Annotated in this window: 45 protein-coding genes, 2 tRNA genes and 1 pseudogene; 21 read left to right on the top strand and 27 right to left on the bottom strand. The window is 45.7% G+C overall.

The window, feature by feature from the left end:
• Positions 1 to 188 (bottom strand): helix-turn-helix domain-containing protein (locus tag B092_RS14910; RefSeq protein ID WP_156813064.1); only part of this gene is annotated, 188 nt, incomplete at its 3' end.
• A gap of 21 nt (positions 189 to 209) precedes the next feature.
• On the opposite strand from B092_RS14910, the gene tnpA reads away from it, so the two are divergent.
• On the top strand, positions 210 to 626 hold the full coding sequence (gene tnpA, locus B092_RS0103450; RefSeq protein WP_026253575.1) for an IS200/IS605 family transposase: 417 nt from the start codon (positions 210 to 212) through the stop codon (positions 624 to 626).
• Between the two features lie 658 nt (positions 627 to 1,284).
• On the opposite strand, the gene B092_RS0103445 is transcribed toward tnpA, so the two are convergent.
• Both B092_RS0103445 and B092_RS0103440 read right to left on the bottom strand, forming a co-directional pair.
• Positions 1,285 to 1,362, bottom strand: a tRNA-Arg gene (locus B092_RS0103445).
• Between the two features lie 12 nt (positions 1,363 to 1,374).
• A tRNA-Met gene (locus B092_RS0103440) sits at positions 1,375 to 1,451 on the bottom strand.
• Between the two features lie 375 nt (positions 1,452 to 1,826).
• On the opposite strand from B092_RS0103440, the gene B092_RS0103435 reads away from it, so the two are divergent.
• The 3 genes from B092_RS0103435 (at position 1,827) to dctM (ending at position 4,944) form a co-directional block, all read left to right on the top strand.
• Positions 1,827 to 2,825: a TRAP transporter substrate-binding protein gene (locus B092_RS0103435; RefSeq protein ID WP_018573847.1), complete on the top strand. Its 999-nt coding sequence runs from the start codon at positions 1,827 to 1,829 to the stop codon at positions 2,823 to 2,825.
• A 152-nt stretch (positions 2,826 to 2,977) separates the two neighbouring features.
• Complete coding sequence (locus B092_RS0103430; RefSeq protein WP_018573846.1) at positions 2,978 to 3,661, top strand: TRAP transporter small permease; 684 nt, start codon at positions 2,978 to 2,980, stop codon at positions 3,659 to 3,661.
• Positions 3,661 to 4,944, top strand: coding sequence for a C4-dicarboxylate TRAP transporter large permease protein DctM (dctM, locus tag B092_RS0103425; RefSeq protein ID WP_018573845.1), 1,284 nt, complete (start codon positions 3,661 to 3,663; stop codon positions 4,942 to 4,944). The genes B092_RS0103430 and dctM overlap by 1 nt, the downstream gene beginning before the upstream one ends.
• Before the next feature lie 91 nt (positions 4,945 to 5,035).
• On the opposite strand, the gene B092_RS0103420 is transcribed toward dctM, so the two are convergent.
• The 4 genes from B092_RS0103420 to B092_RS0103405 all read right to left on the bottom strand — a co-directional run bounded on the left by B092_RS0103420 (position 5,036) and on the right by B092_RS0103405 (position 10,119).
• On the bottom strand, positions 5,036 to 5,806 hold the full coding sequence (locus B092_RS0103420; protein ID WP_018573844.1) for an ABC transporter ATP-binding protein: 771 nt from the start codon (positions 5,804 to 5,806) through the stop codon (positions 5,036 to 5,038).
• Positions 5,799 to 7,679: a branched-chain amino acid ABC transporter ATP-binding protein/permease gene (locus B092_RS0103415; RefSeq protein WP_232244301.1), complete on the bottom strand. Its 1,881-nt coding sequence runs from the start codon at positions 7,677 to 7,679 to the stop codon at positions 5,799 to 5,801. Before B092_RS0103415 ends, B092_RS0103420 begins: the two co-directional genes overlap by 8 nt.
• Positions 7,680 to 7,731: 52 nt before the next feature.
• The gene (locus B092_RS0103410; protein ID WP_018573842.1) at positions 7,732 to 8,778 is read right to left on the bottom strand and encodes a branched-chain amino acid ABC transporter permease; all 1,047 of its coding nucleotides are present in this window, start codon (positions 8,776 to 8,778) and stop codon (positions 7,732 to 7,734) included.
• 165 nt (positions 8,779 to 8,943) lie between these two features.
• Positions 8,944 to 10,119 carry an ABC transporter substrate-binding protein gene (locus B092_RS0103405; RefSeq protein ID WP_018573841.1) on the bottom strand — a complete coding sequence of 392 codons (1,176 nt, stop codon included), beginning with the start codon at positions 10,117 to 10,119 and terminating at the stop codon, positions 8,944 to 8,946.
• Between the two features lie 229 nt (positions 10,120 to 10,348).
• Here B092_RS0103405 and B092_RS0103400 point away from each other — a divergent pair, with 229 nt between their 5' ends.
• From B092_RS0103400 to B092_RS0103390, 3 genes are all read left to right on the top strand, one after another.
• Positions 10,349 to 10,900, top strand: a complete 552-nt coding sequence (locus B092_RS0103400; RefSeq protein WP_018573840.1) for a septation protein A — start codon at positions 10,349 to 10,351, stop codon at positions 10,898 to 10,900.
• Between the two features lie 72 nt (positions 10,901 to 10,972).
• Positions 10,973 to 11,263: a BolA family protein gene (locus B092_RS0103395; RefSeq protein WP_018573839.1), complete on the top strand. Its 291-nt coding sequence runs from the start codon at positions 10,973 to 10,975 to the stop codon at positions 11,261 to 11,263.
• A 43-nt stretch (positions 11,264 to 11,306) separates the two neighbouring features.
• A complete protein-coding gene (locus B092_RS0103390) occupies positions 11,307 to 12,128 on the top strand; it encodes a peptidylprolyl isomerase (RefSeq protein ID WP_018573838.1) in 822 nt (273 codons plus the stop codon).
• A 121-nt stretch (positions 12,129 to 12,249) separates the two neighbouring features.
• Here the strand turns inward: B092_RS0103390 and ligA are convergent, their stop codons facing one another.
• The 3 genes from ligA to smc form a co-directional block, all read right to left on the bottom strand.
• Positions 12,250 to 14,331 (bottom strand): NAD-dependent DNA ligase LigA, encoded by a 2,082-nt coding sequence (ligA, locus tag B092_RS0103385; RefSeq protein ID WP_018573837.1) that lies wholly within the window; start codon positions 14,329 to 14,331, stop codon positions 12,250 to 12,252.
• Positions 14,332 to 14,395: 64 nt separating this feature from the next.
• A complete protein-coding gene (locus tag B092_RS0103380; RefSeq protein ID WP_018573836.1) occupies positions 14,396 to 15,604 on the bottom strand; it encodes a cell division protein ZipA C-terminal FtsZ-binding domain-containing protein in 1,209 nt (402 codons plus the stop codon).
• A gap of 121 nt (positions 15,605 to 15,725) precedes the next feature.
• Positions 15,726 to 19,277, bottom strand: coding sequence for a chromosome segregation protein SMC (gene smc, locus B092_RS0103375; protein ID WP_018573835.1), 3,552 nt, complete (start codon positions 19,275 to 19,277; stop codon positions 15,726 to 15,728).
• A gap of 245 nt (positions 19,278 to 19,522) precedes the next feature.
• Between smc and lplT the strand changes: the two genes are divergently transcribed.
• A complete protein-coding gene (gene lplT / locus B092_RS13565; RefSeq protein ID WP_051077702.1) occupies positions 19,523 to 20,836 on the top strand; it encodes a lysophospholipid transporter LplT in 1,314 nt (437 codons plus the stop codon).
• A 25-nt stretch (positions 20,837 to 20,861) separates the two neighbouring features.
• Here the strand turns inward: lplT and B092_RS0103365 are convergent, their stop codons facing one another.
• The gene (locus B092_RS0103365) at positions 20,862 to 21,848 is read right to left on the bottom strand and encodes a uracil-DNA glycosylase family protein (RefSeq protein WP_018573833.1); all 987 of its coding nucleotides are present in this window, start codon (positions 21,846 to 21,848) and stop codon (positions 20,862 to 20,864) included.
• On the bottom strand, positions 21,845 to 23,350 hold the full coding sequence (locus tag B092_RS0103360; protein ID WP_018573832.1) for a bifunctional tRNA (adenosine(37)-N6)-threonylcarbamoyltransferase complex dimerization subunit type 1 TsaB/ribosomal protein alanine acetyltransferase RimI: 1,506 nt from the start codon (positions 23,348 to 23,350) through the stop codon (positions 21,845 to 21,847). Before B092_RS0103360 ends, B092_RS0103365 begins: the two co-directional genes overlap by 4 nt.
• A gap of 282 nt (positions 23,351 to 23,632) precedes the next feature.
• Here B092_RS0103360 and ompR point away from each other — a divergent pair, with 282 nt between their 5' ends.
• The 4 genes from ompR to B092_RS0103340 all read left to right on the top strand — a co-directional run bounded on the left by ompR (position 23,633) and on the right by B092_RS0103340 (position 27,204).
• On the top strand, positions 23,633 to 24,379 hold the full coding sequence (gene ompR / locus B092_RS0103355) for an osmolarity response regulator transcription factor OmpR (protein ID WP_018573831.1): 747 nt from the start codon (positions 23,633 to 23,635) through the stop codon (positions 24,377 to 24,379).
• A complete protein-coding gene (locus B092_RS0103350) occupies positions 24,336 to 25,838 on the top strand; it encodes an ATP-binding protein (RefSeq protein ID WP_232244226.1) in 1,503 nt (500 codons plus the stop codon). The genes ompR and B092_RS0103350 overlap by 44 nt, the downstream gene beginning before the upstream one ends.
• Before the next feature lie 101 nt (positions 25,839 to 25,939).
• On the top strand, positions 25,940 to 26,488 hold the full coding sequence (locus B092_RS0103345; protein ID WP_018573829.1) for a peroxiredoxin: 549 nt from the start codon (positions 25,940 to 25,942) through the stop codon (positions 26,486 to 26,488).
• Positions 26,489 to 26,685: 197 nt separating this feature from the next.
• Positions 26,686 to 27,204: a carboxymuconolactone decarboxylase family protein gene (locus B092_RS0103340; RefSeq protein WP_018573828.1), complete on the top strand. Its 519-nt coding sequence runs from the start codon at positions 26,686 to 26,688 to the stop codon at positions 27,202 to 27,204.
• Between the two features lie 84 nt (positions 27,205 to 27,288).
• Here B092_RS0103340 and ispF read toward each other — a convergent pair whose 3' ends face one another.
• Both ispF and ispD read right to left on the bottom strand, forming a co-directional pair.
• Positions 27,289 to 27,768, bottom strand: a complete 480-nt coding sequence (gene ispF / locus B092_RS0103335; protein ID WP_018573827.1) for a 2-C-methyl-D-erythritol 2,4-cyclodiphosphate synthase — start codon at positions 27,766 to 27,768, stop codon at positions 27,289 to 27,291.
• Between the two features lie 3 nt (positions 27,769 to 27,771).
• A complete protein-coding gene (ispD, locus tag B092_RS0103330; RefSeq protein WP_018573826.1) occupies positions 27,772 to 28,500 on the bottom strand; it encodes a 2-C-methyl-D-erythritol 4-phosphate cytidylyltransferase in 729 nt (242 codons plus the stop codon).
• A gap of 193 nt (positions 28,501 to 28,693) precedes the next feature.
• Between ispD and mfd the strand changes: the two genes are divergently transcribed.
• Complete coding sequence (gene mfd / locus B092_RS0103325; protein WP_018573825.1) at positions 28,694 to 32,191, top strand: transcription-repair coupling factor; 3,498 nt, start codon at positions 28,694 to 28,696, stop codon at positions 32,189 to 32,191.
• A gap of 117 nt (positions 32,192 to 32,308) precedes the next feature.
• Positions 32,309 to 33,160 carry a phosphoserine phosphatase SerB gene (serB, locus tag B092_RS0103320; RefSeq protein ID WP_026253574.1) on the top strand — a complete coding sequence of 284 codons (852 nt, stop codon included), beginning with the start codon at positions 32,309 to 32,311 and terminating at the stop codon, positions 33,158 to 33,160.
• Positions 33,161 to 33,259: 99 nt separating this feature from the next.
• Here serB and B092_RS0103315 read toward each other — a convergent pair whose 3' ends face one another.
• Genes B092_RS0103315 through parE form a run of 3 tightly spaced genes read right to left on the bottom strand, consistent with a single transcriptional unit; the run spans position 33,260 to position 38,668 of the window.
• Positions 33,260 to 34,294: a CDP-6-deoxy-delta-3,4-glucoseen reductase gene (locus tag B092_RS0103315; protein ID WP_018573823.1), complete on the bottom strand. Its 1,035-nt coding sequence runs from the start codon at positions 34,292 to 34,294 to the stop codon at positions 33,260 to 33,262.
• A gap of 49 nt (positions 34,295 to 34,343) precedes the next feature.
• Positions 34,344 to 36,653, bottom strand: a complete 2,310-nt coding sequence (gene parC, locus B092_RS0103310; RefSeq protein WP_018573822.1) for a DNA topoisomerase IV subunit A — start codon at positions 36,651 to 36,653, stop codon at positions 34,344 to 34,346.
• Positions 36,654 to 36,697: 44 nt separating this feature from the next.
• Complete coding sequence (gene parE, locus B092_RS0103305; RefSeq protein ID WP_018573821.1) at positions 36,698 to 38,668, bottom strand: DNA topoisomerase IV subunit B; 1,971 nt, start codon at positions 38,666 to 38,668, stop codon at positions 36,698 to 36,700.
• 400 nt (positions 38,669 to 39,068) lie between these two features.
• Here parE and trxA point away from each other — a divergent pair, with 400 nt between their 5' ends.
• The 4 genes from trxA to B092_RS0103285 all read left to right on the top strand — a co-directional run bounded on the left by trxA (position 39,069) and on the right by B092_RS0103285 (position 42,246).
• Positions 39,069 to 39,392: a thioredoxin gene (gene trxA, locus B092_RS0103300; protein WP_018573820.1), complete on the top strand. Its 324-nt coding sequence runs from the start codon at positions 39,069 to 39,071 to the stop codon at positions 39,390 to 39,392.
• 118 nt (positions 39,393 to 39,510) lie between these two features.
• Positions 39,511 to 40,767, top strand: coding sequence for a transcription termination factor Rho (gene rho / locus B092_RS0103295; RefSeq protein WP_018573819.1), 1,257 nt, complete (start codon positions 39,511 to 39,513; stop codon positions 40,765 to 40,767).
• 226 nt (positions 40,768 to 40,993) lie between these two features.
• Positions 40,994 to 41,452, top strand: coding sequence for a DUF4870 family protein (locus B092_RS0103290; RefSeq protein ID WP_018573818.1), 459 nt, complete (start codon positions 40,994 to 40,996; stop codon positions 41,450 to 41,452).
• Between the two features lie 410 nt (positions 41,453 to 41,862).
• Positions 41,863 to 42,246 (top strand): DUF4870 family protein, encoded by a 384-nt coding sequence (locus B092_RS0103285; protein WP_018573817.1) that lies wholly within the window; start codon positions 41,863 to 41,865, stop codon positions 42,244 to 42,246.
• 36 nt (positions 42,247 to 42,282) lie between these two features.
• Here the strand turns inward: B092_RS0103285 and B092_RS0103280 are convergent, their stop codons facing one another.
• Positions 42,283 to 42,501, bottom strand: a complete 219-nt coding sequence (locus tag B092_RS0103280) for a DUF1653 domain-containing protein (protein WP_018573816.1) — start codon at positions 42,499 to 42,501, stop codon at positions 42,283 to 42,285.
• A gap of 109 nt (positions 42,502 to 42,610) precedes the next feature.
• Between B092_RS0103280 and B092_RS0103275 the strand changes: the two genes are divergently transcribed.
• Positions 42,611 to 43,579 (top strand): tRNA dihydrouridine synthase, encoded by a 969-nt coding sequence (locus B092_RS0103275; RefSeq protein ID WP_083907450.1) that lies wholly within the window; start codon positions 42,611 to 42,613, stop codon positions 43,577 to 43,579.
• A 607-nt stretch (positions 43,580 to 44,186) separates the two neighbouring features.
• Here the strand turns inward: B092_RS0103275 and B092_RS15345 are convergent.
• The 3 genes from B092_RS15345 to ahpC form a co-directional block, all read right to left on the bottom strand.
• Positions 44,187 to 44,603: a DDE-type integrase/transposase/recombinase gene (locus B092_RS15345; RefSeq protein ID WP_160115304.1), complete on the bottom strand. Its 417-nt coding sequence runs from the start codon at positions 44,601 to 44,603 to the stop codon at positions 44,187 to 44,189.
• A gap of 214 nt (positions 44,604 to 44,817) precedes the next feature.
• Entirely contained in the window at positions 44,818 to 46,371 is a 1,554-nt protein-coding gene (ahpF, locus tag B092_RS0103265) for an alkyl hydroperoxide reductase subunit F (RefSeq protein WP_018573813.1), read from the bottom strand.
• A gap of 121 nt (positions 46,372 to 46,492) precedes the next feature.
• A complete protein-coding gene (gene ahpC / locus B092_RS0103260; RefSeq protein WP_018573812.1) occupies positions 46,493 to 47,056 on the bottom strand; it encodes an alkyl hydroperoxide reductase subunit C in 564 nt (187 codons plus the stop codon).
• 272 nt (positions 47,057 to 47,328) lie between these two features.
• On the opposite strand from ahpC, the gene B092_RS13555 reads away from it, so the two are divergent.
• Together B092_RS13555 and B092_RS0103250 are read left to right on the top strand one after the other, a co-directional pair.
• The gene (locus B092_RS13555) at positions 47,329 to 48,480 is read left to right on the top strand and encodes a multifunctional CCA addition/repair protein (protein WP_018573811.1); all 1,152 of its coding nucleotides are present in this window, start codon (positions 47,329 to 47,331) and stop codon (positions 48,478 to 48,480) included.
• A 238-nt stretch (positions 48,481 to 48,718) separates the two neighbouring features.
• Positions 48,719 to 49,258, top strand: a complete 540-nt coding sequence (locus B092_RS0103250) for an ATP-binding cassette domain-containing protein (protein WP_026253572.1) — start codon at positions 48,719 to 48,721, stop codon at positions 49,256 to 49,258.
• A gap of 98 nt (positions 49,259 to 49,356) precedes the next feature.
• Here B092_RS0103250 and B092_RS15340 read toward each other — a convergent pair whose 3' ends face one another.
• From B092_RS15340 to B092_RS15990, 6 genes and pseudogenes are all read right to left on the bottom strand, one after another.
• Positions 49,357 to 49,509 (bottom strand): hypothetical protein, encoded by a 153-nt coding sequence (locus tag B092_RS15340; RefSeq protein ID WP_156813063.1) that lies wholly within the window; start codon positions 49,507 to 49,509, stop codon positions 49,357 to 49,359.
• Positions 49,510 to 49,667: 158 nt separating this feature from the next.
• Positions 49,668 to 50,189: a cytochrome b gene (locus B092_RS0103240; protein WP_018573809.1), complete on the bottom strand. Its 522-nt coding sequence runs from the start codon at positions 50,187 to 50,189 to the stop codon at positions 49,668 to 49,670.
• A gap of 144 nt (positions 50,190 to 50,333) precedes the next feature.
• On the bottom strand, positions 50,334 to 51,320 hold the full coding sequence (locus B092_RS0103235; protein ID WP_018573808.1) for a Csu type fimbrial protein: 987 nt from the start codon (positions 51,318 to 51,320) through the stop codon (positions 50,334 to 50,336).
• A gap of 4 nt (positions 51,321 to 51,324) precedes the next feature.
• Complete coding sequence (locus tag B092_RS0103230) at positions 51,325 to 53,730, bottom strand: fimbria/pilus outer membrane usher protein (RefSeq protein ID WP_083907449.1); 2,406 nt, start codon at positions 53,728 to 53,730, stop codon at positions 51,325 to 51,327.
• A gap of 29 nt (positions 53,731 to 53,759) precedes the next feature.
• Positions 53,760 to 54,284: pseudogene (locus B092_RS15805) on the bottom strand (Csu type fimbrial protein).
• A gap of 88 nt (positions 54,285 to 54,372) precedes the next feature.
• Positions 54,373 to 54,495, bottom strand: coding sequence for a hypothetical protein (locus B092_RS15990; RefSeq protein WP_018573805.1), 123 nt, complete (start codon positions 54,493 to 54,495; stop codon positions 54,373 to 54,375).
• Positions 54,496 to 54,784 lie beyond the last annotated feature (289 nt).

Genomic DNA, 54,784 nt, shown 5'->3' with positions numbered 1-54,784 from the left:
CGCCACTGCGTTAGGTGTTTACACAAATCGCTATAAGACAACNTCTTTTTGCCTTCGGCATAATGAGCTTGTTGCAACGCCAACGCTTTATTGAATACAAAACGACACGACCCAGCGAAACGGCGCATGGCGCGCTGTTGTTCGCCGTTTGGCATGAGTTCGTATTTAAAAGCTTGAAGTCGTTTCATCAATCAATCATACTCTGGTCTATGGAGAAAAACAATGACATTAGGCGCGGTAGNCACTGCGTTTTTAATATGCACGTTCATCTAGTCTTTGTGACTAAATACCGTCGTGACGTATTTACAAAAGCCATCCTTAACGACCTTCAGGAAATTTTCGCTAGTGTGTGCGCTGATTTTGAGGCCGAGTTAGTAGAGTTTGATGGAGGGGACGACCATGTTCACTTATTAGTGAACTACCCGCCCCAAGTTGCCATATCAAAACTGGTTAATAGTCTAAAGGGTATATCCAGTCTTCTTATCCGAAAAAAGAACTACCCCAACATTAAAAAGAAACTGTGGAAAGGGGCTTTATGGTCGCCAAGTTATTTTGCTGGAAGCTGTGGCGGCGCGCCGATTGAAGTCATTCGACAGTATATCGAGCAACAGCAAACGCCACCATAGACTCAAAGGACGGCGTTGCCGTCCGCGCTATTCACCCTCGCCCTAAACCACGAGGCTTTCCGCGCATTTTGGTAAAAACCTGCCTTTTCGCAGGACCGGTACCGGAAAACAAACTACCACACCCGGACAACACTAAAGAAATAGCCGTGATGCACGCTATGCGAAGTATAGGTTTTGTTCTCAATTGGCTCTAACTCACAAGGCTACTCATTAAATGCAACCATACATAAACGACTGCCGTATGTGGCGAAGGTATATGACGAAGACGATAAACAGGTGATTAAGGACGGTGAACTACTATCGAATAAGGCTCAGTTCATGAGAACGAGCAGCGGCAGCTTAACCATCTGTTTATATAGTTTGCGCAGCAAATTTGGAGTGATTTGCCACGCTTATGCTATCTACAAAATAGATAAACAGTGTAGTTTCTCGGGTATTGGCAAGCAAGCCTAGAAATAAATTACTACAAGACTAACAAAATTGAGCATCTTTGAATCTTATGCTACAAAGGGCAAGCTGAATCTGTTGACAGGGCGCAAGTAACGGTCCGCATTAACGCGCTGATGTATTTAATAAATTTACAGCTCTTTATTAACGGACACGAAAAAACGGACACAAAAAAGCCTTCATAGCGTTTATACTATGAAGGCTTTGAATCTGGCGCGCCCGGCAGGATTTGAACCCACGACCCCTTGGTTCGTAGCCAAGTACTCTAATCCAACTGAGCTACGGGCGCGTATTAAGTAGTTGGTGGCTCTTCCCCGATTCGAACGGGGGACCTGCGGATTATGATTCCGTCGCTCTAACCGACTGAGCTAAAGAGCCTCTCAAACAACCTAAGAAAAAGATTATATGCGAGATTATAGAATGTGTCAATAACTTTTCATCTTATCGTCTTTTTTGTGTGGTAATTTACACAAAAATTCAAAAACACGGTGTCATTTTCACCTCAAAAAGACTCAGTATTATCCCTAATCTATTAAATAATTAAAGGACCTCTTTAAATAAACGAAATTGCTAAGTAATTGGTGACGTAATAAATTTACACCTCGTAGTGACTTAAGTAGCATAAAATCACAACATCAGTCGTGTACATCATCGCAAAATTAAAGTAAGATTATGAATTCAAGTTGTGATTAATCTTAATACACGATGTTTCTATTAGTTACGACTTTTATTTACCCATGGATGGAGACATAGATGAAAATAACATTCAAATCCCTAGTTTTACCGCTTGCCTTATCTGCAGCCGGATTAATGGGAACAGCCCATGCACAATCACCTGTTGTGATTAAGTTTGCTCACGTAGTAGCCGACAGCACACCCAAAGGCCAAGGCGCCCTTTTATTCAAACAAAAAGCAGAAGAGCGTTTAGGCGACAAAGTAAAGATTGAGGTCTACTCTAACTCCTCACTATATGGTGATGGTCAAGAGATGGATGCACTATTATCAGGTGACGTGCATTTGTTAGCACCTTCACTCTCTAAGTTAGAGCACTATCAGAAAAAATTACAGCTTTTTGATTTACCCTTCCTCTTTGAGAACATCGCTGCAGTAGACCGCTTCCAACAAAGCGATGACGGCCAAGCTCTCCTAAAAAGCATGGAAGAAAAAAACATCACCGGCTTAGCTTACTGGCACAACGGCATGAAGCAATTGACTGCTGACAAAGCACTCCGTGTACCACGTGATGCTCGCGGCCTTAAGTTCCGTGTACAAGCGTCCAACGTACTGGAAGAGCAGTTTATTGCTTTACGCGCTAATCCACGTAAAATTGCCTTTGCTGAGGTGTATCAATCACTACAAACCGGCGTGGTCAACGGTTTTGAAAACACCTACTCAAATATTTACTCACAAAAAGTTCATGAGGTTCAGAAGTACATTACTGAGTCTGACCACGGTATTATCGACTACATGGTAATTACTAACTCTAACTTCTGGAATGGCCTAGACTCTGACGTGCGTACCGCACTTGACGAGGTCATGGCTGAAGTGACGGTTGAAGTAAATAAAATGGCCGAACAGCTTAATCAAAGAGACAAACAAAGCATTATTGATGCCGGCACCAGTGAAATCATTAAGCTTACACCTGAGCAGCGTGAGCAATGGCGTGAAGCGGTACAGCCGGTTTGGAAAAAATTCGAAGGCGAAATCGGTGCTGATTTAATCCAATCTGCCGTTAGCGCTAACGAGGGTTAATTACCTCTTTTTTCCTTATTTACTTAGTAAGTGATATAGCCCCCTAAGCATAGCAATCCTCAGGGGGCATTTTTATAAAATACATTTCACGCTGAGTTCCAAACTCAAAACTCACAATTTTTCCGAACGAATAAGGTAAAAGGAAAAACTTTATGTTTATCGATATTTACCGCAAGATGGATAGTCTTTGGCAAAAACTTGAGAAGTTTCTTATTGTCTTTATCCTCTCAGCGATGACGTTAGTCACCTTTATTTACACAATGCTTAATAACTTGTACGTACCGTTCTATGGTTTAGGCGGCAGGTTTATGGACACCGGCTTTGGTGACTTTTGTGATGCAATCGGTGATTTTATTATGGATACCGCTTCATCATTAAACTGGGCAAATGAATTTACCGCTATTTGTTTTGCTTGGTTAATCTTCTTCTGCATGTCCTACGGCGTACGCATTGGCGGCCACATTGGTGTTGACGCGCTAGTCAATTTATTTCAAAGCCGTACCAAACGCATATTAGCCTTTATCGGTTTAGGCGCTTGCCTGCTTTACGGATTTATCATGCTTTTCTATAGCATTGAATGGGTGCAGACTCTTCAGCAAAATGGCACACTCACCAACGGACTTGATCGTTTTGGTGTCGCTCGCTGGCATGTGACCATTATCGTACCCATTGGTTTTATTTTATTTATTATTCGCTATCTTGAAATTGGCTACCGCTTGATTCAAGGTACACAAGATTCTCTAGGCTTGGCTAATGAAGCAAAAGATGCTTTAGAAGAGCTTGCCCATCAGAAAAATAATAACAACGAAAATAATTCAGCAGTGGAGCAAAAATAATGACGATTTTAATTTTATTTGCGCTACTTTTTAGCCTCATGCTAATTGGCGTGCCCATTGCCATTTCTTTAGGTTTATCCAGCGCTATTACGATTATGTTTTTTAGTCCGGACTCCGTTCGCGGTCTGGTCATCAAGATGTTTGAGACATCTGAGCATTACACTCTATTAGCCATTCCTTTCTTCTTAATTGCCGGGGCATTTATGACGACGGGTGGTGTTGCCAAACGCTTAATCGACTTTGCTAATGCCTGCGTAGGTCATATACGCGGCGGTTTAGCGATTGGCTCTGTATTAGCATGTATGCTTTTTGCAGCTCTTTCAGGCTCTAGCCCGGCAACGGTTGCTGCCGTAGGTTCAATCGCTATTGCCGGTATGGTTCGCTCCGGCTATCCGGTTGAATTCGGCGCAGGCATTATTTGTAATGCCGGTACCCTTGGCATCCTCATTCCTCCATCTATTGTGATGGTTGTCTATGCCGCAGCAACTGAGCAATCGGTCGGTAAAATGTTTATCGCAGGGGTGGTTCCAGGCGCCTTATTAGGTCTTGCCTTAATGGTTGCCATTTATATCGTAGCCCGCATAAAGAATTTGCCTGCTCAGCCACGCGCCTCTTTCTTTGAGTGGTTTAGAGCCTTAAGACAATCACTTTGGGGCTTATTGCTGATTGTCATTATTTTGGGCGGTATCTACAGCGGTATGTTCACTCCGACCGAGGCGGCAGCAGTGGCGGCAGTTTACTCAGCCTTTATTGCCCTCTTCGTTTATAGAGACATGGGGATCAGAGATTTACCAAAAGTCATGCTTGATTCCGGCAAAATGACCGTGATGCTGATGTTCATCATTGCCAATGCCATGTTGTTTGCACATGTACTAACCACCGAGCAAATCCCTCAACTTATTTCTCAATGGGTCTTAGGTCTAGGGTTAGAGCCATGGATGTTCCTGATTGTTGTTAACCTGGTTTTATTAATTGCCGGTAACTTCATGGAACCCTCAGCCATTATTTTAATTATGGCACCGATTTTCTTCCCTATTGCCGTACAACTGGGTATTGATCCGATTCACTTTGGTATCATCATGGTCGTGAATATGGAAATCGGTTTAATTACTCCACCTGTCGGTCTAAACTTATTTGTCACCTCAGCGGTCACCGGGATGCCGATTACGCGTACCATTAGGGCAGCCATGCCTTGGTTATTAATCCTTTTAGGCTTCCTAATCGCGATTACCTATGTACCTGCTATCTCTCTTGCTTTACCGGAGCTCTTAGGTGCTAACTAAGCAGCCCTAATCAAAGCAGATAAACAAGTAAGCCCTTCTATTCTAATGATAGAAGGGCTTACTTTTGACTATTTTAGGTTTGTGAAAACAACTATACGCGTTCTTTATTGCCGCTACCAAGACCTAGATAACTCTCAATGACACCCGGATGATTGAGCAGCTCTGAAGCTGATCCACTCAAATTTAAACGCCCCATTTCTAATACATAGGCGTAGTCTGCAATTTGCAAAGCAGCACGGGCGTTTTGTTCTACGAGTAGAATGGACGCCCCCTCTTCTCGTAGATACTGAATGATTTGGAATATCTCGCGCACAACCAAAGGAGCTAAACCTAAACTTGGTTCATCTAATAATAATAAGCTGGGATTTGTCATCAAAGCACGGCCTAGGGCAAGCATTTGACGCTCACCACCGGACAAGGTACCCGCATATTGTGTACGACGCTCTTTCAAACGTGGGAACAGCTCATAAATATCTTTTAGCTTGTACTGTCGTTCACCCTCTTTGTCGGAACGAAATCTAAACGCCCCCAAGATCAGGTTATCTTCCACTGTCATTGAGCTAAAGAGTTCACGTGTTTCAGGCACTAAACTCAAGCCGCGGGCAACCCGACGCTCTACATCCAGCGCTGAGACGTCATGACCTAAGTAATTAACCTTGCCTGTGCTACGGCCATTGGTCGGTAAATTACCCATAATGGCATTCATCAAACTGCTTTTACCGGCCCCATTTACACCAATTACCGTCACAATTTGGCTAGGACGGATATTAATACTGACATCATCTACGGCTCGAACTTGGCCGTAATAGACTGAGATATTTTGAGCATCTAATAAAAGCTCAGTACTCGTCTGATTACTCATCTGCTACACCCCCTAAGTACGCTTCCAATACAGCAGGATTAGTCTGTACCTCTGCCGGTGTTCCTTCGGCAATTTGCGTACCGAAATCCATCACCACTAAATGATTTGTCAGTCGCATCACAAAATCCATATCATGCTCAACCAGTAAAATACTCATACCCTCACTGCGTAAGGCATGCAACACAGCGGCTAACGCTTCTTTTTCTTTGTATCGCAAACCTGCCGCCGGTTCATCCAACAATAAGAAACTTGGAGCCAAGCAAAGCGCGCGGGCAATTTCTACGATGCGCTGCTGCCCAAGTGATAAACCACCGGCCGGCAATAACGCACAGTCCTCAAGACCAACACGTTTGAGCTGCTTCATGGCCTCCTCCAGCAGTTGATGCTCTGATTCATTGTCTAGGCGCAGAGCCGCCTGTACGGCTCCTGTATTAGCACGAGAATGAGCTCCAAGCGCCACGTTTTCAACCACACTGATATCAGGCAATAGCTGCACATGTTGGAAGGTGCGAGCAATCCCCATTCTGGCAATACGATGGGCCGGCCAATTTGAGATATCCTGACCATGAAACAGCACCTTGCCGGATGTCAAGGGTAACACGCCGGTGAGTAGATTAAAGGTGGTACTTTTACCTGCGCCGTTAGGGCCAATTAAGCCCATAATCTCACCGGACTTAATTTGAAAACAAATATCATTGACCGCAACTAGACCACCAAATTCCTTGCGGATATGCTGCACCTGCAATATAGCCTCACCCTCTGCAGCGTGGAATCTGTTTTTTCTTGGCGCTAATGACGTGGCCGGTGCACTAAGTCGTAAGCGTTCGACGCCATAGGCCAAACGCGTGGCACTAGGCTCATCAAGCACATCATCGGTTAACGCATTTTTTGCTTTTTGTTTATCATTTAGTCCTCGAATCCACTGCACAATTAAAGGGATTAAGCCATTGCGTGCATACTGTAGAATGAGGATCATCATGACCCCAAAAAAGACCATTTCAACGTTGACATTGCTACCAATCAGCTTAGGAGCAATGTTCTGAATTTGATCTCGTAAAATGAGGATCAAGGCCGCACCAAAAATCGCTCCCCATAAACTGGTGAATCCGCCAATCAGCGCCATAAAGAGATATTCAATACCGTAATTAATACCAAACGTGCTTGGACTAACGGCACGCTGCTCATGGGCATATAACCAACCGGCGAGACCGGCTAATAAGGCCGCATAGACAAAAGCCAACAGTTTGTAATGAAAGGTTTTTACACCAAAAGAACGCGCCATCCCCTCACCACGATTTAACGCGCGCACAGCTCGTCCGGTACGGGAATTTAAAAGGTTTTGGCTAAGCCATAATGTCAGTAATACACAGAACCAGATGAGGTAGAAGTTATTACGCGCCGGCTGCAAAGATATCCCTAAAAACTCAATCGCCGGTACGCCCGGTAACCCGTCATGGCGACCTAAAAAGCTCATATTGCCGAATAAATAGTAAAACACCAAGCATAAGGCAATCGTACTAAGCGATAAAAAATGACCTGATAAACGCAGCGTGACCTGACCAAGAAACCAAGCAACGACGCCGGTGATAAACAGTCCGACAAGCAAACCTAATAAAGGTGAATAACCTAAAGTCACCGTCAGGTAAGCAGTTGAATACGCCCCAATGCCGACAAAAGCGGCCTGACCAAAGGAAGTCATACCGGCAGAACCGGTCAAAATCACCAAACCAAAAACCACAATGGCAGAGATACCGATACTATTCATCTGGTTAATCCAGAACTCCGGCACCATGGATAGCTGTGGCAAGATAATCAGCGCAATAATAAAAGCCGCCACAAAGGGATTAAATTTCCTTAGCTTATGCTTATGCATCTGTACTTTTTCTTCTTTCATAACTTCTTGAGAAGGCGTTGTATGATTCATCTTAGTCCTCCTCACCATGCGTTTTACTAGTTAAAGAGCGAATCAATAGCACCGGCACCACGAGAGAAAAGACAATCACTTCTTTGTAGTCACTCGCCCAAAACGTACTGAATGCCTCGATGACACCAACTAACACGGCGGCAATGGCAGCGACTGGATAACTGACTAAACCACCGATAATGGCACCAACAAAGCCTTTAAGACCAATCATAAATCCGGTTTCGTAGGTAATAGTAATAAACGACACCAGCAAAATTCCTGACACCACACCGATAAAGGAAGTAATCCAGAAAGAAATATACCCCGCTAAACTGGTACTGATACCCATCAAACGGGCCCCTTTTCTATTAATAGCCGTGGCACGTAATGCCTTGCCATAAATTGTTTTTTCAAAAAAGAAATATAGACCGACGATAATAAAAATCGTCATGGCAATCACAAAGAGACTTTGATAAGACCACATCAAACCGAAGAATTCGGCCGTTCCGTCAAAGAAAGGCTCTGATACACGCCAGCCTTCGGCACCGAAAAACACCAGACCGAGACCGACAAACGCAAAATGCAGCGCGATAGAAATAATTAACAGCAATAAACCAGGTGCCTCGGCGACGGGTAAAAACACTAGACGATACACCATTGGACCGATGGGCACAATTAGCAACATGGTTAATAAAGCCTTAACCCAAATCGATGGATTTGTGGCCAAAATAGGTGGCACGATAAACGCCAGAAGTAACGGCAAAATGAGATTTAAAATAAAACTTTTAACAATCCGCCGATAACCATTGCTCTTTCGAATCAAGCACTGATAAAGATCCAGCAGTAAGATAATGCCTCCAAAAACAGGCAGAAGCCAAATCGTAGCAGGGACTTGGCCATTGGCCATAATGGCAAATGTCAACGCGCCAAAAGAAACGAATTCACCCTGAGCAATCAGGGTGATCCGTGTAACTGCAAATACGAGCACTAATGCTACTGCCATCAGGGCATAAATGACCCCTGTGACCAAACCATCCTGTGTGAGGATTTTGGCAATTTCCCAATTCATACTATTGCACTTGTTAAAAAGATATCGCTTAAAAAGCTACAAACAACGACTAAGTTTTTTTAGAAATAAATGAGTAACAAAGTCGCACTAACTGAAAAATAAAGATAACACGATTAAAAAAGCGCCAAGTTTAAAAAACCTGGCGTCTTTTAATCACGACTCACATCACTCGAGTTCCGGATCGTAGACCCACTTACCGTTTTCAATTTTGATAACGACGCGAGCACGCTCATCCATACCATTATGATTTTCCTTGCTCGTATTAAAGACGCCGTGCACACCCAGAACCTCTTGAAGATTTTCCAGAGAATCACGCATCGCTACGCGGAAGCCCTCGGTACCCGGCTGCTCACCACTCTCAATAGCGGCAGGAATTGCTGCATTGATTAACACCGAGGCATCCCACATATGAGCACCAAAACTGTTGAAAGTACCCTCACCAAACTTATCATCATAAAGCTTGATGTACTCAAGTGCACCAACTTTTGACGGGTGAGAATGATCGAGTTGATCGGCCACAACAACCGGACCGACCGGAAGAATCACCCCCTCACATGCACGACCGCAAACACGTAAAAAATCATTGTTTGCAGAGCCATGTGTATGATAGGTCACGCCCTTAAAGCCACGCTGAATCAACTCTGTTTGTGGTAAAGCACCCGGTGTACCGGCAGTACCAATGACAATCGCATCCGGACGAGCAGCAATTAATTTCATCACCTGACCAGTCACACTGGTGTCACTGCGTGCAAAACTCTCGCGTGCAACAACCTCGATACCTGAGCCTTCAAGTGCTTTTTCCAACTCTGACAGCCAGCTGGTCCCATAGGCATCGGCAAAACCGATATAACCGACCTTTTTAATACCCTGCTTTTCCATGTTGTGTCGAATCGCAGTCGCCATTAAAGCATCATTTTGTGGCGTCTTAAATGCCCAAACCTTGGCCCCTTCTTGAGGCTCAACCACGACGGCATTGCCGGCCAAGCTAATCACCGGCACCTTCATCTCTGCACCGACGTCGACCAAACCCAAGGAACCCGGCGTAACGGTACTGCCTACCATGACGTCAATACGCTGCTCACTGATGAGCTTACGCATATTGCGAACGGCTTGTGCTGTATCGGTGGCATCATCTAAGACAAAATACTTAATCTCTACATCACCGACTTTGGTGGGAACGATATCGACCGTATTACGCTCGTGAATACCAAGCGAGGCCGCAGGGCCTGTAGCAGATACTGATACACCAACATTGACCGTTTGAGTTTGAGCCATGATCGAACCCGCTGCCAATAAGGAGGATACCAGTACGCTTAGTTTAGTGAGTTTTAGAGATTTCATTTGTACTCCATCTAATCGTTATTTTTGTGAATAAAGGATTAATTTTACCAGAAAGATTTTGTAACTTATTAAAAGATATGGTATTAGTCCATAAAGAAAAACCAACCTAAGATAGTAACTCCATCAACAGGCAATGAATTCGCAGCTAAAAGTAGTTAAGTGCAGAAAAAGCGCGACCTCAGTCTGATAAACTAGGAGTCTGGCGTTTCAATCCTTACAAGAACCTTTTATGAACAAAATTATTTTCGATTTTCTCCCTTTAATCCTATTTTTTATCGCCCTCAAAATGGGGGATATTTATTTAGCCACCAAAGTTGCGATTGCCGCTACAGTGATACAAATCCTTTGGTTAAAAGTTAGACAAAAAAAAATCGAAAGCAGTCATTGGCTCAATTTGATAGTGATTGTTCTTTTTGGCGGTCTCACCATTTACCTACAAGATGAAAGCTTTATCAAGTGGAAACCGACCATCCTGTATTGGGCTTTTGGGATCGTTATTTCAGGTGCCTTATTGCTCTTCAAAAACAACGTCATCAAGCGCCTGATGGGCACCCAAATTACCCTCCCCGAAGCGGTATGGACAAAACTGGCCTACAGCTGGTCTGCTTTTTTTGTCTTTATGGGTATACTTAATCTTTTTGTCGCATTTTCCGGCTACTTTACAACCGACCAATGGGCTACTTTTAAAGTATTTGGTTTAACTGTCCTATTAATCGTCTTTGTTATTGGACAATCATTGATGCTTGCTAAGTACCTGCAAGACGATGACAGTCAGGCATAAAAGTTATTTATTCAAAAGTGAACTTTTTATTTAAATGACTGTCCATCAACATTAGAACTTATGGAGATATATATGAGTGATCTTGAAAATACACCTAAACCTGAAGAGCGAGTCGATGTGATTCGTCAGCGTTTGGCTGTATTAGAGCCGATTGAGCTGGAAGTGCTCAATGACTCACATTTGCATGCACAGCACGCAGGCAATCGTGATGGCGCTAACCACTTCACCGTGACGATGCGTTCAGCGAAGTTCGACGGCGTCTCGCGCGTGCAGCGTCAGCGAATGGTTTATGAGCTCCTTGAGGACTTGATGCCTTTCCCGATTCATGCACTAGCCCTGAATCTTTCAAGCTCTGACGAATAAGCTTTAACTTATAAATTTGACAACAACAATCGATAGGATATCTATGAAACGCTTAATTTTAGCGGCAGCTGTCGCATTAACCTTCCCTGTATACGCTCAAAACGCTGCTACAGTGAATGGCCAGCCTATTCCTCAAGCAGAAATTGACACCATGGTACGCGCCATGGCATCACGCGGCATGGAGGATACCCCTGAAAATCGCAAATTAATTTTAGACCAATTGATTACCGGTGAGGTTTTATCCCAAGAAGCTGTTAAGCAAGGTTTAGACGAGGATCCTGACACACGCATGTTAATCGAAAACTCTCGCAAAGAGATTTTAATTAACACCCTCATTGCTAAATGGATGGAGGACAACACACCTTCTGACGCTGATATTGATAAGGCCTATGAAGAGCTTGTTGCCGATGCTAAAGAAGCGAAAGAATACAACATCCGTCATATCTTAGTGGCCGATGAAAAAAAAGCACAAGACCTTCTTAAGCAAATCAAAGATAAAAAAATTGATTTTGAAGCTGCTGCCAAAGAAAACTCTGTCGACGCTGGCTCAGGCAAACAAGGTGGAAATCTGGGCTGGGCAGAGGCTGACAACTTTGTTCCTGAGTTTGCCGAAGCCGTACGCAACGCCAAGGTGAAAGAGATCGTAGCAGAACCAGTACAGAGCCAATTCGGCTGGCATATCATCGAAGTACTTGACGAACGCGCTGTTGAAGCACCCAGCAAAGAAGAAGCCTCTCCCGGCTTAAAGCAAATGGTTCAACAAGAAAAACTTCAAGCCTACGTTGAAAGTTTACGTGAAGCCGCTACGGTAGTTGAATCAGAAGAAGATAAAAAAGCTGAAAAAGCAGAAGAAAAAGCCAAGTAATGCCTTTCTTTTAGCCAATTTAGCAAAGTAAAAGCAAACATGCCTCCAATCTTTTAAGATGGAGGCATGTTTGCTATAAAGGAGTCATTACTCACTTTAAGCAAAAGTAAAGAAGAGATTGTCAGCTCATTCCCAGTAAAGCCTTTAAGGCATCTTCATCGAGTACCGTCACGCCCAACTCTTCAGCTCTTCTTAACTTACTACCTGCATCTTCGCCGGCCACCACATAATCCGTTTTTTTGGACACTGAACCGGTCACCTTCGCACCCGCTTCGCGTAAGTAATCAGATGCTTCGTCACGCGTCCAATTAGGCAAGGTACCAGTTAGCACGAAGGTTTTACCGGCAACAGCAGCTGTCACATCGGCATTTATCGCTGAATCACCTGCTCCAGCCACCATAGGAGAAGCGCTACGGCCCTCATGAATCGGATTGATACCCAATTCCGCAAGTTCATGAATCACCTGCTGGTTATGCTTCTCATCAAAAAAGTGCCTAATGGATTCAGCAATTGCCGGACCCACGTCATTTAGTGTCAGCAGCTCTTCAATGGTCGCTTGCGATAATGCCGCCATACTGCCGAAATGAGCGGCTAACTCTCGCGCCGTCGCTTCACCCACATGACGTATGCCAAGTGAAAAAATAAAATTGGAGAGCTTCACATTTTTACTTTTCTCAATGGCATTGATGAGGTTCTGTGACGATTTAGGCCCCATGCGATCTAAGGTAGAAATAGACTCTGCTCGAAGACGATATAAATCCGCCAGTGACTTGACCCATTCCTTTTCGACTAAAAGCTCTGCTAATTTATCGCCCAAGCCCTCAATATCTAAGGCCTTACGACTTGCTGCATGAATAAGGCTTTGGACCCGTTGAGCACGACAAAACAAACCACCGGTACAACGCCAGACGGCCTCTCCCGGTAACCGCTCAATCGCCGACGCGCAAACAGGACACTCCGTGACCATCTGAAACGGCACTGCTCCTTCGGGGCGTAACTCAAGCACCGGCGCCAACACCTCAGGAATCACATCACCCGCACGGCGCACGATGACGGTATCTCCAATACGTACATCCTTACGACGAATCTCATCCTCATTGTGTAGTGTCGCATTAGTCACTGTCACCCCACCGACAAATACCGGCTTAAGCCTGGCTACCGGTGTTAGCGCACCTGTGCGTCCAACTTGAATTTCGATACCTTCTAATAGTGTTTGCATTTCCTCCGCAGCAAACTTATGCGCTAAGGCAAAACGTGGTGCACGGGAAATAAAACCTAATGCGTCTTGCAAGTGTAAACTATTTACCTTATAAACAATACCGTCAATATCGAAAGGCAGATTAGCGCGCTTAGCTTCTATCATTTGATAAAAGGCTAATAAGCCCTCAGTCCCTTTAACCACTTCACGCTCTGGAGAAATAACAAAACCGAAGTCTTTGAGCTTATCCATCATGGCTGACTGCGTTGTCGGTAACTGCTCGGTTGTCTCAACCTCACCCCAGCCATAGGCATAAAAACGCAAATGACGACGACGGGTAATGTTAGAGTCAAGCTGACGCAAACTACCTGCCGCTGCATTACGGGGATTAACAAATGCTTTGATACCACGTTTTTCTTGCTCAGCATTCAGCTTATAAAAATCATCCCGATGCATCAAGACCTCACCCCGCACCTCAAAAACAGCAGGTACAACCTCTGCGTTTAATGTGAGGGGCACCGATCTAATCGTACGAATATTAAGCGTGACATCCTCACCTTGGGTACCATCACCACGGGTAGCTGCTTGGACTAAACGGCCCTCTTCATAACGCAAACTCACCGCTAAACCATCAAACTTCAGTTCAGCCAAATACTCTATGTCGCCACCTGCCAACAGCAAATTCTGTGCACGTAAATTATCGGTAACTCGGCGATTGAAGGCAACAACCTCTTCGTTATTAAATGCATTATTCAGCGACAGCATCGGCATGGCATGTTGCACTGTTTCAAAGGCATCAAGGGGGGCAGCACCGACACGCTGTGAAGGGGATTCCGGCTTAATCCACTGGGGGTGCTCTGCTTCAATAGCCAATACGCGTTGGACTAAACCATCATATTCTGCATCAGAGATTGTTGGTGCGTCTTCCGTATGGTAGGCATAATCATGACGAGTAATTTCACGATAAAGTTGCTCTAATTCTTGTTGTAAATCGGAGTTAGTCATAACATTTAATCAAAAAAGCCGCAGTCAAATAACCGCGGCTGAATACAAAAACACACTCAAGCGCTTAAGAAAAAACACGGCGCGCGCGCTCAGAACTTGCACTTAAGCCGGACTCCTCAAGTCGCTGATAAATCTCATAAATCTGTGCATCGACGGAAACTACCAAGTCATCATGCTCAAGCGGTTGATTGTGGTCATCAACAATGCTTGCACGTAGTAACGCTGCTAAATCTCGTGCTGCGCCGACCATCTTACCAAAGGCATGCTCATCAACCGGGCTATTAGGCACATCTAATAAAAGCTCAACACGCTCAACACTGGCTGATTCAACTTGATTTAAAGCAAGACCGTCAAAGAGCATATAAAAGCATGCAACGCCCTGGTTATTCAGCCAAGCCAAGGTCTGTCTATACTCAACAAAACCGCGCTTACGGGCAATCTCAGCGACCGATCTGATGGGCTGTGGTCCCTCGAGTAATAACGTCAAACCGACTTGAGCATCTAAAGAAGCACATAGATCATCAAGATCCAATGCGCGGTTCTCGATGTCCTTAAATGAAGGTGCCTCGACATCTGCATCAAATTGCTGGGCCATTTCATCTGCAATCATCATAGCGGCAGACCAATGCACGTCCTGCAACGGACCCAAACGGTTAGACATCAGCACGGCCATCTGCAAAGCGACATACATCACATCGGGGCGAATCACTGCATGATAGGCGCCGTCTTCAGTTTCGGCAAAGTAGCGAATCGGCTTATCATCGGCTGCCGGAAAACGCATCACTTGCTCTATGATGGCACGACCACTCACCGCTTGCTCGAATCGCAAATCAACGACTGCCTCAGTCATCGGATCTGGGCCCAACTCATCAGTCGCGGTGACACGCTGAGGTCGTTCAACTTGAGAAGCTTTTGCTTCGGGCGCCAAGGGTTGCGTCGTTGGCGCGACGGCAACGGAAGTCTCGTCATGTGAGTCATCCGAGTCATCATAAGCAGGTCCAAACGACATCTTAGGCTCATCATCCTGCGGCTCATCGACCTGCCCTAAACTCGGTCCATCGGGATGATTAGAAATAACGCGAGGGGTTGATTGCAACGGTGCTGTACGGTTTTGATTACCCGCCTGACCATCCAACAAAGGGTCTGAATCACTTTGGTTAAAATGGCGATTCAAGCGCTTTTGTGCTTGTTGGTCCTGCCACCAGTTGTATAGCAAGACCAAGCCAATAAAGACCAAGCCAATGACAATCAGCGTAATTTGCAAATTATTCATGCGTCAACCCTAAAATTCCTATCGTTATTCGCGCGTGAGTAAGAAAAAATACCATGCTATATTCTGCCTTATTTTTGACTATGTATGTGTAAGCTATTGCTTCAAACGATGAATAGGCTCACTAATTCGCTTCCAGCATTTGTACTGCTGCTTCAATATTAACCGCCACGATCCGAGAAACCCCTTGCTCCTGCATTGTTACTCCGATTAGCTGCTTAGCCATCTGCATAGCAATCTTATTATGAGAAATAAATAAGAACTGGGTCTGATCACTCATGGAATTAACTAGATTAGCATAACGCTCCGTATTTGCATCATCTAATGGCGCATCCACCTCATCTAATAGGCAAAACGGCGCAGGATTTAATTTAAACAAAGCAAATACCAAGGCGGTGGCGGTTAATGCCTTTTCTCCGCCGGACAAGAGGTGAATGGTACTATTGCGCTTACCGGGCGGTTGTGCCATCACCTGCACACCGGCATCCAAAATCTCTTCCCCCGTCATCACTAATTTAGCTTGCCCACCCCCAAACAAACGCGGAAACAACTCACCAAAATGCCCATTAACCAAAGCAAATGTTTCTTGTAAAAGCTGACGCGTCTCACGATCAATATTGCGAATAGCCTCTTCTAAGGTATCCATAGCCTCTTGCAGATCCGCTTGCTGAGCATCCAGGAATGCTTTGCGCTGTTGGGCATCCTCTAGTTCTTCCAACGCAGCTAAATTCACTGAACCTAGACGTTCAATCGCTCGTGTAATGCGTTGCACTTCCGTCTGCAACCAGTCGGCTTGAGCCTGCCCTTCTGTCAGTTTAGAAACTTCCTGATTATCACGCAAGAAGTTGGCAATGTCTTCTCGTTCCACTGCTTGAGCATTTAATTGCTCAGAGAATTGCTCAGCAAGTAAACGCGCAGCCTGTTCATCAAGCTGCAGCTGTGTAATGGCTTGACGGCGTGGTTCGATAGACATTTCAAGCTGCAGCCGCTGCTCATCTTGCTCACGCAAACGCTGTTCAATCCCTTCAAGTTCAATACGCTTAACCGCCAACGCTTCCTCTTTTTCCTTGCGCTCTTCAAGTAATGCTTGTAGGGCGACCTGAGTGCTTTGCTCGTCAATGCCAAATAACTCACCTTCAAGATTCTCCAACTCAGTTTGCGCCTGCTCACGCTGTTGTTGAGACAAACGTTGATTGCGTTTTAGCTCTTCAGCACGCGCTTTGAGACTGCGCTGCTCATACTCAACCTCACGACTTTCTCGTTCAACCTCCTGCGCTCGCAGACGAATGTCACGCATATCGGCATTTGCTTTTTCCAGCTGTACGGTTAAATCCGCATAAACCTCACGCTGCTGCTCTAAGAGTTCTTGGTTTGACTCCAGCTCAATTTCAAACTCCTCAATGCGCGCAGCAAGCTCCTCATTTTGTAATGTCAGTTCTTCCAGCTCTGCTTTTAGACGCTGCTGAAGATGATCAGCCTGCTCAATCTGTTGCTTCAGCTGACTATAGGCTAATTGATTATTATGCAAGAAACGAGTGACTTCTGACACTCGCTGGCGAGCCGGCACAATGGCCTCACTACTCTGCCGGTATTGCAGTTCAGCTTGTTGCAATGAGGCGTTTTGCTGCTCGCTAATTAAACGCTCAGCTCTTATCTCACGTTGTAAATTTTCAATTTCCTGTTGGCGTGCCAACATACCGGCCTGTTCGCTATCCGTAGCATAAAAATACAGCCCAAAAACATCCAGTAAATGCCCTTGCTTGACGACAAATTGAGCACCTTCGGGTAACTGCGCTCGTTTGGCCATGGCTTCGTCGAGGTCTTCAGCAACATAGATATTCGCTAACCAAACCGCTAACAAGCCCTTCAAATCCGGATCTGAACAACGCACTAAATTTAATAAAGGCGTTAAGTTATTGCTCTGCGACTGCGTCGGCGCTTGCAGAGCACCGGGTGTTTGATAGAATGCCAAGCGGGCCGGCGGCGTATCGGCCACAAAGGCAAGCAAATCATCCAAGGAAGCTATTTCCAACGCGCTTAAACGCTCTCGCAAGACAGACTCCAACGCGACATCCCAACCCGTCTCAATATGCAGTTTCTGCCAGAGATACGTACCTGCCGCAAGCTCATGCTTATGAAGCCAAGACCCAAGCTCACTATTTTGCATCACATCCGCTTGTAGCGCCTCTAATGCATCCAATCGTGCTTCTAAACGCCCCACTAATTGCTCTGCTTGATGTGACGCTTGTCGCGCTTGCTGCCTTGCCTGCTCATAAATAGGCAGACTCTCTTCTATCTCCATCAACTGAGCCTGAGCTTCTTCAAGCTGCTGCTCTGAATGTAAGCATTCAGCTTGGAGACTATCTAATTTTGCCTGTTCCGGTGTACTAATGGCAGCTTGCTCTTGCAATAAGCGCTCGCGACGACTAAATAATTGCGATCGCTGACGCTCCGTATCCGTTTTTTGTTGCTCAGTTAAAGCCAGCTTTTGCTCAAGACGCGACAATTCAACTCGTAACTGCTCTTTTTTCTGTTCAAACTGAGCAGCCTGCTCTTCAATATCCGGCAACTGCATTTGTATTTGCTCTACACGTGCTTCGCTTTCTTCATAACGAACAGCCGCCTCTTCTAGCTGCCCGTCAATTTCTGCCAACTGCTCTGCGCAATGGATCAATTGTGTATGCCACTCTTCTATTTGAGTCTGCAACCTACTTTTATTAGTCTGTATGCGCTGACGAGAGTCAGCGGCATGACGAATATCCGCTTCTAAACTGGCCACCTGCGCATTACTCTCATAGAGCGCGGTCTGTGCCTTATGCAATGCATCACCGGCTTGATAATGCGCTTGTCGTCGATACTCTAATTCCTTTTCTATTTGCCTAAAAGAAGCCAAACTTTCTTCGAGTTCACGCTGCGCAGTTTCTCGCTGAGCATTTTTTGCTGCCTGCTCACTAACCGCCGCTTGCTCTTTTAGATACCAGAAAGCAAATTGTTTTTGCTCGCCCTCGGCTTGTAATTGCTTGTACTTTGTCGCTACTTGAGCCTGCGCCTCCAAACGACGCAGCTGATTAGCTAACTCACTTAAAATATCCTCAACGCGCGTCAGATTATCACGTGTATCGGCAAGACGATTTTCAGTTTCTCGACGACGTTCTTTGTAGCGAGAAACGCCGGCAGCCTCTTCTAAATAAACACGCAACTCCTCAGGCTTAGCCTCGATCATACGGTTAATCATGCCTTGGCCGATAATGGCGTAGCCTTTGGAACCTAAACCGGTCCCTAAAAACACATCATGGATATCGCGTCGGCGCACTGCCTGGTTATTAATAAAATAACTACTCGTACCGTCACGAGTCAAAATGCGGCGTACAGAAATTTCCGCATAGGCACTCCACTGCCCAACCGCACGCCCTTCGGAGTTATCAAACACCAACTCGACAGAAGCCCGCCCAGCCGCTTTACGCTGATCAGAACCATTGAAAATAACATCCTGCATGGATTCGCCACGCAGCTCCGACGCTCTGGATTCACCCAACACCCAACGTACTGCATCAATGATATTTGATTTGCCGCAACCATTAGGCCCTACCACGCCCACCATCTGACTAGAGACTGGAATCGTTGTAGGATCGACAAACGATTTAAATCCGGCTAATTTAATTTGAGTTAAACGCACGCTTTAAAAATTCCGCAATCAAGTTTTATTAGAATAATAGAAATAGCCCGACCGTGTTGGCAAGAGAAGCGTATTTTAGCTTAATATAGACAAAAGATTCTGACTTTATCCTGAATTTCCCTGACCTTATATTACTAAGTTTTATAGCTATGTTACAGTAATCCTTTCAAGAAATTTTGCTTTGAGTTAAACATCTTGTCGAGTACTTATCATCAGTTTAAACAATGTTATCAGGTGGGGTTGAGTTGAATAAAGGTTTCTACACAGTACTGCTAGCGCAGGCCTTTTCATCTCTAGCTGATAATGCTTTGTTTATTGTCGCCATTGCTCTTATCATGGAGCTTGATGGGCCCGATTGGCTGACGCCGATCATGAAGTGGTTTTTCGCTTTTGCCTATGTCGTTTTAGCGGCATTCGTTGGTGCTTTCGCGGATTCTATCCCCAAGGGCAGAGTCATGTTTATCACCAACTCCATCAAGATGATCGGCTGTATTCTCATGTTCGCTTTCCCTATTCTGGGCTATAGCGATTTACTTAATTCTTACGTCGTCTGTCTGGCCTACGGCATTGTCGGCATAGGGGCTGCGGCCTACTCTCCGGCCAAATACGGGATTGTCACTGAGCTCTTGCCGCCCAAGGATTTAGTCAAGGGCAACAGCTGGATCGAGGGCGCCACCGTGGTCTCCATCATTGTCGGGGTCATGCTCGGTGGCGTTTTAACTCGTGACAGTGTCAGCGAGGCCTTACTTGATCTCAAGATTGTAGACTTCTTTGCGAGTTCTCCCGGTGAAGCGGCCATCGTCGTTGTCGGCTTTATCTATATGCTGGCAGCACTCTGTAACCTGATGATCCCGGATACACGTTTTAAATACCCGCGACAAGAGCGCAATCCGCTACGTTTAACCCGCGTATTTATCGGCTATGTTCGTATTTTATGGAAGGATCCGGTCGGCCAGCTATCATTAGCCGTGACCACGCTTTTCTGGGGTGCAGGTGCCACACTGCAGCTACTCGTCTTAAAATGGGGTGAAGAGCATTTGGGCTATACCCTTGAGGAGTCCGCCATTCTCATGGGCGTGACGGCTGTCGGTACGGTGATCGGCGCAGTCGCAGCTTCTCGAGTCCCCTTAGAAAAAACACTCACTGTGCTGCCTGTCGGTATTTTGATGGGTATGAGTGTCTTACTAATGAACTTCGTACAACCCGGTTGGCAAGTGGTTGCGCTACTGATTTGGGTCGGCGCATTGTCCGGTTACTTTGTGGTTCCGCTCAATGCGCTTTTACAGCACCGCGGTCATGTCTTACTCTCTGCCGGCCATTCTATTGCCGTACAAAACTTTAATGAGCAGCTCAATATTTTGCTCATGGTGGGCATTTACGCTTATTTAGTTCATCTAGACTATTCAGTCTATACCATCGTCTATATCTATGGTGCGATAGTCATTGTGATGATGGCACTGATTATGTTGCTGGCACGTTACAATCAAAAAGCCTATCCCCAGATCTTCTCAGAAATTGGTTCAACTGCGCAGGGTCAACAACAACATATTATCAATTAGCTTATTTGATTAGGTATTAAGTGTATTAAGTGCGCTCACGAATAATTTTTTTGGCGCGCTTAAGTCCTTGCCATGTTTGTGCTTTGGCCGAGCCGTTAGATAATAAATAATAAGGCGAGAAAATGGTCACCAATGGAATCTGCCCGAGTTCGGGATGCTGAAAACACTGTGTTTGATTCATCAATGCCAACAAGCCCTTATCCTCTTGCAAAAGAGAAGCAGCTGCATCACCAAACGCCACGATGCACTTAGGCTGCAGCCTCTTAATTTGCTCTAGAAAAATGGCTCGATGAGTGGCTTGTTGGGATGTTAATAATGGCAGTATGGCTATATCACTTTGCTCCAAACCCAAAGCCAATAGCATCTGCGAGAACAAGGTTCGTACTTGCTTAGCCTTGATGAAGCCATAACGCTCTGCATCAAGATAGTATAGTTGGTCGATAAACAACCAATCTACTTGGCGACCCTCACTTTTATCCTCCAATACACTGACAACGCGCTGCTCCATGGGCAACTCCAGCTCTTGGGTCGCAGCCATCTCAGCCAGGCTTTGCCAAGACAGGGTGCTTAGCTCGTTAGATGAGGAGTTTGTCTCTTGAGTGGCCGCCATAGCAGACGATGCCTGACCGGGAGTGACTACGTTTTGTGCCGTAGGCGCAAGCTCGTCAGGCGCTGCAACGGCCGGAATACGATGCTTAGCTCTTTGAAGCATTTTACGTGCCATCGCCGCATTTGCACTGGCAACCTCGGGCGTTGCCATCGTGACGGGTGCTTGCGGTTGGATTGATGGTTGCTGCTGATAAGTTTCACTACTCGCGGCAGTCTTTGATGAATCATCAGTCGCTACTTCACTACCCTTTACCGGAGCAGCACTTGCTTTGACCGTCTTTTGCAATGTTGGTGCTAAGGACTCACCCCATAAAAAATCGACCCCAAGCTCTGTGAGCATTTGGCGTTGGATAGGATTCAGATGATTCACATACGCTGTACTTAGGCTAAGCTCACTTGTCATGCCTGTATCTCACTATCCGAGTTAAATGTAAACTCTACGTCATCAGATTCCAATGTTTTTTCTAATACAATAGCGTCCTCACTCGCACCACCAACCTCACGATAATAGCCCTTGCGAGTGCCAATCACGGCATAGCGATGACGCAAATAAAAGCGCTGCGCCTGATCATTGGAACGACGCACTTCCAGTAACTGCTTATCCAGACCGGCACTTAAGGCATTTTTCTCCAGCGTCTTTAGTAGCAATGTACCTAACCCCTTACCTTGCAGAGAGGGTTCAACCGCAATTAACAACACGTGCGCAACATCAGGCGCAAGCATTTGCACAGCAAAACTGACGATACGACTATCGTCTCCTGCATCGTCGACTGGCGTACTGCTGAGCTTGTGCTCAATCACCCAGGCCGGGTAGCCAGCCCGCAGACTGTCTTTAAAATTACCGCGAGTCCATGGATAGTCTTGCACTGTTTGCTCAATGAGTAACGCACCGGCAATATCACGCTGCTCCATGGGCCTAAGAAGATAGTGCTCGGCACCAACCTGAAAAGAACGGTTAAAGGACATCGTATCAGCATCACCCTGGTCGGCCGATGCTGCATCACTCACCAAGGGTTTTGTTGCGGAAGGATTGCCGGTAAAACCTTCGGCTCGTTCTTTTTCAGTGAATGCTACTTTTTCGCGTAAATAAATTGGCGCAGCAAGATGGGCTTCTACCGTTTCCCCGCCCTGTAGCTTTTTAACTGCTAAACGCCCTAGAACGGTAGCATCTGCCCACTCTGTGACCTGCTTAGGCAGCACAGTAAAGTCAAACTCTTTAGCTTCAAAACTTGCAGCGAGCTCCTCAGCATACACAGCCAAGGCATTACCCGCAAAAAACAGCTGCTTATTATCATAAAAGCGCTGCTCATCTAACCAAGGCAAGACGTCCTTGATACTGATTAAACTGGGTTTTTGTATGACTTTTAGATCGACCGCCTCACGCTCAAGCTCCGCCTGATTTAAGCGAGGTTGGTAAATTGCCATGTAGGCTTCGCCCATTCGGGCATCTAAAAGTGTAACAATATAATCTACGCCAACTAATATAGGGCTATCACCTTCTGCCTTACTTATGCATTTTAATTGCTTATTATCAACTAAAAAATCCACCCCTGATTGAGCCGTAGTACGTAAGGAATCAATAGGAATAAGCGGCAATCCCAACCCAAGCGCCATCCCCTGAGCAAGACCACAGGCAATACGTAAACCGGTAAAAGCACCGGGTCCCTGACTGAACGCCACGGCAACCAAATCCGTTTTGGCTATCTCTGCCTCAGCCAGCAGGCTATCAATCATCGGCAACAATTGCTCGGCATGATCTAAGGAACCTGAGCGATTAAACGCCGACCAATGCCGGCCCACCACAAATGATCCCCCCTCCTCAGCTGCTGAGGGAGATGTTAATTCTAAAATGGCCACGCTGGATTCGGAGGCGGCACTTTCTATGGCAAGTAGATATTTTTTCATAAGGCTATTTTACTGAAATTTACGCAACAAAGCGCAATAACTCACTTGCATCTTGCAACGCTTTGTTTCATCTAACCGCGGCTGAAAGTTAGACACTAATTGAAGTCGTGATTTACAATTAAGAATGGACCTATTATTATTTTAAGCATTGACAGTTTTCTCTAAAGTCACTAGACCATAAGCATATATTTGATTTTAAAAATACTTTAGAGATTAATTGTTATACGAAATTTTAACCATTTTATTCAATCTTTCCATTGAGATTTTTATAAAGATAAACAGATGAATACACAAACTACTTCTCCACGTAAAATCCTTGTTGTTGACGATGACTCTCGCTTACGCGATTTGTTACGTCGTTATTTGACTGAGCAAGGTTTTAATGTATTTGTCGCCGAAGATGGCAAGGAAATGACCAAACTCTGGCAACGTGAACGCTTTGATTTACTCATCTTAGATCTTATGCTACCCGGCGAAGACGGTCTATCAATCTGTCGACGCTTACGTGGTGCAGGCGATCAGACACCGATTATTATGCTGACAGCCAAGTCCGAAGAGATCGATCGTATCTTAGGTCTTGAGATGGGCGCAGACGATTATCTGCCAAAACCATTCAACCCCCGTGAGTTACTTGCTCGATTAAATGCGGTTTTGCGCCGTCGCTCGGCTGACGAGCACCCCGGTGCGCCTAGCCAAAGCAATGAGTCTATTAACTTCGGTCCATACACATTAAACTTATCGAACCGTACCTTATCCAAGGGTGAGGATATTATCCCGATTACTACCGGTGAGTTCTCGGTCCTCAAGGTTTTTGCTCGTCATCCTCGTGAGCCATTATCACGTGATAAGTTGATGGAATTAGCCCGCGGTCGCGAATACGAAGCATTTGACCGTAGCCTGGATGTACAGATTTCCAGATTACGTAAATTGCTTGAGCCGAATCCCGCCAAACCTATTTATATTCAAACTGTTTGGGGCTTAGGCTATGTCTTTATCCCGGATGGTGGCAATGTCAGCACCGAGAACTGATGATCTAAACACACAACACCATGAGTCACTACACAAAGAAAAAGCGTCTCATGGTGTAGATCATTCTACACGGGATACATTTCACTTCCTAAGACCAAATTTTCGATTTAGTCTGTTTGGCCGTGCTTTTATTATCATCACGGCCTTTATGGTATTGAGCCTTTCAGTCTGGGGTATCGTCGTTGTTAATGCCTTAGAAGAACACCGAGCCAATCAATTGGCAGAGCGTGTCACCAGTGCATTAAATATCGCTCAAAAGTCCATACAATACGCCGCCAAAGAAAGTCGCTCAGCCTTGATTATTCAATTAGCCACACCCGGTGATACGCAAGTATTCCCCCGTGAGGCCAGCGATCCCTATACGCCACTCGGCAACTCACACTTTGAAAGCCTACTCAAAGAAAGACTATCGCAGCTAGTCCCCATCAATGAAATTACCTTAGCATCAGAGCTGAGTGACGAGAAAGGACTATGGTTGGGATTTAAAGTCGATGACGAACTTTATTGGCTATTCGTTAAATATAAGCATGATTTATTTCCGAACCTGATTAATGAGGGCTTCAGTTGGCTCTTTATTACCTTGGCAATTGCTCTCTTCGGTGCGGCTATCTCTGTGCGCATGCTCACTCGCCCCTTAAAGCAATTAGCCCATGCCAGTAAGCAATTAGCCCATGGTGAGAACCCCGCCCCCTTATCGACAGACAAGGGGCCATTGGAGATCATCGAAGTGTTTTCGACATTTAACCAAATGGCCATGGACATTAAAGCCGCTGAGTCTGACAGAGAGGTCATGCTGGCCGGTATTTCTCATGACTTACGCACACCACTGGCTCGCTTACGCTTAGAAATTGAAATGAGTTGCTTCGATGAGGAAGCTCTCACTGCGATCGATGGTGACATGGATCAGATCGAGCACTGTATTGCTCAGCTCATGGAGTATGCACGCCCGACGGGCGAAGCACCGAAAGACCCTGTCAACATCTCTCAACCCATCCGAGAGCTCTGTGAGCGTGATCAAATCTACACAGAATCTAAAGACGGCTCTTTAAAATATAATATTCATCCCAATCTATATGCCTGTATCAAGGAAATCAATCTTATTCGGGTTGTTGGTAATTTGATTGAAAATGCACGTCGCTATGGTCGTTCTCCAAATGGTGAGTTAACTATTAGCGTTAATTTATATCCACATGGCAATATGATCCGTATTGACGTATCCGACCAGGGTGTCGGTATCAACCCCAAAGAGATTAATCGCTTGGTGCGTCCATTTGCTCGAGGTAACGAAGCGAGAAGTAATGTCAGTGGCGCCGGATTAGGTTTAGCTATCTCCAAACGGTTACTACAACCGGCCGGTGGTACCTTAGACTTACTTCAAAACAAGCCTAGCGGTTTGCTTTGTCGTATAGAATTACCTAAAGCCAATGATAGGAATATTCTATTAGACAAGAAGTTCTAATAGTGTATAATTATTACTAAGTCAGGTCGAACTTGCAGTAATCGACCACATTTGTTCATGTAGTGTAGTAATCACAACCTCTTATTTAAAAGGATATAGATATGAAAACAATCGGCGAAAAATTAGAAGCATTTAAAGTAATTGGTGTTAAGCCTGGTTTCAATAACCACGAAGAAAATGGTCAGTCTGCATTTGAAGAAATTACTGAAAATTCTTTCCCAGGCAAATGGAAAGTGATCTACTTCTACCCTAAAGACTTTACTTTCGTTTGCCCGACTGAAATCGTTGGCTTCGATAACATCGCTTCTGATTTTGAAGACCGTGATGCTGTATTAATGGGCGGCTCTGTTGATAACGAGTTTTGTAAATTAGCATGGCGCCGTGAGCACCCTGATCTAGACAAATTAGGTCACTACCAGTTCGCTGACACCGTTGGTTCATTAATCGACCAGTTAGGTATCCGTGACCCTGAAAATGGCGTTGCTTACCGTGCTACTTTCATCGTTGACCCAGACAACGTTATCCAGCACGTTTCTGTTAACAACTTAAACGTTGGCCGTAACCCTGAAGAAGTTCTACGTCTATTAGACGGTCTTCAGACTGACGAGCTATGTGCTTGTAACCGCGCAGCAGGCGGCGAAACTCTATAATTAATTAGAGTTTACAGCTCCTAGGATTTATTTAGCTGCTACGCTGGGTAAATCCTAGCCAATTAGCACCCCTTTTACTAAGAGCTAGGCTCTTGTTTTTTGCGGGTGCTTTTTATTGCCCAAATATCATCAAATATCATCAATTTCAGGCGCTTAACTGCCCTCCTGAAATTAGAAACAGTTTATTGGAGAATTTAATGGAATTTTTATCTACTATTAAAAAAGCTATCCCTGATTTTGCTAAAGACATTCGTTTAAACATCGACGGTACCATTGCTCGCTCATCTTTAGCTCCTGAAGACGCTATTGGTGTTGCTTTAGCCAGTGCCTATGCCGCTAAAAGTAAATTCTTAGTTGAGCAGTTCAAACAAGGCCTTAGCGAAGAAGACGCTAACGCTGCCTTAACAGCCGCTGCACTAATGGGTATGAATAACGTTTACTACCCTTACGGTGAAATGGCCGGTGATAAGCAACTACAATCATTACCAGCCAAACTACGTATGAACGCTTATGCTACACACGGTGGTATTGATAAAGTACGTTTTGAAGTATTTGCATTAGCTGCTTCTATTGTTGGTAAGTGTCACTTCTGCGTACAATCACACTACAAAATCGCTAAAGATGCCGGTTGGACTACTGAACAAATGCAAGACATCGGTCGTATTGCTTCTGTTGTTAACGCTGCTGCAATGGCTATTGACGTTAGCGCTGAGTAATTCACAAAATACAATCGCCGATTTGAGTCCTAACAATGGCCCAAGTTATAACTTGGGCCATTGTTTTGGGTAATGCTCAGTTAATTAGTCGCGCTGTAACAGCACAACACAGTGAGTGGCAATCCCTTCCTCACGACCAATATGACCCAGCTTTTCATTGGTCTTGCCCTTGACGTTGACACAGTCTTCAGCAACTTCCAAATCAGCCGCAATATTTGCCACCATGGCCGCTGCATGCGGTTTTACTTTAGGTTGTTGCGCATGAATCGTCGCATCGATATTAACCACACGCCAACCTGCTGCCTTGACTTGAGCAAAAGCTTCTCTTAATAAGACACGGCTATCGGCGTCTTTAATGCGCGGATCGTCGTCGGGAAACATACGCCCGATATCGCCCATACCGGCAGCACCTAAAATAGCATCGGTCACAGCATGCAACAAGGCATCAGCATCTGAATGCCCCATTAAGCCCTTATCATGAGGAATGGTAACACCACCTAAAATTAATGGTCGCCCTTCAACTAAGGCATGTACGTCAAATCCCTGTCCAATACGAATATTCACTAATTACACCTCATTCCTGATTAAATACTGTTCCATTAAAGCAAAATCCTGTGGCCAAGTAATTTTAAAATTCTCAGCATGACCCCGCACTAATAATGGCTGATAACCTAAATATTCCATGGCGCTCGCCTCATCGGTAATCTCTGCCCCATCCGTCAAGGCCTTTTGTAAGGCTTGCTGCAATTCCTTGGCTTTAAAGAGCTGTGGTGTTTGTGCCAACCACAACCCCTCACGAGGCACGGTTTGCTCAATCCGCGACTGTAAATCATGTGTAGTTGATGCAACCGCTCGCTTCACCGTATCCGGTACCGGTAAAGCCAAGATTCCGCCCTGTTGATGCGTTAAACATACATCAATTAAATCACTTAGGGCCTGAGTTGATAATCCGGGACGAGCGGCATCATGCACCAGCACCCAATCATCATTTGTCAGGCCTTGGGTCTGCTCAATCGCGTCTAAGGTTTGTAGTACCGTACTCGCCCGACTTTCACCACCACTACGATGGACAATTGCTGCCTTAGGCAACTGCATAGACTCGGACTCAATATATGGGTCATCAGCAGCGACACCAATGTGCACCAACTCAACTCGCGCATCACTCAATAACACGTCAACGGCATGTTGAAGTAAGGACTTAGCGGCAATGACTCGGTACTGTTTAGGTGCGCTATGCTGCTCATCTAAGGCGCGTGCACCCACGCCGCCAGCGGGAATTAATGCGATTAAGCTCATTATTAATCTCTTTTCTGCCCTATCACAGATACTAAAACAGCTAACATGATACAACATGCGGCAGGCTTTTGAGCTCTGTACTAAAATATGGACTATGCTTTTTTAAAAAGCACACATCGCCTCATGTCAATTCATTGCATTGAAGCCTTCGTTGTTCACCCACCTATCGATTAGCTAACAGATATAACGTCTTATGACTGCAAACTCGGACCAATCCTCTACCATTGAGCAATCAATTCAAACCCTCGTCAAACAATTAAAGCCCGGGCAACGCTACACCGCACCTCGCCCTTCAGGCTCAGGTGATGCTTATTTTCTAAGTTTATTAGCCCAGCAAGTCAAAAAAACGATTGTAGTTTTTAGTGCGGACCCGATTCAAGCTAGGCGTTTGGTCAACGAAGTCAAGGTTTTTAATTCAACCTTAAACTGCTTGCATTTTCCGGATTGGGAGACCTTACCCTATGATGCTTTTTCACCGCATCAAGATTTAATATCAGAGCGTCTACTGGCACTCCATACGCTACGTAACAAGGAAGTCGATATTTTAGTGCTTCCCGTGACCACTGCCTTAGCCTGCTTAGCCCCCGTCTCATTTATTGCCGCCTACACGTTTTCTTTTAAAAAAGGTCAACGTTTGGACGAAAACGCTTTTAAAGAGCAATTAATACTGGCAAACTACGAGCATGTGGCTCAAGTCACAGCAGCCGGTGAGTTTAGTATACGGGGCAGCTTGATTGATTTATTCCCGATGGGTTCACCCATCCCCTACCGTATCGATTTATTTGACGATGAAATTGATTCAATCCGCGCTTTTAATGTGGATACACAGCGCAGTCTCTACCCGGTCGATGAAATTAATTTACTGCCCGGTCGCGAATTTCCTATGGATGAGGCGGCACGTAACCACTTCCGCTCTAAATTCCGCGAGTATTTTGAAGGCGACCCATCTAAGGCGCTACCGTATAAAGACATTAGCAACGGCATCGCCTTTGCCGGCGTGGAGTACTATCTGCCACTTTTTTATGCGGAAACGGCAACCATTTTTGATTATCTGCCGGCCGATAGCATCAGTCTCAGTTTAGGTAACTTAGAAACAAGTATTCAAAGCTTCCACGATGACACATTGAGTCGCTACAACTTTCTGAAATACGATAGCGAACGACCTATTTTAGCCCCTGAAAACTTATACCTTAGTGCTGAGCAGTTTTTTACTGCATTGGCTACCATGCCAAGAATTCATTGGATGGAAGATCAGGAACACCCTCATATTAAACCAAGCCCTGATGTGGCCGTACAAGCCAGAGCGCAACAGCCCTTACAACGCTTAGAACATTTACTGCTCAAGGCTGAAAACCGCACCATTTTATGTGCCGATAGCGCAGGTCGCCGTGAAACCTTGTCGCAGATGCTAAGTGAGCATGCTCTGACGCCTGATGCCAATATTCATTCCCTAGAACAGGTCCGGGCTAACAAAAACGCATTGCCCAATTTTTCCTTAATCGTGGCTAATCTATACAAGGGATTCAGCCTACCCGATGAGAATATTGTTGTTCTTACAGAAGGCGACCTCTATCCGGAAACCGCAGCATCACGCTTACAACGTCGTAAAAAAGAAAGTCAGACCAACGTCGATTCCATGGTGCGTGACTTATCTGAACTCATGCCGGGCGATCCGGTGGTACACGTTAATTACGGCATCGGTCGCTACCTTGGTTTAGTCAATATGGACTTAGGTGAAGAAGGGCCGGTTGAGATGTTAAAAATGGAGTATGCCGACAATACCGAGCTCTTAGTACCGGTCTCACAGCTCCATGTCATTTCCCGTTATGGCGGTGCTGATCCGGAAAATGCGCCTTTACATCGCTTAGGTTCGGGTCAATGGGACAAGGCCAGAAAAAAAGCGGCCATCAAAATTCGCGATACCGCTGCCGAGTTGCTCAACCTATATGCCCATCGAGCTTCACGACAAGGCGTTGAATTTACTTTGCCGCTTAGTGACTATCAAGCCTTTGTTGAGGGTTTCGGCTTTGAAGAAACCCCTGACCAAGCCGCCGCCATTGAGGCAGTCATTGAGGACATGACCTCAGGTAAACCGATGGATCGGTTAGTTTGCGGTGATGTCGGTTTCGGTAAAACCGAAGTTGCCTTACGAGCTGCGTTTATTGCAGTCGCCAACGGCAAACAAGTTGCTCTACTTTGTCCAACCACCTTATTAGCTGAACAGCATGCCCAGACCTTTGCCAATCGCTTTGCCGATTGGCCGGTGACGGTGGCTGAATTATCACGTTTCAGAACGGGCAAACAGACGCAGCAAGTACTGGAAAGCCTTGAAAAAGGCACCACGGACATCGTCGTCGGCACCCACAAAATTCTTGCTAAAGACACCAAATTCAGTAATTTAGGTCTCGTGATTATTGATGAAGAACACCGCTTTGGTGTGCGCCAAAAAGAAGCGCTCAAAGCGTTACGCGCTGAGGTCGATATTCTGACCCTAACTGCCACACCTATTCCCCGCACACTGGGTATGTCCTTAGAAGGCGTGCGCGACTTCTCAGTCATTGCCACTGCCCCTGAAAAGCGCTTAGCCATTAAAACCTTTGTTCGTCGAGAGGATAGCTCAACCATACGTGAAGCGTGTTTGCGAGAGCTAAAACGCGGTGGTCAGGTCTACTTCCTACACAATGAAGTATCAACCATTCATAACCGTGCAGCGCGCCTGCAAGAGCTGATTCCTGAAGCACGAATCGGTGTCGCTCACGGTCAAATGTCTGAACGTGAGTTAGAACAAGTGATGAAGGGCTTTTACCAGCAACGCTACAATATATTGCTGTGTACCACCATTATTGAAACCGGTATTGATGTACCAAGCGCCAACACGATTATTATTCACCGTGCAGATAAATTAGGTCTTGCCCAGCTGCATCAGCTGCGTGGTCGTGTCGGTCGCTCCCACCATCAGGCCTATGCCTATCTACTGACTCCCGGCCAAGATGCGATTACGCCTAATGCACGTAAGCGTCTCGAAGCGATTCAGTCCATGGAGGAGCTAGGTTCCGGCTTCTATCTTGCCATGCATGACTTAGAGATTCGTGGTAGCGGTGAGATTTTAGGTGATTCTCAATCGGGTAATATTCACGAAATCGGCTTTTCTCTCTATACGGAAATGCTAAACAAAGCGATTAAAGCATTGCGTGAGGGCAAAGAACCTGATTATGAATCCCCCTTTGATCAAAGTTGCGAGGTTCGATTACACGCCTCTGCCCTGCTGCCTAATGACTATTGCCCTGATGTCAGTGCACGCTTATCAATCTATAAGCGCTTATCTCACGCTGGCAGCCTCGACGAATTACGCCAGATTCAGGAAGAGCTGATTGATCGCTTTGGCAGTCTGGTCGATGAAGCTAAAAACTTACTCTCCACCCATCGTCTACGCCTTTTGGCGGAGCCATTTACGATTACGGTGGTAGATGTGGGTGATGACAAAGCGATTATTACCTTTGATAAAGCCTCTAGAGTCGATCCGCTCAGTTTAATTGATTTGGTGCAAAAAAATAAGCACATTCATTTCAAAGGACCTGAACGTATTTTAATTGACCTAAAAGAAGGATTAACCTTGGATCAACGCATACAAGAAGTCGCCTCCATCTTAGGACGTCTACAGCATGCCCCTGAAGAAGCGACAGTTAACTAAATGATTAAATAAGACTTAGTCACGAGATCGACCAAAGCAGGCACAATCAAAGCCACCTTGCCGTGCCTGCGATAGAATAGCTATTAATAAATTTAACGTTTAATTCCCCCAAGGACAGTGTCAATGAAATACCTTGTTTTACAGTCACCTATTTTAGATACTCAACTACGTGAGCAAATAGCCGCTATTGCCGAAGCTGATCAGGTTATTCAGGTACGTAATCATGTCGTTCGTTTCAACGGTTTTAATGAATCACTTTTAGAAGACATCCGACACTGGTGTCAACAACACAAAGTTGATATGGCCGTTTTAGATGAACTACGCTCACTCAACGACATCAAAATTCTAGCCATGGATATGGACTCGACACTGATTAATATTGAGTGTATCGATGAAATCGCCGGCTGTGCGGGACGCAAGGATCAGGTAGCCGAAATCACCGAGGCCACCATGCGTGGCGAGATTAAAGACTTTAAAGAAAGCTTGATTAAGCGTGTGGCCTTACTTGAAGGTACCTCAGCCAAATGCTTACAAACCATTTACGATGATATTTTGCACCTGAATCCCGGTGCTGAAACCTTAATTGAGACAGCACACAAACACGGTATCACTACCCTGCTAGTCTCCGGTGGTTTCACCTTCTTTACCTCACGCTTAAAAGAGCGCTTGGATTTAGACTATGCCTATGCTAATCAGTTGGAAGTACTGGACGGCAAACTAAGTGGCCGTGTACTGGGCGATATTTTGGATGGTGATGCAAAAGCTAATTATCTCGAGACCCTAATGGAGCAACTCGGTGCGACACCAGAGCAGTGTATCGCTATTGGTGACGGTTCCAATGACCTTCCCATGATGTCTAAGGTGAATTACTCGGTTGCTTATATGGCCAAGCCTAAGGTACAAGAAGAAGCCCGCTTTAGTATTAATCACAACGGCTTGGATGCAGTATTGAATTTCTTTGACAATTAATTGGACTGAGCGAAGGTGCGCATGAGCGGTTTATAAAAAAAGGGCCGATGTTCATCGCGCCCTAATAACTGCATTTGCCAATTAAACTCAGCAATCAGATCAAACCCTATCCTTAGCCGACGTAAAGGTATCAGCAAAGAACTCCCCTTCAGGTAGCCCTCTTTCTTTAATAAAGTGTTTACGTGCTGCATCAGTCAGTGCAGGAGAACCACAGGCATAGACTTGGTAAACTGACAAGTCCTCAAAATCCTCTAAAACTGCCTGATATGCTGAACCGGTACGGCCCTGCCAGTTATCTTCCGCTAAGACGCTTGATACGACCGGTACATAGTTAAAGTGAGGTAGCTGATCGACCCACTGCTCAACCAAGTCATTCATATAGAGATCCTGCGGTCGGCGACCCTCCCAATACAAAGTGACCGGGCGTGTGATGCCCTTGGCAATGAGATCTTCTATCATCGCCTTAACCGGTGCAAAGCCGGTACCATCGGCGACAAACAGGATAGGCTTATCACTCTCTTCTCTCAAGAAGAAGGTACCTAATGGGCCTTCAATTCGGAGAATTTCACGTAGCTTGATCGGTCGTTCTGCTGCACCGAAAATACGATCAGTAAACATACCACCCGGCATATGCTGTATGTGTAGCTCCACTGCTTTACCCTCTTCGGGAGCGACAGCCATAGAATAAGAACGACGCACATTATCTTTAAAAATAAAGTCTAAATACTGCCCGGCCTGATAGCGAATCATCTCGGTCGAAGGCATTTGCAGCTGCACCAGCATCACATCATCACTCAACGGTTCGAGCTGAGTGACACGTGCCGGCATCTTGCGAGTAATGATGTCTGTTTCTAAACGAACTTCCGGGCTCTCGATCACCAAATCTGATTCGGCAGTCGTCTGACAAAACAAAGTGTAGCCTTCAGCCATTTCGTCCGGCGACATCATTTGCTCAGTGCCAATCCCGGGATCATAATCCCCCTCAAGCACCTTACCCTTACAGCTGATACATGAACCGCTACGGCAGCTATAAGGTAGGATAACCCCTGCATCTAGGGCAGCATCCAAGACAATCTGCCCCTCTTTAACCATAAACTGATGCCCGCTCGGCATCACCTCAACTTTAAACGACATACTTTTCCTTTATGTATCTCTTCAGTGCCTCAGTACGAACAAATTATCCTTACTCTTCGTCAAGTGCACCGGGTCGACTCAAAACAAAGTCTTTGACCCTGACATCTAAAACGCGACCCTTACGAGCACGTTTACCGATGTACTGCTCTAATTCATTTAAATCCAAAATATCTACTGTTTCTTTACGGCGATAAGTGCCAGTGACTGCTAAACCGGTCTCACCAAAAGGCACGGCCTGACTTAGTTTATCATCTTCGTCCAGACCCATTAAGATAGTCCCCAGGCCACCGCCTGCCAAATTCCTGACTTCTGTCAAAGAAATAATGAGAAACCTACCCTTAGCGCTTAGTAACGCCAAATAACGATCGTCTTTGTTGACAAAAATAGGTTTTAATAACGGCTTTTCAACCGTGATAAACTGCTTACCCGCTTTTTGACGGCTGGACATATGCTTGACGGTACTCATAAAGCCAATGCCATGTTCCTGAATCAAGAGCAGTTGCTGTGCCTCATCAGCAGCCAAGAAATGATTAATCTTGGTATTGGACTCGCTATCAACCATCGCCGTAATGGGCTGGCCATCACCGCGCGCTGACGGTAAATCAGCTACGTCGACAGTATATGCCCGTCCCGTATTGGATAGCGCAAGCAGGCTATCGACCGTACGTACTTCAAAGGTATCGTAAAGCTTATCACCGGATTTAAAGGTAAAGCTCTGCGCCTCATGACCGTGGCCTTGACGAGAGCGCAGCCAACCTTTTTGTGAAACAATCACGGTGACCGGCTCATCAACTACCCTATGCTCTAAAACGGCTCTTTCCGCTTCTTGAATCACGGTACGGCGATCATCACCAAATTTCTTCGCATCGGCTTCGATCTCTTTGATCATCATTTTGCGCATGGCTGTTGGGTGATCCAGTAAATGCTGTAAATCACTTTGCTCTTGACGCTTTTCTTCAAGCTCCTGCTCAATTTTGATTCCTTCAAGACGGGCTAATTGACGCAAACGCATTTCTAAAATATCTTCCGCCTGGCGCTCACTTAGGTTAAAGCGCTCCATCAAGGCGGCTCTTGGCTCATCAGAATCACGAATCGTCGCAATCACTTCATCCACGTTGAGATAGACCACCATGCGGCCTTCAAGCACATGAATCCGATCTGTTACTTTATCCAAACGATAATGAGTACGACGAGTGACCGTGTTGGAGCGAAATGCTAACCACTCCGTCAGAATCTCTTGTAGATTACGCTGACGCGGACGCCCATCAATGCCGATACAGACGAGGTTAACGGTGGCATTGCTCTCCATGCTGGTTTTAGCCAGTAGTTGATTGACAAACTCAACTCTATCAACACGAGATGTTTTAGGCTCAAAAACCAAGCGCACAGCCGCTTCTTTACCCGACTCATCGCGCACTCTATCTAATAAAGACAGCATCGCTGCACGTGCTTGTTGTTGATCGGCTGTCAATGCTTTGCGACCGGTACGAATTCTCGGATTAGAAATTTCTTCAATTTCTTCCAACACTTTTTGGGCGCTGGTAGCGGGTGGTAACTCAGTCACGACCAATTGCCATTGACCGCGTGCCAACTCCTCAAACTCCCAACGCGCACGCACTTTAACAGAGCCTCTACCGCTCCGATAAATCTCAGCAATCTCTTCAGCCGGTGAAATAATTTGACCGCCATTAGCGAAATCCGGGCCGGGGATATACTGCATTAACTCATCATCGGTTAAGCTCGGCTTTTTAAGCAAGGCCACACACGCTGAGGCCACTTCTCTTAAATTGTGCGAAGGAATCTCAGTCGCCATCCCAACCGCAATGCCCGACGCACCGTTAAGCAGCATCATCGGTAAGCGTGCAGGAAGCAAGGCCGGTTCCTTTTCACTGCCGTCGTAGTTAGGCATAAAATCAACCGTACCTTCGCCTAATTCCTCCAGCAACAACTCAGCCAGTGGGGTCAAACGTGCCTCGGTATAACGCATCGCAGCGGCACCGTCACCATCACGTGAGCCAAAATTACCCTGACCATCAACTAAGGGATAGCGTAACGTAAAGCTTTGTGCCATCCGCACCATGGCATCGTATGCTGCCTGGTCACCATGGGGGTGATACTTACCCAGTACATCACCTACCACTCGTGCAGACTTTACCGGCTTAGCATTGGCCCTAAGACCCATCGCATTCATGGCATAAAGGATACGGCGCTGCACCGGCTTTTGACCATCGCTCACATCCGGTAAAGCACGCCCCTTAACAACCGACACGGCATAATCTAAATAGGCTTTTTCAGCATAAAGACCGAGCGTTACGCCCTCTTCTTCAGGTACATCAAATAAATTGTTTTGTTCTGTCATTTAACACTTAATTTAGGTTTAAACTGTTTAAAAAGCCTACTTACTTAGACATCCAAGTCAGCAAGATTACCCTTTTCTTCTAGCCACGAACGACGCTGCTGAGCTTCACCACGCGACATCAACATATCAAACATCTGCTGTGTTTCTTCAGGACTAAAATCGCCGAAAGTCACGGGTAATAGACGACGTGTATCAGGATTCATGGTCGTCTCCCAAAGTTGCTCAGGGCTCATCTCACCAAGACCTTTAAAGCGACTGATGCTGAGACTTGTTTCTTTGTAATTTTCCGTATTGATTAACTTATCAACCGTCGAGTCTAATTCACGCTCATCTAAGCAATAGATTTTACGTGCCGGGCGCTTACCCTGAGCCGGTGCATCCACTCTAAATAACGGGGGTTGCGCCACATAAACAAAGCCATTTTCGACTAATTTAGGAAAATGTCGGTAGAACAAGGTTAACAACAAGACCTGAATGTGCGAACCATCCACATCCGCATCCGATAAGATGCAAATACGGCGATAACGTAATCCTGACAAATCAACCGACTCTTTGGGGCCATGAGGATCCACCCCAATCGCGACAGAAATATCATGAATTTCCTTATTGGCAAAGAGGCGATCTTTATCAACTTCCCATGAGTTTAATACCTTACCGCGCAAAGGAAGAATTGCTTGAAACTCCTTGTCACGACCCATTTTGGCGGAACCGCCGGCAGAATCACCTTCCACCAAAAAGACCTCAGTACGGGTCGGATCGTCGGACTCACAATCCGTCAATTTGCCGGGTAAAACCGCCACACCGGAACTCTTACGCTTTTCAATTTTTTTCGCAGAGCGTGCACGTGCCTGAGCTTGACGAATCACCATCTCGGCAAGCGTGCGCCCCCAGTCGACATTACTATTTAACCATAACTCAAATGAGCTCTTAACGTAATTGCTCACTAAGCGCACCGCATCACGGCTATTTAACCGCTCCTTGGTCTGACCTTGGAATTGCGGGTCCAACATACGTACCGACAATACAAAACTTGCACGCGCAAATAAATCCTCAGCCAATAAGCGCACACCTTTGGGCAAAAGATTATGAATATCGATAAACCCCTTTAAGGCATTAAATAGGCCCTCTCGCAGACCCGCTTCATGAGTCCCACCATTTAGTGTAGAGATCAAGTTCACATAGGACTCACGGGCGATCGCCCCCTCTAAAGTCCAAGCGACTAACCATTCACAGCCCTCACCCTCAGCAAAATCCTCATCGTTTTTGGCGGCAAATTGCTTACCCTCAAACATCGGAATCAACAAGTCCTCACCTGCCAACTCTTCTTCCAGGTAACCACGTAAGCCATCGGTGTATTGCCAATGCTGAGTTTGACCGTTTTTCTCATTGGTCAAAGTAATAGAGACACCCGGCAACAACACGGCTTTGCTGCGCAATAAGCGCTGTAAGTCCACAATGGGAAGGTTAGGGCTATCAAAATACTTAGCGTCAGGCCAGACACGCACGACGGTACCAGTCTTACGGGCCGGTGCGGTACCGATGACTTTTAAAGGCTCCAGCACTTCGCCGCCATTGGCAAAGACTAACTGATGCTGCTGACCACCACGGGTTACAACCACCTCAAGACGCTTAGACAAGGCGTTAGTGACGGACACCCCGACGCCATGTAAACCACCGGAGAATGCATAGGCACTGGACGTGGCTTTATTAAACTTACCCCCAGCATGCAAACGGGTAAACACAATCTCGACGACCGGCGCATTTTCTTCTGCATGCCACCCCACCGGAATACCGCGACCATCATCCTCAATGCTGATGCTCTGATCCTGATGGATGGTGACGTGGATATTTTTACAAATACCGGCCAGCGCTTCATCCGCAGAGTTATCGATGACCTCTTGAATGATATGTAAAGGCGTTTCTGTCCGCGTGTACATACCAGGGCGTTCGCGCACCGGCTCTAAACCCTTAAGTACCTGGATCGAGGATTCTTCGTAACTTTGTTGATTGCTCATACTGGGTAAATTACTTAATTAATTAGATTGTAAAAAAAAGACATTTTATAGCCTATACAAGACTTTTGTAATGAAATCACGCGCTTTACTCAACATAAAACAGATTTTAATGTTATTCTAGCTGCATAAAATAATATATTCTTATCACCTTGTGTGTGACATTATCCGGCAAACACCCTAAGCTTCATACTGACTGTTAAGCTTTACTCCGCTGCTGATTATAGAAGAATATAAACAAGCTTTTTTCTGTGGCCTCTCATCATATAGCAGGCCGAATTAGATTCCCATTAGTGGCAAATAGCTTGGTTAGTGTATCACTGACCCAAGGAAGCTATAACACAATACGCTTCTTGCACAACAAGCGCTACTTGCTTTCTAATTTTATTAAAGAGTAAAAACTATGAGCGATATCATTAATGCTACAGACGCCAGCTTTGATGCTGATGTGTTAGAGTCCGTGTTACCTGTTTTAGTCGATTTTTGGGCGCCTTGGTGTGGTCCATGCCGTCAGATTGCCCCCGTACTCGAAGAGCTTGCCAAAGACTATAAGGGTCAGGTTCGCGTGGTTAAAGTTGACGTTCAAGAACATCCTGAGGTTGCTGCAAAATTTGGTATTCGCAGCATTCCTACATTAAAAACATTCAAAGCAGGTCAAGAAGTCGGTACACAAGTCGGCGCTGCTAACAAGCAACAACTAGCCAGCCTAATCGATCAAGCACTCTAAGCCTTAGTGATCAATCGATTAGTAACCACTGAGTAACCGCTATTTTCTTTTTATACTGCGCGCAGCCAAATTCACTTGGCTGCCACATCAACCAATTGATTTAATATAACTACAAGCAATGCATTTAAACGAACTCAAATCTTTACACGTCTCCGAATTACTGGAGCTGGCGCAACAATTAGAAATCGATAACGCCAACCGCTTCCGTAAGCAAGAGCTGATGTTTGCCATTATGAAAAAACGCGCCAAGAGCGGCGAGCAAATTTTCGGCGATGGTGTACTGGAAGTTTTACCGGATGGTTTCGGCTTTTTACGTTCTCCGGAGACTTCGTATTTAGCCAACACAGACGACATTTATATTTCCCCTTCACAAATTCGTCGCTTTAACCTCCACACAGGTGACTCGGTAGAAGGTGAAGTACGTGTACCTAAAGACAATGAGCGTTATTTTGCCTTAGTTAAAGTTGAAAAGGTTAATGGCGCAGCGCCCGATCGCGTCAAGCATCGCATGATGTTTGAAAACCTAACGCCTCTACACCCGGATGAGCCACTGCATTTAGAGCGTGACATTCGCAGTGAAGAAAATAACACCGGTCGAATTTTAGATATTTTCGCTCCTCTCGGTAAAGGTCAGCGTGCACTGATTGTCGCGCCCCCCAAATCCGGTAAGACCGTCATGATGCAGCACATTGCGCAATCTATTACGACCAATCACCCTGACGCTACCTTAATTGTTTTATTAGTCGATGAGCGTCCTGAGGAAGTTACCGAGATGCAGCGCACCGTTCGTGGTGAGGTTGTTGCTTCAACCTTTGACGAACCCGCTACCCGTCACGTACAAGTAGCAGAAATGGTCATTGAAAAAGCTAAGCGTCTGGTTGAAATGAAAAAAGACGTGATTATTCTGCTTGATTCAATCACCCGCTTAGCACGTGCGTACAACACGGTAATTCCTGCCTCAGGCAAGGTATTAACCGGCGGTATGGATGCCAACGCTCTCCACCGCCCTAAGCGCTTCTTTGGTGCAGCACGTAATGTTGAAGAAGGTGGTTCTTTAACCATTGTCGGTACGGCCCTAATTGAAACGGGTAGCCGTATGGACGATGTGATTTACGAGGAATTTAAAGGCACCGGTAACTCCGAGGTTCACTTAGAGCGTCGCTTAGCTGAAAGACGTCTCTACCCTGCGATTAACCTCAACAAATCAAGCACTCGTCGTGAAGAACTACTGATGAAGCCCGAGGATTTACAAAAAGTCTGGATTTTACGTAAGTTTATCCATGATATGGACGAGATTGAGGCAATGGAGTTTATCCTCGGCAAAATCAAAGAAACCAAGAACAATGCCGAATTCTACGATATGATGAAGAAATAAAGTATTACATCTAAAAGCGCGTTGACTGACGAACGCGCTTTTTTTACGGCTGTAAACTTTCACTATGAATCCATCAGCGATTTTAATCTTTTTGCCATTATTTTTAATAACTTTTAATTACTTAAATCATCCAATCAATAAACATCACCCATCATAATTAGTTACAATTTAATCCACTTTCAAAGATGTCTACACTTTATTAACTATTTATTCAGAGAGAATATTTATGCAAGATTTTGCTACTCAATTGCAACAAAAAGAGCAAACCCAAGAGAAACCGGTCAAGAGTGAAGACAAAAATTTTCTGCTTGCGACTTATGTTTTTTTTGCTCTAGGTATCTTCACTGGAGGCGTAACCACTCTCATCGGCATAATAATGGCCTATATAAAACAGTCTGATTATAGAAACACCATTTATGAAAGCCACATAACTTATTTGATTCGTACTTTCTGGCTAACTATTTTTTTCTTTATAAGTGGTTTTGTACTTTTCTTTGTTGGCTCCGTATTTAGTGCACTATTCATTTTTATTGGCATTGGTTTTATAACGTTTCCTTTATCCGTCATGTTCAGTTATTTACTGTACATATGGGCATTTGTTTGGTTCATTGTTCGCGTTGTGATAGGTTTTATCAGCTTTTATGACAATCGACCCATAGCCAGACCTTATACTTGGCTCTTTTAAGACGATTACTTAAGTTAGCTTAAGAAGTTAAAACAGCTTATATTTAAACTAATTTTTTATTTGTTAGTTTAGAGATCATATACCAGCGTATTAACCCCTTGTTCACCTATGTGCATTCCCTCATTGGGATAGTCATGGAAGATTTCAACAAGCAAATTCAACAAGCAAAACAAATCGATGAGAAGTAGAAAAGCTTTCTTATTGCCATCCCTATTATTTTTACGATGAAAAAATAGTTTAACTTCTAAGAAAAGCGCGAATCATCAGGATCGCGCTTTTTTGTGCTTGTCGAAGATGCAAATAAAAACCTGTCTTTGTAATTATTGAAATAATTCATAACGTCTTAATACTTTAATTTTTGAATGTCAGCCATATATTCATGAAAGGCGTCTAAGCAATTTTTGAAAGGGATGACTATACAAGATTTCAATAACCAAATTGAAGAAATAAAACGAGTCAGCGAGAAGCAGAAGAACTTTCTGCTCGTAACTTATATTGTTTTTGCAGTTGGCTTATTTACTTGTGGTTTAATCAGCATTGCAGGTCTAGTAATGGTCTATATTAAGCGTGATGATTATAAAAACTCTATTTATGAGAGCCATGTTACCTACTTAATCCGTACCTTTTGGATAGGGCTTTTATACGGTTTTATTAGCTTTATCCTTGCGATCTTAGGTATTGGCGTTATATCGGGGATCTTAACAAGTATTTGGTATGTTATCCGAGTCGTCAAAGGCTTTATCACCTTTTACGATGATGAGCCAATTCAAGACCCAAAAACTTGGCTTTTTTAATGATTAAAGGCAGCCTTAGCGCTGCCTTTTTTATAGCTACAGAGCTTGTATTAACTCAAAGCGAGGCACCTTTTTGCCCTCCGCATTTTGAATCACCTCATTGAACATCGCTAAGGGTCTAACCCAATAGGAATAGTCTCCATATAAGCACTGATAACAGACTAGCTCCTCCTCAGTTTCACTGTGCTTAACCACTCGATACACCTGATAAAGCGCGCCCTTATAGTGACGGTAAATGCCTGCTTGAATAGCCATTAACATTGACTCCTAAAATTTTTAAAACTCGGTTTTTATATGCGGATTTGTTCTTCGCAAATAGATATACTATCAGCTTCAAAAAACCGATTTCATTTATTCCACAATCGTGAAACTTATCCTCGCCCCCATGGAGGGCTTAACCGATCCGTTAATGCGCAATTTGCTCACCTCTGCAGGTGATTTTGATTGGTGCGTGACTGAATTTATCCGTATTACCGATACAGTATTACCAGACAGCTCGTTTTATTTACTATGCCCGGAATTAGAAAATGGTGGTAAGACGGCAGCAGGTACGCCTGTTCATGTGCAGCTACTCGGTAGCAATGCCGAGATGCTCGCAGCAAATGCGATTCGAGCGGCAAGCTTAGGTGCGCCGGCGATCGATCTAAACTTTGGCTGCCCCGCCAAAACAGTCAACCGACATCGTGGTGGCTCAGTTCTTTTAGATGAACCCGAGGTGATCTATCAAGTCGTCAAAGCGGTCCGTGATGCTGTACCTGCTGAGATACCGGTTTCTGCAAAAATGCGACTTGGCTACATGGATCGTAATTTCACCTTAGAAAATGCCCATGCGATTGAAGATGCGGGCGCGAATTGGCTTACCGTGCATGCTCGCACCAAAGCTGAAGGCTACAAACCGCCTGCCTTTTGGGATCAGCTACGCCCTATTCGCGATGCCATTAACATTAATGTGATTGCCAATGGCGAAATCTGGAACAATGCAGATGCTAAGCAATGTCAAGTGGAATCCGGCTGCGAAGACCTTATGATTGGACGAGGCGCCGTCATGACCCCCGATATTACTCATTGCATTCGCAAAGACAGTGAGTCAGCTATTATGACTTGGTCTGAGCTATTACAACTGCAGCGACGCTTTTTAGAAGGCCGCACCCTACTGTACGGACCAAAAACCACCGAGAGTAGAGTGCTGGGCCGCTATAAACAATGGCTCGCCATGATGTCCACACATTATGACGAAGCAAAAGAACTATGGATTAAAGTAAAAGTGATTAGAGTGCTCGAAGAAGCTCAGAATCTAATCAAAACAGAAACACGAGACTGGGAGCAACGCTAAAGGATGCTGGGCGCATCAACTAAAAAAGCCAACAGACTTTTAATCCGTTGGCTTTTAAAAAACTTGATGCAACCGGAATGTGTCAACCTGATTTGAGCCGGTTCTTTAAAAATTAACGTATTTTCTCGATGACCCGTTTCAAGGTCGGAAAGTTGACTCCATCTTCGACGGTGGCCTGGTCGGCATCTTCAGGTACCGGGTTAATGCACACCTCTGAAGGCGGCATCTGGGCGACAGGGCGTCCCCTGGTAAACCGCTCCGGGCGGCGGCTGTACATGGCGTCCAGAGCTGCCTACCTCGTCTTGACCAGGTTTTGGTACTCACCGGTAAACACCTGATACGGCGTAAAGCCTGCCAGGCTGCTGTGGTGATGTTGGTGGTTGTACCAGTGTAATAGTCCTCACACCAACGCATGGCGTGATCGAAGCTGTCAAAGCGCCTTGGGTAGTCCGGCTGGTACTTCAGGGTCTTGAACTGCGACTCACTCATGGCGTTGTCGTTGCTTACCCGGGGGCGACTGTGGCTGGCGGTAATGGCCAGCTCGCCCAGCAAGTCCAGGTAGCAGTGCGCCGTCATGGGCACACCGCGATCCTGATGAATCGTCAGGCTATCGGGCTAGATGTCGTAACCGCATATAGGCTTCCTCAATCAGTTGACTCGACAAGGCACTGTTTTCTTTGCGTGACAGCATCCAGGCGACGATGTAGCGGCTGAAAAGGTCCATAACCACATACAAAGACAGGTATTCACCACGTTTTTTTGTCGGCAGTTTGGCAATGTCCCAAGTCCACACCTGATTGGACCGGGTTGCTTGCAAGCGTGGAATTGGCTGAGGGCTAGCAGGGCGTTGCTGGCGTCGCTCGCCATTAAGCTCCTCCTCCCGCATCAGGCGATGCATCGTGCTGATCGAGCACAGATAAATGCCTTGCTGCAGCAGGCTGTAATAGACCTGTGCTGGCGGTTTGTCCGCGTATTCATCACTGGTCAAGACCTCGGTTACCTTGCTGCGTTCCTCTTCGCTCAAAGCTCGTGGCTGGCTGCTGCGCCCCGCTTGCGCCGGTACGGGCTGGGCCGGCCCCATGAAATGATAACGGGCACGGCCCGCTCGTACAGAAGCATGCTTATAGCCTTGTTAGATTTTTTAGGTCTAACTTTTGGGGGTCACTTCATGCAATTCAATGCAGCGGGCGTTTAATTTTATTGCAGCCTCACTCTAGGCTGATGCAAGATCTTATCGATTACGAGCGGATGATGTGATCAAATGCACTCAATGAGGCTTTTGAGCCTTCGCCCATGGCAATCACAATCTGCTTGTAAGGTACTGTAGTCACATCACCTGCAGCGAAGACGCCTGGGATACTGGTTGCACAGCGAGCATCGATTTCAATTTCACCGTGCTGAGACAAGGCAACTGTGTCTTTCAGCCACTCAGTGTTAGGTAACAAACCAATCTGCACAAAGATACCATCCAAATTAACGGTGTGGCTTTCCTCTGTGGTACGGTCTTGATAGATCAAGCCAGTTACTTTACTGCCATCACCAATCACTTCAGTGGTCATCGCACTCTTAATAATGGTGACATTGGGCAAGCTGGCTAACTTTTTCTGCAACACTTCATCAGCGCGCAGGCTGTCAGCAAACTCAAGCAAAGTCACATGCATCACCAAGCCGGCTAAATCGATGGCGGCTTCAACGCCCGAGTTACCACCACCAATCACTGCTACATCTTTACCTTTATATAAAGGACCATCACAGTGTGGGCAGTAAGCAACACCACGGCCGCGGTACTCTTGCTCGCCGGGTACATTCATTTCACGCCAGCGGGCACCGGTGGAAATAATAACGGTTTTTGCTTTTAAGCTCGCGCCAGACTCAAATTCGACAGTGTGCAAGCCACCCTCTTCTTCAGCAGGGACTAAACGACTGGCTTTTTGCAAGTTCATCACGTCGATATCGTAATCACGCACATGCTCTTCCATGGCGCGGACCAGCTTTGGACCTTCGGTAGCTTTAACAGAAATAAAGTTTTCAATGGCCATGGTATCCAATACTTGACCACCAAAACGCTCTGTCGCAACACCGGTACGGATACCTTTACGTGCTGAGTAAATTGAAGCTGCAGCACCGGCAGGACCGCCACCAATTACTAAGACCTCAAAAGGATCTTTTTCATTCATTTTAGCGGCATCACGCTCAACACTACCGGTGTCTACTTTGGCGAGGATTTCTGCAACATCCATGCGGCCTTGGGCAAACATTTCGCCATTCAAGAAGACCATTGGCACGGACATCACTTGACGCTCTTCCACCTCGTCTTGGAACAGGCCGCCATCAATGGAAACGTGACTAATATTGGGGTTCAACACTGCCATCAAGTTCAGTGCTTGAACAACATCTGGGCAGTTCTGGCAAGACAAGGAATAATACGTTTCAAAATGCATCTTGCCTTGCAAGTTAGAAATCTGCTCAATAACGTCTTGGCCTAGCTTCGATGGGTGTCCGCCAACTTGCAGCAGCGCCAACACCAATGAAGTAAATTCATGGCCCAGTGGTATACCAGCAAAGCTTAAGCTGATGCCACCATCCAGACGGTTTAAAGAAAATGAAGGGGTACGTGCATCATCACCATCAGTACGCAGGGTGATTTTGTCACTCATGCCGGCAATTTCTTCCAGCAAGTTTTGCAATTCGGTAGATTTGGCACTGTTATCAAGGGAAGCAACGATTTCAAACGGCTGCGTCACCTTTTCTAGGTAAGCCTGTAGTTGTGCTTTTAAATTAGCGTCCAACATGATTAATATGCTCCAAACTCTGTTCTTAGAAAATAAACGCCCGAGCGAAGTATGCCCGGGCGTCGGGCTTACCGAGTTGTATTACAACTGAGCAAGCGAGGTAACAAGTAAGGGTTTAACCTTAGATTTTACCGACTAAGTCCAGTGAAGGTCTTAGAGTTGCTTCACCTTCTTTCCACTTAGCTGGGCAAACTTCACCTGGGTGCGCTGCAACGTACTGTGCTGCTTTAACTTTGCGCAGTAGCTCTTGTGCGTCACGGCCAATACCACCAGCGTTGATCTCAACGATCTGAATCTTACCTTCTGGGTCGATTACAAAAGTACCGCGATCTGCCAAACCATCTTCTTCAATCATCACACCAAAGTTACGGGTGATTTGACCTGTTGGGTCACCGATCATTGGGTACTGAATCTTGCCGATTTCTTCTGAAGTATCGTGCCACGCTTTGTGAGTAAAGTGCGTGTCAGTGGACACTGAGTAGATTTCTACGCCAAGCTTTTTGAACTCTTCGTAGTTGTCAGCTAGGTCACCCAGCTCAGTTGGGCAAACAAAGGTAAAGTCTGCTGGGTAGAAAAATACTACAGACCACTTACCTTTCAGATCTGCTTCGCTAACTTCAATGAAATCACCATTGTGAAATGCTGTTGCATTAAATGGTTTAACTTCGCTATTAATATAAGACATTTAAAATTCCTTTAAGATGTTGAAGAACTTACGCTGTTAATAATAGCAGACCTGAGCGCTTAGGTATAATTGATTGATATCATAGCCTTGATAGCTTTTACCTATCGGTGTTTTTATTACTGATGTTGTGTGAGCAATTCTGTCTGCTTAATCTCTAACCAGCGCTGTTACAATTTAGCACACTAAGCAGTCGTTAAGCAACACAACACTGGCATCAAGATAAATAACTCTAGAAGCGCTTGGTGTCATGTATTATTAAGGTATGTCTCTGTATGCAAATTTTCAAGGTCGGTGGTGCTGTTCGTGATCAATTATTAGGCCGCGAGGTGATCGATATTGACTGGGTAGTGGTCGGCGCAACGCCAGAACACATGCTTGAGCAAGGCTTTCACCCAGTGGGTGAAGATTTTCCGGTATTCCTACACCCAGAAAGCGGCGAAGAGTATGCGTTAGCCCGCACTGAGCGCAAAAGTGGCCATGGTTATAACGGCTTTACCTTTCACACCAGTCCCGATGTGACCTTAGAAGAAGATTTATTACGCCGCGATCTCACTGTGAATGCCATGGCACTTGCTGCTGACGGGACGCTGATTGATCCGTACGGCGGCCAACAAGACCTAGCCGCACGCACTTTACGCCATGTGTCCCCAGCCTTTGCTGAAGATCCATTACGGGTGTTACGGGTTGCCCGCTTCGCTGCTCGTTATGCTTATTTAGGTTTTAGCGTGCACCCTGACACCTTAGAACTGATGCGTGTGCTGGCTGAATCCGGCGAGCTTGAGCACTTAACTGCTGAGCGTATATGGCAAGAATTTGCTTGCGCGTTAATGGAAAACAACCCTGAAGTTTTTATTGAAGTGTTACGGGAGTGCGGTGCATTAAAAGTTTTACTGCCCGAAGTGGACGCATTATTTGGCGTACCGCAACCTGAACAACATCACCCAGAAATTGATACGGGGATCCATATCCTTAGTGTGCTGCAGCAGTGTGTGCGTTTTGCCCAACCTTTAAATGTGCGCTGGGCCTGTTTATTACATGACTTGGGCAAAGGCACCACCGATCCTGCCGAGTGGCCCAGGCACATTGGCCATGAAACTCGCGGCTTGGCATTAATTAAAAGAGTGAATAAGCGCTTTAAAGTGCCCAATGATTGCGCGCAACTGGCTTTTTTAGTGGGTGAATTTCACAGCCATGCCCACCGTGCGTTGGAACTGCGCCCCAGTACCTTATTAAAGCTACTGATGAAGTTTGACATTATGCGCCGCCCACAACGCTTGGCTGATTTTATTGCCGCCTGTGAAATGGACGCCCGTGGCCGCCTTGGCCTCGAAGACCGCGATTACCCACAAGCGCAATATTTTCGCGAAGCCGCTGATGTGGTGCGCGCGGTGGACGTCAAACCCTTACTAGCGCAAGGCTTGTAAGGCGCTGAGCTGGGTAAAGCACTGAATGAAGCGCGCCAGCAAGCAGTGCAAAGTTATGTGGCTGAGCAACGCCAAAACACTTAAATTAAACACCCTCAAGCAGAGCGTACCGTGCGCCGTGACTGCCTACAGCGATCGCTTGCGCCAGTTCTATTGAATAGATATTAAATACTGGGCTTGCCTCATTAGGGACGCTAATATTCCACCCCCTTAAATTGGAGCTGATAAACTCTGCGCCATGATACGAATTACTGATCTTACCCTACAACGCGGCCCACTGCGCTTACTGGAAAATGCAGAGTTAACCCTGCACCCAGGGCATAAAGTCGGCTTAATTGGTGCCAATGGCGCTGGTAAATCCAGCTTATTCGCTTTACTGCGCGGTGAACTGCATCACGATGCCGGCGAGTGCGAGTTACCCGCTACTTGGCGTATTGCCCATATGCGTCAAGAAATTGATGTCCCTGAGCGCAAAGCCATCGACTATGTTCTAGATGGTGACACCCAACTGCGCGACATTCAGCAGCGCTTAGCCATTGCCGAGCAGCAGCACGATGGTGCCGAGCTGGGCCGTTTACATGCCGAGCTGGACAGTGCCGATGCCTACACTGCCGATGCCCGCGCCCGCAGAATGTTAGCCGGCCTAGGCTTTTTAGAAGAGCAAATGGACAACCCGGTCAGGCAACGGCTGGCTGACGAACTGCGTCATGATGCGCTCTCTTCCAGATTGTCCAACAATTCCAAGGCTTTTTTTGGAGCATCAGGCAGCTATCTTTAACCTCGACCTGACGGCGCAGGCGGGCATTTTCTTTCTCCAGTTGCTCGATACGTTTTTGCTCGGCGGTTTTCTTGACGGCAGGGCCGGGTGCGATTTTTTTAGCCCGTCAACACCCTGCTCCGGCAGATCGCGCCGCCATTGGGCCAGCTGGTTGGAATACAGCTTTCGCGCCGCAGCAGCTTGCCGACTTCGCCATGCTTGCAGGCGTCGGCTTGCTGAATGATCGACAGCTTGTACTCGGGGGTAAACACACGGCGTGTGCGTTTCTCAAGCTCTGCTGCGGCTCGACCTTTAGGTCAACGGGTGTGGCTGGTTTAGGCATTTTGCTTCTCCTGACGGCCCTGATCTGTATGTTATCTCAAATACCAGTGGCTCAGGGTTATGTTGACACACAGGGGGCAACCTAAAGCTACACCATACGCTTCATCACACCATCTTTTTTAACAAAATGATGATAGAAAGCCATTGCAACGTGACCAATGACCACAACCAGGAAAATCCAAGAGAGTGGTGAGTGTAGCGTACCGCCGACAGTCGCCATCCAAGGGATTTCAGGACCACCACTGATAATCTGCACTCCAAAAGCCTTCCAGCCGAAGCCTCGGCCAACCAAATACATTATCCCGGAAACAGGGATCAAGACCATACAGGCATACAGCGAAAAATGACCGAGCTTAACCAAGGCAGCTGTCGCCGGCTCCTGTAGCGGACGGTTATTGTGCTGGCTTAAAGCCCATATAATGCGCAAAATCACTAATAACAAGATTAATGAACCAATACTGCCATGCCAAGGGACTAAATTCTGACCCACCCAATGCTCACCATCAGCAATACGGTCAAAGAACTTCATGCCCTGCCAAACAATTAATAACGCCATCACCCAATGGAAAATACGCGTAATACTACCGTAACGCTCTCGTGAATCTTTCATTTTTTCTCCTACTACGATTTCAATTAATACTGACTCAATAATAACACTGATCGTGCTAAGGTTATTCTAAATGAAACACATTGCAACTATTTGACAGACGCTAGGCACGACGGTTCAGACGTAGCGCTATTGCCTTGCGCTAAATCAATAAGTCACCGTGACCATGATCGTGTCTTTATATTGTGCAGCGGCCAAGCCCTGTGTCTGCGGCACTTGACCGTAAACGATTGATTGATGAGCATGGCCTGTCGATGTCAGCTTTTTCGTTTCTGCTGTATTTAACGTCTCACCCCAACGCTGTGTACGTTGTGGGTTGTTATACAACTCATAAGGTATATAATCTCCATCGGCTGATTTCATACGACGTGTATTGCCAACTGAATGTAAGCCATTATTAAGGGCTATTTGATAGTCGGTGCCATTCGCACAATGCGTGTTGATTTGTGAGGTGGCATTAATCGGCCCGGAGAAATTACTTGGTTGCACACCAAAATCAAGCGTGGTGGCGCTGACATTGCATGTCTTCTGAATATTAGCGGTTGCGGTTAATGTAGTTGTAGTGGTATCACTACTGAAACTACAAGCACCTAATCCCAAAACAGCAAGAGATGACATTTTTACTCTTATACTCATGGTTGCTGTATATGAACCATAAGGTTTCGACATAAGATCACCACTACTAGCAAGCAATCGACCATAAATTGGTAATGAGCCCTTAGCACCTCCTACACTAACTAATACGCGACCATGATCTATAATCATCGGCGGATAGACGGAATTACCAAATCGGTAGCCCCATACCTTGCTTCGCGCTGCATCCATATAGATCTGAAAATCAATGTTTGATGATGAAGAAGTATGAGATAACTTACGTGGAATAATATCGCTTCCAGTCGGATGAATTTCTATACAGACATACTTATTAGTCAATAAACTTATCGAACCAGTGCACTCATAGTTCAATTGGGCACTAGGATTCTCGTTCAACAATGGCTGCAGATTAACGGGGTCAATCTCTCCAAAATTAAGCCCTGTCACTGAAGCAGTACAAGCAGCCTCAGCCGACTGATGCCCAAACAAACCACCCATCAGAAGAAAGGTATAAAAAATCGTTTTTCTAAGCTTTATCATCTGTTTACCTACAAACAAAAGGTCCTAATTGTGGGATGGTGGCTTCTTCTAATTTAAAGTCAAACTCAATAGTACAACTTATTTGTTCGCCGCTAACTTCAAGTCGATTTGAATCTTCGAGTTTATCTAAATAAGCAATACCATCATAGCCAACCATGGTGCTATGCTTGCCGTTTAGTACTACCTGAGTACCTAATTTCAGGGCTTCTCCCTGAGCGTCTTGTAATAAGACAGTGGCTGCTCTTATCGGCTCGATTTTAAATAAAACGCGCGTACCCGATTTGGCTTGAGTAGAGATATCGGTACTGACCTTATCAATCGACATATTAGCAGGTAGCGTCATGGTATCTATATCAATCTTATTATGCTGATAGGCATTTAAAGGGGCAACCAGTAATAATCCACGACGGTTCGTCGTGCCGTATCTATTATTTTGCAGTTTAACAGGCACATCGGCAATTCCATTAGTAGAGACGACCGCAAAACCATCCGTGATCTGACGACCGGGGAATACCCCTCCCGACATCGCAACCACTGAACCACGTGTACTCAAGTAAGCAGCTTGCTGATTGTTATCAACGCGTGCGCCCACCCCATAATCACCATAGCGTCCACGATAATCCGCATTGGCATGCAATGCACTGACATCCTCAGCGTGACTACCATGTAAATTCCAAGACCAACCCATATTGTCTCGTCTGGTTTTATTAACGTCAACCGTATAACGCTGTTGACCATCGGAGTGATTTACTGCCGAAGACACTCGATAATTATCACCTAAACTAAAGGAAATACCGGCATACACCGAAGAGCTGCCATTACCACTGAGACTTTTATTGTAATTAATGCTCACATAGGTTGAACGTCCGATCGATTTACTCCAATAGGCATTAACATAGCGGTTTTCTTCTTGTTCAAAATACCCAAGCTTAATATAGCTGACACCTAAACTCCCCCATTCCCCCAAATTGATCCCGGTGGAGATCGTCTGATTAATTTCCGGATGTTCAGAACCATACAAGGAAGCGATATCCTTGTATTTTCTATTTGCCTTAGTCAGACTCGCATTCACATGAAAATACTTACCCTGCCATTGATAACCCAAGCTATGCTGACGACCGCTCTCCTTGGCAAAGGCCTTATCGTCTAGTCGACTATTGGCAATGGAACCCGTAAACACGCCCAATTGACCCAAGCGGATATTAGCTCCTACCCCATAATTGAGTAATTCTCGCGAACCCTCAGCATGCAGTTCTGTCGTGATTGAATTCGTTAAACCATAACGAAGCGTACCCGAAAACACCTCTTCTTTGGCATAACGATCCGAGCGGATGCCATAGTCCTTTCGTACATAACCGGCTTCTATAGACCAATCCGCCAAACCTTGTCGAAGCAGCATGGTGGTGCTATAAAAAGGTAAGCTCATGCTCTGCTGCCTACCCTGTGTATCGGTCAAGACCATCGTGGCATTGCCAGCGCCATTGATATAGGGCATGGTTTGGATTTCAAAAGGGCCTGACGGCACATTTTGCTCATACTGCTTAATCCCATTAATATACAGTTCCGCCGTCGACGGTACAGCCGCCTCACCTAAAAAGGAAGGCAATGGCGCAGTTGATAAATAAGGTTGTAGGGCAAAATTACGACTTAATTGAATCCCACCAATACGGGTGGAGCGACTCCATGGCAAAGAAGCCGTCAAGGTATCCCCCAAACGCAGACTGATCGCAGCGCTTTGCCACGAAGTTTCCCATTGCGTATCAAGTCTAACAGCTTGATTATGCCAACGCCTATTAAAGGGCGAATAATTTGATTGATAGAGCGCTGTATTACTAAGCACACCATAAGGAGTAAAAAAGCGCCCTTCAGCAAAAAGGCTTAACGATTTATATTTATCACTTGAATAAGAGCTATACAAATCATAATTCAGCAGTAGCCCCGTACCCTTAGATACTTCAATATCTGGTGAGCTTGATTGGATAAATGCTCTGCGCTCATGATCAAGACGATCCAGCGGAATGGTTAAAGACAGTGCCTGAACCTCTTGTTGATAATGCTGCTGTAAGCCGGCAATCTGATCCAAGGCAAGTAAGGGGCTACTACTATCCAAATCCTTAAAACCCATGGACAGCAAAACGTCTGGGCTAGTATAGAGCTGTCCTTGCTTAACTGTAAATGGTAATAAATCAGGCAGTTTATTGCCATTTAAAGTCACCAATAAATAAACGGTATTAAAATCCGCCTGAGCTTCTTGCAGTAAACGAAGCTCAGACGGACTGATAGCGGGTGGAATATCCTGCGCATTTACATGGATTGGCTGTAGGCCAATCAACAAAAAACCACAAATACTTAAACGACTGAGAGGCATTTTTTGTACAACAAACGCCTTGTGCCTCTTAACAGGTAACATAGGAGTATTAATTTAACACCCCAACGTTATTAGAAAGTTACTGTTGCCGTCACTGTATCCAAATAATTACCAACCGTATGATTAGTATTCAGCACTCTTCCATAAATCGTGTGTGTTACTTCTGAGCCGGTTCCGGTTTGTGAAGCTAGTACAGTGCCTGAAGAGCCATCGCCCCACACTGTCGCTCTACTTTCTTCCTAGTATAAATTATAAGCGACATAATCATTGGCATTAAGCGTATCAACACCTTTCATTCTACGAGTGCCAACATCGTTAGCAGTTTCGGCATTCTCTCCTGCATTCAACGCAATTGAATAAGATGAGCCTTTAGTGCAAGCAACATTCAAATTAGTCGTACTATCTACATTCTTGGCAGAAAAACCATGCATTCCAAAATCCAAAGGCGCAAGACCGCGAGAACTAATCGCGCAAGAATCTACAATTTGAATTGTTACATCAAATTGATTTGCTATCTCGTCAGCTGACGCCTGAGGCGCTACAGCAGCTAATGTTAGACCTAAAGCCGTCAATAAAAACTTCCGATTAAAACTCATTTTTTTACCCTTAAAAATATTAATAAAACGTTTATAAAACATAGCGACGCTGATTCACTATCTGCGTCGTTTAAAAGCACAACTACGACTACTGCAAAGCACCAACTGAAATCTGCTGCTCAATGCCATTGACAAACACATTAAACACACCACCGGAAGTAAATAGTCCGGTATTGGATGCAATAACGAATTGATTCGTGCTGTTAGCCAAAGCGTAACCAACTAAGCCCTCATTAAGGACTATTGTCTTGCCGTTAGTTTGTTTGACATCCTCCCCGCCCTAAAGAACGGGGATTCCTACGGCGTTCAGGCGACCATCGCCTGACTCGCTTCGGTGGGTTCTTGGCCCGACGCCCTTACCTACANGCGAAGTCTCTGCACAAGCTAACNGGGCGTGTCCCGCCCTTAACACATTGATCGCGCCGACTACGTCAGCGTTTTCCTCAAAATCACAGTCCATACACTTGAAGCACGCTTGGCTACGCCTATTCTCCTTGGCA

It is taken from the genome of Oligella ureolytica DSM 18253 (assembly GCF_000373745.1).
GTDB lineage: Bacteria > Pseudomonadota > Gammaproteobacteria > Burkholderiales > Burkholderiaceae_B > Oligella > Oligella ureolytica.
This window is presented reverse-complemented; position numbering and strand designations above follow the sequence as displayed.

Bases quoted from the DNA above. Each gene is read 5' to 3' on its own strand.
- B092_RS0103435 (WP_018573847.1), top strand. From the start codon at position 1,827: ATGAAAATAACATTCAAATCCCTAGTTTTACCGCTTGCCTTATCTGCA.
- B092_RS0103430 (WP_018573846.1), top strand. From the start codon at position 2,978: ATGTTTATCGATATTTACCGCAAGATGGATAGTCTTTGGCAAAAACTT.
- dctM (WP_018573845.1), top strand. From the start codon at position 3,661: ATGACGATTTTAATTTTATTTGCGCTACTTTTTAGCCTCATGCTAATT.
- B092_RS0103420 (WP_018573844.1), bottom strand. From the start codon at position 5,806: ATGAGTAATCAGACGAGTACTGAGCTTTTATTAGATGCTCAAAATATC.
- B092_RS0103415 (WP_232244301.1), bottom strand. From the start codon at position 7,679: ATGCATAAGCATAAGCTAAGGAAATTTAATCCCTTTGTGGCGGCTTTT.
- B092_RS0103410 (WP_018573842.1), bottom strand. From the start codon at position 8,778: ATGAATTGGGAAATTGCCAAAATCCTCACACAGGATGGTTTGGTCACA.
- B092_RS0103405 (WP_018573841.1), bottom strand. From the start codon at position 10,119: ATGAAATCTCTAAAACTCACTAAACTAAGCGTACTGGTATCCTCCTTA.
- B092_RS0103400 (WP_018573840.1), top strand. From the start codon at position 10,349: ATGAACAAAATTATTTTCGATTTTCTCCCTTTAATCCTATTTTTTATC.
- B092_RS0103395 (WP_018573839.1), top strand. From the start codon at position 10,973: ATGAGTGATCTTGAAAATACACCTAAACCTGAAGAGCGAGTCGATGTG.
- B092_RS0103390 (WP_018573838.1), top strand. From the start codon at position 11,307: ATGAAACGCTTAATTTTAGCGGCAGCTGTCGCATTAACCTTCCCTGTA.
- ligA (WP_018573837.1), bottom strand. From the start codon at position 14,331: ATGACTAACTCCGATTTACAACAAGAATTAGAGCAACTTTATCGTGAA.
- B092_RS0103380 (WP_018573836.1), bottom strand. From the start codon at position 15,604: ATGAATAATTTGCAAATTACGCTGATTGTCATTGGCTTGGTCTTTATT.
- B092_RS0103365 (WP_018573833.1), bottom strand. From the start codon at position 21,848: ATGACAAGTGAGCTTAGCCTAAGTACAGCGTATGTGAATCATCTGAAT.
- B092_RS0103360 (WP_018573832.1), bottom strand. From the start codon at position 23,350: ATGAAAAAATATCTACTTGCCATAGAAAGTGCCGCCTCCGAATCCAGC.
- ompR (WP_018573831.1), top strand. From the start codon at position 23,633: ATGAATACACAAACTACTTCTCCACGTAAAATCCTTGTTGTTGACGAT.
- B092_RS0103350 (WP_232244226.1), top strand. From the start codon at position 24,336: ATGTCTTTATCCCGGATGGTGGCAATGTCAGCACCGAGAACTGATGAT.
- B092_RS0103345 (WP_018573829.1), top strand. From the start codon at position 25,940: ATGAAAACAATCGGCGAAAAATTAGAAGCATTTAAAGTAATTGGTGTT.
- B092_RS0103340 (WP_018573828.1), top strand. From the start codon at position 26,686: ATGGAATTTTTATCTACTATTAAAAAAGCTATCCCTGATTTTGCTAAA.
- ispD (WP_018573826.1), bottom strand. From the start codon at position 28,500: ATGAGCTTAATCGCATTAATTCCCGCTGGCGGCGTGGGTGCACGCGCC.
- mfd (WP_018573825.1), top strand. From the start codon at position 28,694: ATGACTGCAAACTCGGACCAATCCTCTACCATTGAGCAATCAATTCAA.
- B092_RS0103315 (WP_018573823.1), bottom strand. From the start codon at position 34,294: ATGTCGTTTAAAGTTGAGGTGATGCCGAGCGGGCATCAGTTTATGGTT.
- parC (WP_018573822.1), bottom strand. From the start codon at position 36,653: ATGACAGAACAAAACAATTTATTTGATGTACCTGAAGAAGAGGGCGTA.
- parE (WP_018573821.1), bottom strand. From the start codon at position 38,668: ATGAGCAATCAACAAAGTTACGAAGAATCCTCGATCCAGGTACTTAAG.
- trxA (WP_018573820.1), top strand. From the start codon at position 39,069: ATGAGCGATATCATTAATGCTACAGACGCCAGCTTTGATGCTGATGTG.
- rho (WP_018573819.1), top strand. From the start codon at position 39,511: ATGCATTTAAACGAACTCAAATCTTTACACGTCTCCGAATTACTGGAG.
- B092_RS0103290 (WP_018573818.1), top strand. From the start codon at position 40,994: ATGCAAGATTTTGCTACTCAATTGCAACAAAAAGAGCAAACCCAAGAG.
- B092_RS0103285 (WP_018573817.1), top strand. From the start codon at position 41,863: ATGACTATACAAGATTTCAATAACCAAATTGAAGAAATAAAACGAGTC.
- B092_RS0103280 (WP_018573816.1), bottom strand. From the start codon at position 42,501: ATGGCTATTCAAGCAGGCATTTACCGTCACTATAAGGGCGCGCTTTAT.
- ahpF (WP_018573813.1), bottom strand. From the start codon at position 46,371: ATGTTGGACGCTAATTTAAAAGCACAACTACAGGCTTACCTAGAAAAG.
- ahpC (WP_018573812.1), bottom strand. From the start codon at position 47,056: ATGTCTTATATTAATAGCGAAGTTAAACCATTTAATGCAACAGCATTT.
- B092_RS13555 (WP_018573811.1), top strand. From the start codon at position 47,329: ATGCAAATTTTCAAGGTCGGTGGTGCTGTTCGTGATCAATTATTAGGC.
- B092_RS0103250 (WP_026253572.1), top strand. From the start codon at position 48,719: ATGATACGAATTACTGATCTTACCCTACAACGCGGCCCACTGCGCTTA.
- B092_RS0103240 (WP_018573809.1), bottom strand. From the start codon at position 50,189: ATGAAAGATTCACGAGAGCGTTACGGTAGTATTACGCGTATTTTCCAT.
- B092_RS0103235 (WP_018573808.1), bottom strand. From the start codon at position 51,320: ATGATAAAGCTTAGAAAAACGATTTTTTATACCTTTCTTCTGATGGGT.
- B092_RS0103230 (WP_083907449.1), bottom strand. From the start codon at position 53,730: ATGTTACCTGTTAAGAGGCACAAGGCGTTTGTTGTACAAAAAATGCCT.